Raw genomic sequence first — 57,671 nt, 5'->3', positions numbered from 1 at the left:
CAGGACGGGGCGCGCACCGACCAGCGTCGCGGCGAAGCAGGCGAGCCGCCGCTGTCCGCCGGAGAGCTTCTTCAGCGGGCGCCCGGCGAGCCCGGTGAGCCCGAGCTCCTCCAGTACGTCGTCGCGCGCGGCCCGCGCTTCGCGTACGGGCAGACCTCTGAGCCGCCCGGTGGTCTCCGCGGCCAGTGACACGGTGAGCTCGTCGAGGGCGGTGGACTCCTGCCCGAGGTAGCCGATGAGCCGGGAGGCCCGCTCGGGGTGGCGCACGAGGTCGTGTCCCAGCACCTCGACACTCCCGGAGTCGGGGCGCATGAGCCCGGTGAGCTGGCGCACGAGCGTGGACTTGCCTGCGCCGTTGGGGCCGAGCAGCCCGAAGATCTCACCGCGCCGGACATCGAGGCAGACCCCGTCGGTGGCCCGCACCTCGGGGGTGGCGGCCCGTCCGCGTCGGCCGCGGACGGCGGGGTAGGTCTTCACCAGATCACGCACCGCGCACACGGACTGTTCCTGTGCCGTGCCCCTAGCCTGTGCTGTGCCCGTACTCACGAGGTATGAGACTACGGGGTCGGATGCCCCGTATTGCGTCCGGGGGCGGGCGGGGCCACCCCGCTCACTCCACGGCGGGAGCGTGCTCGGCGGCGGCCCGTACGTCGATCTCGCGCCAGAACCCGGCCCTGATCGCATAGCGGTCGTGCTCGTCGATCTGGTCGTCCTTGTGCGCGAGCAGCCCGAAGCGGGCCGCGTACCTCAGCAGTTCGCCGTCGATGCGGTGCGGGATGCGGGGGTACATCGTGGACAGCTTCTGCAGGTGGACGGTCTCCGGCAGCCGTTCCATCCAGCGCCGGGCGAAGACCTGGCCGACCTCGAAGGGGTCACCGCCGACGGTGGTGATGTCCTCCTCCCGGTCCGCCCAGCGCTGTTCCGCGCTGGTGAGCTGCGCCAGGGTCGGCAGGGACGCGGTCTCGGCGGGTTCGCCGACGGGGCCGCCGCGCTCGACCCAGCCCCTGTCGGACGACCAGCGCAGCGTCGCGTTGGCGGCGGGCGGCTGGCTGGTGTGGTGCGCGGCCTGGGCTCCGGGTGCGCGCAGGCTCGCCAGGTCCTTCGGGGTGGGGACGCCCTTGTGGCCGGGGGCCGGCGGAGTGCCCGGGGCGTCCGGGGTGTCCGGGGCGTGCTCCACGGTCCGTGTGCCGGCGCCGTTGCGGGCCGCGGCGGCCTGGGCCTCCGATGCCCGCTCGGCCGAGGCGGCGAGGGCGGCCTCGGGCAGCGGGGCGGAGAGGATCGCGGCGATCTCCGGGCGCGGCACGGGCGGGGGCGCGCACACTCCGCCCGTCTCCTTGGCCCGTACGGCCTTGGTGATCCAGGCCCGGTCGAGCACCCGTCGTTCGTCGGCCTCGGCGACGAGGTCCTCGGACTGGTTGTAGTCGCCGTCGGCGGCCTGGACCGCCCAGAGGTGGACGGCGACCCCGTGCTCCTTGGCGGACATCAGCCCGGGGAGCAGGTCTCCGTCACCGGTCACGAGCACCACGTCGGAGCAGGCGCGGTTCCTGGCCAGCTCGGTCAGTTCGGCGTGCATGGCCGCGTCGACGCCCTTCTGCGCCCATCGTCCGTCACTGCGTGTGAGGGCCCCCAGTCGAACGGTCACCCGTGGCATGACCCGGAGCCTGCGGTGCTCGGGCTGCGGGACGCGGTCGGGAGCGCCGTCGAACCAGTAGATGCGCAGCAGGGGCTGTTCCGTGTCGGCCTCGGCGCGCTCGCGCAGGCCCTGGATCAGGGCCGCGTGGTCGACGGTGATGCGGGAACGGGCGGGCTCTCCGGCCAGCAGGCTCGCGGCTGCGCCCAGCAAGTAGCCGGCGTCCACCAGGACGACGCAACGGTCCACGCGTTCCACCCTCTTCCAGTTCGGGAGCGGATCAGCGGGCCCGGACATGGGGGGTGGGTCCGCCGACCCCGGGGTTTCGCATACTCAGGGTTTCGCTTACTCAGGGTTTCCTTCGAGTCTGCCCGACGGCGGGGTCGTTAAGGTCCGGAACTCGATCATCGGCGTGGCGGATCCGGGAACGGCGCATGATACCGCCCCTACTACGCTCGGTAATGATCCAACATGCGGCCTTTATGGTGATATGTGAGTCTGACAGCGGTTCTGGACCCCCAGATCTCCCACAGGAGGCATCACGATGGCGAAGAACAAGAACCGCAAGCAGGGCAGCCAGCACGACCGCGCGTCCGCCGCGGAGCGCGGTGCGGAGGAGGCCAAGTCGACGGCGTACGAGTCGCAGGCCCAGCCGCAGTCGCAGGCGCAGGGCAGCCCGTCCGACGTCGCCCGCAAGCACCAGAAGCGCTTCGGCCACAACTGACGGCCCACCGGACCGACAGGCCGAGAGGGGCGCCCCGCCACTGGCGGGGCGCCCCTCTCGCGGGTGCGGGGGCGGGTGTCAGCCGGCCAGGCAGGACGGGCCGAGCAGCACCTTCAGGTCGCCGAAGAGGGCGGGGTCGGGCTTGACGCGGTGCCGGTCGAGGCGGAGCACGGTGGTCTTGCGGGGGCCCTGGAGCCGGATGCGGACCTCGGTGTCGCCCCGGTGGTTGCTGAGGACCTCGCCGAGACGGCTGACCATGGGCGGGGTGACCCTGACCGTGGGGATGGTCAGGATGACGGGTGCGTTGGTCCCGGCGTTGGAGATGTCGGGGACCTGCATCTCCATGGCCACCAGGCGCGGCACGTCCTCGCGCTTGTCGAGGCGTCCCTTGACGAAGACGACGGTGTCCTCGACGAGCTGGGTCGAGACCAGTTGGTAGGTCGCGGGGAAGAACATGCACTCGATGGAGCCCGCGAGGTCCTCCACGGTGGCGATGGCCCAGGCGTTGCCCTGCTTGGTCATCTTGCGCTGGAGGCCGGAGATGATGCCGCCGACGGTGACGATCGCACCGTCGGAGTGCTCACCGCCGGTGAGCTGGGAGATCGCCGCGTCCGACTTGTCGGACAGAACGTGCTCCAGACCGAAGAGCGGGTGGTCGGAGACGTAGAGGCCGAGCATCTCGCGCTCCTGCGCGAGCAGGTAGGACTTCTCCCACTCGATGTCGGAGAACTCCACGTCGAGGCCGAAGCCCGGCTCGTCGCTCGTCTCGTCCCCGCCGCCGAAGAGGTCGAACTGTCCCTCGGCCTCCTTGCGCTTGACCTGCACCACGTTGTCGATCATCGGCTCGTGGTGGGCGACGAGCCCCTTGCGGGTGTGCCCCATCTCGTCGAAGGCGCCGGCCTTGATGAGCGACTCGACGGTGCGCTTGTTGCAGACGACCGCCTCGACCTTGTCGAGGAAGTCGGGGAACGTCGAGTACTTCCCCTTCGCCTTGCGGCACCTGATGATCGAGTCGACCACGTTCGTCCCGACGTTCCGGACCGCGGTCAGGCCGAAGAGGATCACGTCGTCGCCCTGGGCCGCGAAGTTCGGCTCGGACTCGTTGACGTTCGGCGGGAGCACCTTGATGCCCATGCGCCGGCACTCGTTGAGGTAGACCGCGGACTTGTCCTTGTCGTCCTTGACGGACGTCAGGAGGGCCGCCATGTACTCGGCGGGGTAGTTCGCCTTGAGGTAGGCGGTCCAGTAGGTGACCAGGCCGTAGGCGGAGGAGTGCGCCTTGTTGAAGGCGTATCCGGCGAACGGCACCAGGACGTCCCACAGAGCCTTGATGGCCGCGTCGGAGAAGCCGTTCTTCTTGGCGCCGGCCTCGAAGAGGACGAAGTTCTTCGCCAGCTCGTCGGCCTTCTTCTTGCCCATCACGCGGCGCAGGATGTCGGCCTCGCCGAGCGAGTAGCCGGCGACGATCTGGGCGGCCTTCTGCACCTGCTCCTGGTAGACGATCAGGCCGTAGGTGAGGCCGAGGACCTCCTTGAGCGGCTCCTCCAGCTCCGGGTGGATCGGGGTGATCTCCTGCCGGGCGTTCTTGCGCTCGGCGTAGTTCGTGTGCGAGTTCATTCCCATCGGGCCCGGCCGGTAGAGGGCCGAGACGGCGGAGATGTCCTCGAAGTTGTCGGGCTGCATCTGGCGCAGCAGCGAGCGCATGGGCCCGCCGTCGAACTGGAACACGCCGAGCGTGTCGCCGCGGCAGAGCAGCTCGTACGTCTTGGGGTCGTCCAGCGGGAGGGCGAGCATCTCCAGGTCGACGCCCTTGTTGGCCTTCACCATCTTGATGGCGTCGTCCATGATCGTCAGGTTGCGCAGGCCCAGGAAGTCCATCTTCAGCAGGCCGAGCGACTCGCACTGCGGGTAGTCCCACTGCGTGATGGTGACGCCGTCGGTGTGCCGGACCCAGACCGGGGCGTGGTCGACGATGGGCTCGCTGGACATGATCACACCGGCGGCGTGCACGCCCATCTGCCGGACGAGGCCCTCGACGCCCTTGGCGGTGTCGATGACCTTCTGGACGTCCGGCTCGTTCTCGTACATCCCCCGGATCTCGCCGGCCTCGCTGTAGCGCGGATGCTTGGGGTCGGTGATGCCGCTGAGGTCGATGCCCTTGCCGAGGACGTCGGCGGGCATGGCCTTGGTGAGGCGGTCGCCCATCGCGTACGGGTAGCCCAGGACCCGCGCGGAGTCCTTGATGGCGTTCTTGGCCTTGATCTTGCCGTAGGTGCCGATCATGGCGACCTTGTCGGCGCCGTACTTCTCGGTGACGTACCGGATCACCTCGACGCGCCGGCGCTCGTCGAAGTCGATGTCGACGTCGGGCATGGAGACGCGCTCGGGGTTGAGGAACCGCTCGAAGATCAGCCCGTGGGTGATCGGGTCGAGGTCGGTGATCCCCATGGCGTACGCGACGATCGAGCCGGCCGCGGAACCTCGGCCGGGACCCACCGCGATGCCGTTGTTCTTGGCCCACATGATGAAGTCGGCGACGACGAGGAAGTACCCCGGGAACCCCATCTGGATGATGATGTCCATCTCGTACTCGGCCTGCTTCTGCCGGTCCTCGGGGACGCCCTCCGGGTAGCGGCGGCCCATGCCGACCCGGACCTCCTCCTGGAACCAGGTGACCTCCGTGAAGCCCTCCGGGATGTCGAACTTCGGCATCAGGTCGCGCTTCTCGAACATGCCGGCGGTGTCGATCTGCTGCGCGACGAGGAGGGTGTTGGCGCAGCCCTCCTGCCAGGCGTCGGAGGAGTCGACGCCGTACATCTCGTCCGTCGTCTTGAGGTAGTAGCCCGTGCCGTCGAAGCGGAAGCGGTCGGGGTCGGAGAGGTTCTTCCCCGTCTGGATGCAGAGCAGCGCGTCGTGCGCGGTCGCCTCGTTGGCGTAGGTGTAGTGCGAGTCGTTCGTCACGAGCGGCGGGATGCCGAGCTTCTTGCCGACCCGCAGGAGGTCGTCGCGGACCCGGCGCTCGATGTCGATGCCGTGGTCCATCAGCTCCAGGAAGTACCGGTCCTTGCCGAAGATGTCCTGGTACTCGGAGGCCGCCTTGACGGCCTCGTCGAACTGCCCGAGGCGCAGTCGGGTCTGCAGCTCACCCGAGGGGCAGCCGGTGGACGCGATCAGGCCCTCGGACCACTGGGAGATGGTCTCCTTGTCCATGCGCGGCCACTTCTGGAGCCAGCCCTCGGCGTAGGCGTCGGAGGAGAGCTTGAAGAGGTTGTGCAGTCCCGTGCTGTTCGCCGCCCAGATCGTCTTGTGGGTGTAACCGCCGGAGCCCGAGACGTCGTCCCGCTTCTGGTGCGGCTGGCCCCACTGGATCTTGCGCTTGTGCTTGCGCGAGGCGGGGGCGACATAGGCCTCGATCCCGATGATCGGCGTCACCCCGGCCTTCTTCGCCGAGTGGAAGAAGTCGTACGCCCCGTGGAGGTTGCCGTGGTCGGTCATCGCGATGTGCGACATGCCCATCGTGTTGGCCGCCTCGAACATGTCCTTGAGCCGCGCGGCACCGTCCAGCAGGGAGTACTGGGTGTGGACGTGCAGGTGCGTGAAGGGCGGCTTGCTCACTGCGCTGTGCCTCCGGAATCGGTAGCGGTGGGGCGCGGAGCGCCTCGGCGAGGGGTGGTGACGGGGGTGACGGGCGGGTGGCGACGGGTAGGGGGGACAGCGTGGAAGTCTACGTCTCCGCGGTGACGGACGACGGGCACTCCGGGGTACGGTCGCGCGTTGGAAGAGCGGGGACGCCCGTCCCATTTGTCATGAACGCCAGTTACCAGGAGGCACCCAGCGATGTCGGACACGCAGACCGGCGCAGAGCAGCGCGGGGAGCAGATTCTCGCCGTTTTCGACACCGCGTTCGGGCAGCTCCTGGCGGCCGACCCTGCGGCCTTCCGGGTGAAGTTCCGCAAGATGGCGGGCTCCGCCTTCGCCTTCTACCGGGGCTCGGCCGGTCTGTTCTACGCCGATCTGGACCGCGAGCAGCACAGCGCCGCCTACCTGGACGAGCGCACGAGCAGGGTCTGGATCCACGGCGATCTGCACGCCGAGAACTTCGGCACCTACATGGACGCCAACGGCCGGCTCGTGTTCAACGTCAACGACTTCGACGAGGCGTACGTGGGCCCCTTCACCTGGGACCTCAAGCGCTTCGCCGCCTCCGTCGCCCTGATCGGCTACGCGAAGGCGCTGGGCGACGACCAGATCACCGAGCTCGTCCGGGTCTACGCCGCCGCCTACCGGGAGCGGATCCACGCCCTGGCGACCGGCGCGAAGAACGACGAGGTGCCGCCCTTCACCCTGGACACCGCTGAGGGGCCGCTGCTGGGCGCGCTGCGGGACGCCCGCTCGCTCACCCGCTTCGGGCTGCTGGACTCGATGACGGAGATCCGGGACTTCGAGCGCCGGTTCACCGCCGACGGCGGTGCGATCGATCTGGACGCGGCGACGCGCTACAAGGTGCTCGCGGCGTTCGACGGCTATCTGGAGACGCTGCCGGAGTCCAGCCTGGCGCGGCCCGACTCCTACCGGGTGAAGGACGTCGTCGGCCGTCGGGGCATCGGCATCGGGTCGGCGGGCCTGCCCTCGTACAACATCCTCCTCGAGGGCAACAGCGACGCCCTGGAGAACGACGTGGTGATCTACCTCAAGCAGGCGCAGACCCCGGCGGTCTCCCGGCACGTCACCGACGCGTCCGTCCGGGAGTACTTCCAGCACGAGGGCCACCGCACGGTGATCTCGCAGCGTGCCCTCCAGGCGCACGCCGACCCGTGGCTGGGCTGGACCGAGCTGGACGGGTCCGGGCAGCTGGTGGCCGAGGTCTCCCCGTACGCGGTCGATCTGGACTGGTCCGACATCGACGAGCCGGAGGAGATCGCGGCGGTGGTCGCCGACCTCGGCCGGGCCACGGCGACGATGCACTCGGCGGCTGACGACGAGAGCGGCCACTCGCTGGTGCCGTTCTCCACGGAGCGTGCGATCGACGCGGCCATCGCGGCCGACGAGGAGGGCTTCGCGGAGCTGCTGACCGACTTCGCGCACAGCTACGGAGCGCGTGCGCGGGCCGACCACCAGATCTTCGTGGACCTCTTCCGCAACGGCCGTATCCCGGGCCTGTAGCCCGGGCCCCACAGGTCCTTAAGGGGCACTTACAGGAACGCATGGCACACTCTCCGGCGATGGACGTATCAGGGACGCAGATCAGAGCGGTACGCGCGGCGCTGTTCACCGCGCTGCTCGTCACGCTCTCGTCCGCGTCCCACGTGCTGCTCTCCCGGGTCCCGCTGCCGATGACGGCCGTCGTGCTGCTGGCCGGGGCCGTCTTCGCCGTGGCGTTCGCACTGGCGGGCCGGGAGCGCGGCTTCGGGGCGATCGCCGGGCTGCTCGTTCCGCTGGAGCTGGCCGCCGACACGGTGTTCACCACGGGCCAGCACCTCTGTTACGGAGCGGCGGGCGGCCCTGTCGCGGGCCCGCTGCGCTCCGTGGGTGTCGACGTGTTCTGCGGCGGCGAGGCCGGGAGCGGCCCCGACGGACTCTCCGGTGTGGCCGCGGTCGGCACGCCCCTGGCCGGGGTCACCGGCGACGGGGGCCACGCCGCAGCACTGCTGGCCTCGCCGGGACCCGCCGTCCCGTGGCTGCTGCTGGCCGCGCACGTGACGGTGGGCCTGCTGGCCGCGGCCTGGCTGCGGCGCGGCGAGTCCGCCCTCGCGGGCCTGGTGCGCGCGGCGGCCGCCTTCGCCTTCAGGCCCCTGCTCGTCGCGGTCGCCGTGGCGGGCGGGGTCCGGCACCGCGCACGGCCCGGTGCCGGGCGGGCCCGGCGCCCGCACCCGCTCGCCCCTGCCCGCTTCCTCGTGCACTCCGTGGGACGGAGGGGTCCGCCGCGCTCTGCCTTCAGCCCTGCCTGAACACGCGGTACGAACCCCCTGAGCCACCCCCACACCTACGGAGCATCCTCATGAGCAAGCGCAACACCCAGGCCAACAAGTCCGCCGCCCGCGAGCGGCTGCGTGTGGAGCGCGAGCGCCAGGCCAAGAAGGACAAGGCTCGCAAGCAGATCGTCGTCGGCGTCTCGGTGATCGGCGTGCTCGCGATCGCAGGCGCCGTCAGCTACGGCGTGATGCAGCTGAACAAGCCCTCCGCCTGGGAGGCCGCGGCCGACGCGAAGAACGTCACCGCGCCCAGGAACACCTCGGGTGACGACGGCACGACCGTCGTGATCGGTGAGTCCGGCGCCAAGAAGACCCTGGAGCTGTACGAGGACTCGCGCTGCCCGATCTGCGCCACCTTCGAGCAGACGGTCGGCGAGACCGTGGCCAAGGACGTCGACGCCGGCAAGTACAAGATCAAGTACGTCGGCGCCACCTTCATCGACAACTCCGACAGCGGCGAGGGCTCGAAGAACGCCCTGAGCGCCCTGGGCGCGGCGCTCGACGTCAGCCCGGAGGCCTTCCTCGAGTACAAGACCGCGCTGTACTCCGCGAAGTACCACCCGGAGGAGACGAACGACAAGTTCGCCAAGGACAGCTACCTGATCGAGGTGGCGGACTCGGTGGACGCGCTGAAGGGCAACAAGGCGTTCCAGAAGGACGTCGAGGACGGCACGTACGACGCCTGGGCGATCAAGATGTCCAAGGCCTTCGACAAGAGCGGGGTCCAGGGCACGCCGACCCTGAAGATGGACGGCAAGACGCTCACCGCCGAGGGCAGCGAGAACGCCCCCATGACGGTGGCCGACTTCAACGCGGCGGTCACCAAGGCGCTGAAGGGCTGACGGGCCTGCGGGACCCAGGAGTCCAGGAGGGCCCGGAGGCCCTGGGGCCCCGGGACCCGGCGGGAAGAACCACGGCCCGATGGGTGCGGCCGGCACAACTCCGGGCGCCATCCGGCCAACAGGCGGGCGAACTTCCTCTGTTCGCCCGCCTGTTCGCGATACCCGCCAGTAGGGTGATCGCCCGTGACCAGACGACACCTCTCCGCCGCACCCACCCGCCGCACGGTCGTGAAGGCCGCCGCGGCCACCGCGGTCGCCGGCTCCGTACTGACCTCCACCAGTGCCCGGGCCGCCGACGGTCCGGCCTTCCTGCACGGCGTCGCCTCGGGCGACCCGCTGCCCGACGGCATACTCCTGTGGACCCGCGTCACCCCCTCCCCCGACGCCCGGCCGGGCTCGGGCCTGGGCCCTGACACACCGGTGACCTGGGAGATCGCCGAGGATCAGGGCTTCTCACGGATCGCCGCCCGGGGCACGGCCGTCGCACGGGCCGGCTCCGACCACACCGTCAAGGCCGATGTCCGGGGACTGCGCCCGGCCACGGCGTACTGGTTCCGCTTCTCCGCGGCCGCCGACGGCCCCGGGGGAGGGCAGCCCGTCCTCTCCCCCGTCGGGCGCACCCGCACGGCGCCCGCCGCCGGAGCGACGGCCGCCGGGATCCGCTTCGGCGTGGTGTCCTGCGCCAACTGGGAGGCGGGCTGGTTCTCCCCGTACCGCCATCTCGCGGCCCGCGCCGATCTGGACGCCGTCCTGCACCTGGGTGACTACATCTACGAGTACGCCTCGGGCAGCTACCCCACCCAGGACACCGTCGTCCGCCCGCACGCCCCGCTCCACGAGATCCTCAGCCTCGCCGACTACCGGCTCCGGCACGCCACGTACAAGACGGACACCGATCTCCAGGCGCTCCACGCCACCCACCCGGTGATCGCGATATGGGACGACCACGAGTTCGCCAACGACGCCTGGTCCGGGGGCGCCGAGAACCACACCCCCGGCTCGGAGGGCTCCTGGGCCGCCCGGGTGGCCGCCGCGAAGCAGGCGTACTTCGAGTGGATGCCGGTCCGCGCGTCCACCGAGGGCACCGTCTACCGGCGGCTGAGCTTCGGCGGCCTGGCGGAACTGCACCTGCTCGACCTGCGCAGCTTCCGGTCCGAGCAGGCGTCGATCGGCAACGGCGCGGTGGACGACCCGGAGCGCTCGGTCACCGGACGGGCGCAGCTGGACTGGCTCAAGGCCGGGCTGGCCTCGTCGGACGCCGTCTGGAAGCTGGTCGGCACCTCGGTGATGATCTCTCCGGTCGCCTTCGGCGCACTGCCCGCCCATCTGCTGGCTCCGCTGGCGGAGCTGCTCGGGCTCCCCTCGCAGGGGCTGGCGGTCAACGTCGACCAGTGGGACGGCTACACGGACGACCGCGAGGAGCTGATCACGCACCTCCGGGAGAACGCGGTCACCGACACGGTCTTCCTGACCGGCGACATCCACATGGCATGGGCCAACGACGTGCCCGTGAGAGCCGCGACCTATCCGCTGTCCGCCTCCGCGGCCACCGAGTTCGTGGTGACGTCGGTCACCTCGGACAACCTGGACGACATCCTGCGGGTCGCTCCCGGGACTCTCTCGACGGTCGCGGCGGCGGCGGTCCGGGCCGCCAACCGCCATGTGAAGTGGGTCGACATGGACGGGCACGGCTACGGCGTCCTCGACGTGACGGCCGAGCGCTCGCAGATGGACTACTACGTCGTCTCCGACAAGACGAACCGGGAGGCCACGTCGTCCTGGGTCCGCTCGTACCGCACGCGCCGCGGCACGCAGAAGGTCGAGAGGGCCGACGCCCCGGTGCGCTGACCCGCACGGACTGAGGGTGCCGCGCACCGGGGCGCGCGGCACCGTGGGGCGCGTACCGGGGCGCGCGGCGCCTTCCCCCGCTACAGCGTGGCGAGGAAGCCCAGCGAGACCGTCCAGGCCAGCTCGGCCGCGTCCTCGTCGTGGTCGGGCAGGTCCGGGTCGGTGAAGAGGTGCCCGGCGCCCGGGTAGCGGTAGACCTCGACGTCCGCGCCGGTGCGCTGCATCTGGAGGTACCAGCTGTTCAGCCAGTCGTGCGGCTCGAAGGGGTCGGGGTCGGCGACGTGCAACTGGACGGGCAGCTCGTCCACCGAGGCGCTCTCCGCGATGTCCGACGTGCCGTGGAGCAGCAGCAGTCCGCGCGCCTTCGCGTCGCCGAGCGCGAGGGTCTGCGCGACCGACGCCCCGAAGGAGAATCCCGCGTACACGAGGCCCTGGTCGGAGTAGGGCGCCGCGGCCAGGACGGCACGCTTGAGGAGCTCGTCCTTGCCCACCTGGTCCTTGAAGGCCATTCCCTCCTCGACGGTGTCGAAGGTGTGCCCCTCGAAGAGATCGGGCACGCGCACCTCGTGCCCGGCCGCACGCAGCCGGTCGGCAGCCGCGTGCACGGCGGGCCGCAGACCAAAGGTCGAGTGGAAAAGCATGATGTTCATGAGGCCCATGTTGCCAGCTGTGCCCCGACGCTTGGAGGACGAGGGAATGGAGAACATACTGCCGCTGGTGCTGGTGGTGGGCGGATCAGTGGTGATCACGCTGGTGGTGGGGTGGCTGGTCGATCTGCTGCTGCGCCGCGCCGACAGCCGCCACCACGAGACGCCGCTCTGGGGTCTCCTACGGCGCTGCCGGCCTCCCCTGCAGGTGGTGCTCTGCACCGCGCTGCTACGGGGCTCCTTCACACAGATCCGTTTCGAGCCGGTCCGTGACCACCGCGCCGTCATCGGCCAGGTCCTGACCCTGACCCTGATCGCGGCCTCGGCCTGGCTGGTCATCCGCATCGCGGCCACCGTCGTGGAGTCCTCTTACGCCCGGTACGCGTCCGCCTCCCGCGACGCCGCCCGGGTGCGCCGGGTGCGTACCCAGGTGGCGCTGATCCAGCGCGTGGTCACGGCGGTGGTGGCGACGGTCGCGATCGCCGCGATGCTGCTCACGTTCCCGGCGATGCGTACCGTCGGCACGTCGATGCTGGCCTCGGCCGGTGTGATCGGCATCGTCGCCGGTGTCGCCGCCCAGTCGACGCTCGGCAACCTCTTCGCCGGGTTCCAGATCGCCTTCGGCGACATGGTCCGGATCGGCGACACCGTCGTGGTGGACGGGGAGTGGGGCACGGTCGAGGAGATCACCCTGACCTTCCTCGCGGTGCGGACCTGGGACGAGCGGCGGATCACGATGCCCGTGTCCTACTTCACCAGCCGGCCGTTCGAGAACTGGTCGCGCGGCGGGGCGCAGATGACCGGCACGGTCTTCTTCCAGCTCGACCACTCGGCGCCGATCGGGGCGATGCGCGACCGGCTCCGGGACATCCTCGGCGACTGCGCCGCATGGGACGGCCGCGACTGGTCGCTGGCCGTGACGGACACCACCCCGACGACGATCGAGGTACGGGCGGTGGTCACGGCGAAGGACGCGGACGACATCTGGACGGCGCGCTGCGCGGTGCGCGAGCAGATGATCGGCTGGCTGCGGGACAACCACCCCTACGCGCTCCCGCGGGTCCTGACGGCACCCGCCTCGCTGACCCCCGGGGACCACTGGCCGGAACTGACGGGCGCCGCCGAGAAGCGGGAGCTGCCGGGCGACGGCGTGGCCCCGGAGCTGGACAAAACACCCCGCACGGGCCGCGGCTGAGGCGGCCGGGCGAGCGGCGGGGCCGCCGGACCGGAGCACACCCGGCCGGTCAGTGCAGGCTGCGTACGTCCAGGTACCGCAGCACCCGGTCCACGACCTCGGGGTCCGAGCCGGGCTCGCTGCGGGCCGAGAGCACCTCGTGACGGGCGGCCGAGAGCAGTTCACGCTGCACCCGGCCGAACGCCCTGAGGCGCTCGGCGCGCTGGGCGTAGGCCTCGCGCCGCTCCTCGTCGACCATGTCCGGGCTGATCCTCGCCCCGATGTCGTACGCCGCGCGCTGCAGCCGCTCCAGGACGTCCTCGGGGAAGTCCTCGGTCTCCTGGATCTCCTTGAGCCGGCCCTTCGCGGCCCGGGCGGCCCGGATCGCGAGGTCGCGCTCCAGGGTCTGTTCCGCCTCGGTGTCGGCGCCGACACCGAGCTTGCGCACGAGCCACGGCAGGGTCAGTCCCTGGAAGACGAGGGTGGCCATGATGACGGCGAAGGCGATGAAGACGATCTCGTCCCGGCCGGGGAAGGGCTTCCCGTCGTCCGTCTCCAGGGGGATCGCCAGGGCCAGTGCCACCGAAGCCACCCCCCGCATCCCCGCCCACCACATGACGGTGGTCTCCCGCCAGGTCGTGGGGATCGACTCGCTGTAGTCGCGGCGGTCGTGCAGCCGCTTGGCCAGCCAGGTGGCCGGCAGGAGCCACAGGAGCCGTACGCCGGCGACCACCCCGACGATCGCCAGTCCCCAGCCCAGGAGTTCGAGCTGCCGGCCGTCGACCGTGCCGAAGACGCTGTGGAGTTCCAGCCCGATGAGGCCGAAGGCGACCCCGGTGACGAGGGTGTCGACGATCTCCCAGAAGGACCGGCCGGTGAGGCGTCCGAGGACGTCGTCGGCGTCCGCCGTGTGCTCCGCGAGGAAGAGCGCGGTGGTGAGGACCGCGAGCACGCCGGAGCCCATCAGCTCCTCGGCGAGCACGTAGCTGACGAAGGGCACCAGCAGCGTCAGGCTGACCTGGAGCGTGGCGTCGCCCAGCAGCCCCATCAGCTTGATGGTCAGCCAGCCGAGCACCAGCCCGACCACCACGGCGACGACCGCGGAGAGCACGAGGAGCCCGAACGCCTCGGGGAGCGAGAAGGTGCCGCTGACGGCGGCGGCGATAGCCACGTGGTAGAGGACGATGGCGGTGACGTCGTTGAACAGGCCTTCGCCCTCCAGGATCGAGACGAGCCTGCGCGGCAGTCCGACGGAACCGGCGACCGCCGTGGCGGCGACGGGGTCGGGCGGGGCGACGAGCGCGCCCAGCGCCACCGCGGCGGCGATGGGGAGACCGGGGACGATCGCGTCGGCGACCGCGGCGACGGCCGCCGTCGTGACGAAGACGAGAGCGACCGCCAGCAGGAAGATCGGCCGCCTGTTCGCCGCGAACTGCCTCCACGAGGTGCGCTGCACGGAGGCGTAGAGCAACGGGGGCAGCAGGGCGGGGAGGATGATCTCCGGCGGGATGTCCACGTCGGGGACGAAGCTCGCGAAGGCCATGCCGATCCCGGCGAGGGTCATCAGCACCGGCGCGGGCAGCCCGAGCCGCTCCCCCAACGGCACCGTGACCACCGCTCCGAGCAGGAGCAGGAGCAGGAGTGCCATCTGGTCCACGTTGTGCCTTCCGCAGCGCGCCGGGCCTCCGGGGCCCCTTGATCAGCCGATCAGGGCTCCCAGCGTGCCACGCGGGAGGGGCGGACCCGCGGCACCCCCGGGCGGGCCGCGCGGTCGGAGCGCGGCGCACGGCGCACGGCCCGGTGCGGTCGGAGCGCGGCGCACGGCCAGGTGCGGTCAGAAGAACGGCGCACTCGGGTCGGAGCGCGGCGCACGCGGCCCGGTGCGGTCAGAGCGCGCGGCGCATGGCCCGGTGCGGTATCCCGGCGTCCGGGAACTCGGGGCCGTACGCGGTGTAGCCGAGCCGCTCGTAGAAGCCGAGCGCGTGGGTCTGGGCGTGCAGGTCCACGGCGGCCAGACCCAGGGTGCGGGCCTCCTCCTCTATGGCGCGGACCAGTGCGGCACCGACCCCGAGGCCGCGGGCCGTACGGGCCACGGCGAGCCGGCCGAGCGAGCCGGCGGTGAGGTCGCCACCGGTCCTGTCCGCCGCGGCCTCGCCGTGCAGCAGCCTTCCCGTGCCGAGCGCGGAACCGTCCGCGGCGACGGCCAGGACGTGGACCGCCGTGGGGTCGTGGGCGTCGTACTCGATCTCCTCCGGCACCTGCTGCTCGCCGACGAAGACCTCCTTGCGGATCTGGAAGCAGGCCGCGAGGTCGCTCTCGTCGAGGGCCCTGCGGGTGGTGTACGAGGTCACTGGCTCTCCGCCGCGATCGTGTCCAGGGCGTGGCGCAGATCGTCCGGGTAGGTGCTCTCGAATTCGACCCAGCCGCCGTCGGCCGGGTGCTCGAAGCCGAGCCGGACCGCGTGCAGCCACTGCCTGGTCAGGCCGAGGCGTTTGGCCAGCGTGGGGTCGGCGCCGTAGGTCAGGTCGCCGACGCAGGGGTGACGGTGGGCGGACATGTGCACGCGGATCTGGTGCGTACGCCCGGTCTCGAGCTTGATGTCGAGCAGGCTGGCCGCGCGGTACGCCTCGATGAGGTCGTAGTGCGTCACGGACGGCTTGCCCTCGGCGGTGACGGCCCACTTGTAGTCGTGCTGCGGGTGGCGGCCGATGGGGGCGTCGATGGTGCCGCTCATCGGGTCCGGGTGGCCCTGCACCAGCGCGTGGTACTTCTTCTCGACGACCCGGTCGCGGAACTGCGCCTTGAGCAGGGTGTAGGCACGCTCGGACTTGGCCACGACCATCAGGCCGGACGTGCCCACGTCCAGCCGGTGCACGACGCCCTGGCGCTCGGCGGCGCCCGACGTCGAGATGCGGTAGCCGGCCGCGGCGAGGCCGCCGATGACGGTGGTACCGGTCCAGCCGGGGCTCGGGTGGGCGGCGACGCCGACCGGCTTCATGATGACGACTATGTCGTCGTCGTCGTGGACGATCTCCATGCCCTCGACGGGCTCGGCGACGACCTGGACCGGAGCGGGTGCCTGGGGCATCTCCACTTCCAGCCAGGCACCGCCGTGCACCCGCTCGGACTTCCCGGCCACCGCGCCGTCCACCTGGACCTTCCCGGCAGCGGCCAGCTCGGCGGCCTTGGTGCGGGAGAAACCGAACATCCGGGAGATGGCGGCGTCGACACGCTCGCCTTCCAGGCCGTCGGGTACGGGCAGGGTGCGGACCTCGGGATACGTACTCACCAGTCGAGTATGCCTTGCGCGCGCTAGTCCTTGTGCACGGTGCCGTCGGGGTCCAGGCCCTTGAAGGAAAGGATCACGATGAGGATTCCGCCGCACACGATCGCGGAGTCGGCGAGGTTGAAGACGGCGAAGTGCGCGGGAGCGATGAAGTCCACCACCGCGCCCTTGAAGACGCCGGGCGCGCGGAAGATGCGGTCGGTGAGGTTTCCGAGCGCTCCGCCGAGCAGCAGCCCGAGGGCGATGGCCCAGGGCAGGCTGTAGAGCTTGCGGGCGAGCCGGACGATGACGATGATCACGACGGCGGCGATGGCCGTGAAGATCACGGTGAACGCCTCGCCGATCCCGAACGCGGCTCCCGCGTTGCGGATCGCGTCGAACTTGAGCCATTCACCGAAGATCTCGATGGGCTCCTCGTGCTCCAGCTTCGCGACCACGATCATCTTGCTGATCAGGTCCAGGAGGTAGGCCAGGACGGCCACGACGAGGAGGGCCAGGATCTTCTTCCTGCCGCGGCCGACCTGGGTCGAGCCCTCGGCCGGCTGCTGGGGCTCAGCCCCGTCGGCCCCCTCGGCATCAGGGATATCCGGCGTACCGATGATGCGCTCCGCCTCTGCCACGTGAGTCCCTCAACCTAGGTGCCTGACTGAGGACGAGGGTACGACACACCCCGGCTTTCAGGGGCCTCAGGCCCCGGACCTCCCCCGGCTTCCGCCGCCGCCGGGACCTTTCGTCCGGATCACGCCCGGACGGTCCCCGGAAGCGGCCCGGGTCACGCCACGGCGTGAGCCGGGCGCCCGCCCGCAGGACCCTGGGCGGCATTCGTCCGGATCAGGCCGCCGCCCGCGGGCCCGGCATGATCCGGACGGGCGGCCCCGCTAGCCGCGCCGTTCCTGTTTCTGCTTGTCCTCCACACAGAGCGTGGCCCGGGGGAACGCCTGCATCCGTGCCTTGCCGATCGGCTTCCCGCAGACCTCGCAGAGCCCGTAGGTCCCCGCGTCAAGGCGGGCGAGGGCACGCTCGGTCTGGTCCAGGGTCTCCTGGGCGTGGGCCGCCAGGGACAGCTCGTGCTCGCGGGTGATGTTCTTCGTGCCCGTGTCCGCGTCGTCGTCGCCGGCCCCGTCACCGGAGTCGCGCATCAGACCGGCCAGCGCCGCGCCCGAGGCCTCCAGCTCGGTCCGCAGCCGCAGGACCTCACCGGTCAGCTCGGTCCGGGCCGCGTCGACCTCTTCAGGGGTCCAGGGGTCCTCCCCCGGCCTGACCGCGAGGTCGCCGGGCGCCGTCGCTGTCACAGTGCCCTCTCCTGCAGCCGTCGTCCGGGCCGCGCTCTTCTTGGCTACCACCGTGTGGGCTCCTGTCTGCTCGGCGGCCTGGGCCGCCCCCGTGGCCTTCTTCGACGCCTTCTTGGCTGCGCTCTTCTTGGCTGCGCTCTTCTTCGCCGGCCCGTGGTGCGCCGGATCCCCGTCCGCCGCCTTCTTCCCGGCGGCCTTCTTCTTCGCGGCCTTCCTCGCCGCCTTCTTCGCGGGCGGCTTCTCCTGGGCCGGCTCCTGACCGGCCCCGTCGCCCCCGCTCCCGTCCTCCTCGGCAGCCGCAGCCGTGGATCTCATCGACGCCGTTCTCGATACGGCGGTCTTCTTCGCCACCATGGCCGCGGCCCCTTCACATATTGTGATCTTGCACGCGAATCGTGCTGGGACGATAAGTCGGCCCCGGCTCCGCGGCAACGGGGCACGCCGCCGGTTCGCTCCTCCCACGGCAGGGCGGTGGCGCGCCTGCAACCGTTGTGCCCAGCTCCCCGCGCGGTAATCCGCCCTCGCGCGCCCTCCGGCACTCCGTCCGTCCCGACTGGCCATTCGGGTCAAGCACCACCCCGCGGATAAACCGGTCGGCCGTCGGGTGCGAGGGCCCGTACACTGGCCGCAGCGAGAGGCATGGACGGGACGAGTAGCGTCGTACGCAGCCAGGAGCGACCCGGGGACGGTGGGAGCCCGGGGGCGAGCGCGCCGTGAAGATCACCCCGGAGCCGCCGGAAGAAAGCCCTGGACCGTGGGACCGCCCACGGGCGCGGGGCGACTAGACCCGGCATCGCGACCCCAATGAGGGGGTCACGGGCGTATGCCCGGGGCCAAGGAGGGTGGTACCGCGGGAACCGATCCGGTTCTCGTCCCTCCGACGGAAGTGGAAGACGTCCGCCGGAGGAAGCCCGCACATGACATCGCCGCAGTACCGCCCGGTACCCGCCCAGGTCGACCTGCCCGCCCTCGAGCACGCCGTGCTCGACTTCTGGCGCGACAACAAGGTCTTCACCAAGAGCCTCGAACAGTCCGAGGGCCGCCCCGAGTGGGTCTTCTACGAGGGCCCGCCGACCGCCAACGGCATGCCCGGGGCCCACCACATCGAGGCCCGCGTCTTCAAGGACGTCTTCCCGCGCTTCCGCACCATGCAGGGCTACCACGTGGGCCGCAAGGCCGGCTGGGACTGCCACGGCCTGCCCGTCGAGCTCGCTGTGGAGAAGGAGCTGGGCTTCAACGGCAAGAAGGACATCGAGGCGTACGGGATCGCCGAGTTCAACGCGAAGTGCCGTGAGTCCGTGACCCGGCACACCGACGCGTTCACCGAGCTCACGACCCGCATGGGGTACTGGGTCGACCTCGACGACGCCTACCGGACGATGGACCCGGAGTACGTCGACTCCGTGTGGTGGTCGCTGAAGGAGATCTTCAACAAGGACCTGCTGGTCCAGGACCACCGCGTCGCCCCCTGGTGCCCGCGCTGCGGGACCGGTCTCTCGGACCACGAGCTCGCCCAGGGTTACGAGACGGTCGTCGACCCCTCGGTCTTCGTCCGCTTCCCGCTGACGAGCGGCCCGCTGGCCGGCGAGGCCGCACTGCTCGTCTGGACGACGACGCCCTGGACCCTGGTCTCCAACACCGCCGTCGCCGCCCACCCCGGCGTCAGCTACGTCGTCGCGACGGACGGCCAGGAGAAGCTGGTCGTGGCGCAGCCGCTGGTCGAGAAGGCGCTCGGCGAGGGCTGGGAGCTCACCGGGGAGACGTTCACCGGCAGCGAGATGGAGCGCTGGACGTACGAACGCCCCTTCCAGCTCATCGAGTTCCCGAGCGAGGCGCACTTCGTCGTCAACGCCGAGTACGTCACGACCGAGGACGGTACGGGTCTGGTCCACCAGTCGCCGGCGTTCGGTGCCGACGACCTCCAGGTCTGCAAGGCGTACGGTCTGCCGGTGGTGAACCCGGTGCGCCCCGACGGCACCTTCGAGGAGGATCTCCCGCTGGTCGGCGGCGTCTTCTTCAAGAAGGCGGACGAGGCCCTCACCGAGGACCTGGCCGCGCGCGGCAGGCTCTTCCGCCACGTCCCGTACGAGCACAGCTACCCGCACTGCTGGCGCTGCCACACGGCCCTGCTGTACTACGCCCAGCCGTCCTGGTACATCCGCACGACGGCGGTCAAGGACCGGCTGCTACAGGAGAACGAGAAGACCAACTGGTTCCCGGACTCCGTCAAGAACGGCCGCTTCGGCGACTGGCTGAACAACAACGTCGACTGGGCACTGTCCCGCAACCGCTACTGGGGCACCCCGCTGCCCATCTGGCGCTGCGAGGACGACCACCTGACCTGCGTAGGCTCCCGCGCCGAGCTCTCCGCGCTGACCGGCCGCGACCAGTCGGAGCTGGACCCGCACCGCCCGTTCATCGACGAGATCACCTTCACCTGCTCGCACGAGAGCTGCCAGCTGGAGGCGTACCGCGTCCCTGAGGTCATCGACGCCTGGTACGACTCGGGTTCGATGCCGTTCGCGCAGTGGGGCTACCCGTACAAGAACAAGGAGATCTTCGAGAGCCGCTACCCGGCGCAGTTCATCTCCGAGGCGATCGACCAGACACGTGGCTGGTTCTACACGCTGATGGCGGTCGGCACGCTGGTCTTCGACAAGTCCAGTTACGAGAACGTCGTGTGCCTGGGCCACATCCTCGCCGAGGACGGCCGGAAGATGTCCAAGCACCTGGGCAACATCCTCCAGCCGATCCCGCTGATGGACCAGCACGGCGCGGACGCGGTCCGCTGGTTCATGGCGGCGGGCGGCTCCCCGTGGGCGGCGCGCCGTGTCGGCCACGGCACGATCCAGGAGGTCGTCCGCAAGACGCTCCTCACGTACTGGAACACGGTGGCCTTCCAGGCCCTGTACGCCCGTACGTCGAACTGGGCGCCGTCCGCGGCCGATCCGGCCCCCGCCGACCGCACCGTCCTGGACCGCTGGCTGCTGAGCGAGCTCGGCACCCTGGTGGAGGAGGTCACCGCCGCACTGGAGGGCTACGACACCCAGCGCGCCGGCAAGCTGCTCTCCGCGTTCGTCGACGACCTGTCCAACTGGTACGTCCGCCGCTCGCGCCGCCGCTTCTGGCAGGGCGACAAGGCGGCGCTGCGCACGCTGCACGAGGTCGTGGAGACGGTCACCCGGCTGATGGCCCCGCTGACCCCGTTCATCACCGAGCGGGTCTGGCAGGACCTGATCGTCCCCGTCGCCCCGGAGGCCCCGGAGTCGGTGCACCTGTCGTCCTGGCCGAAGGCGGACCCGGCGTCGATCGACCCGGCACTCTCCTCACAGATGGCCCTGGTACGCCGCCTGGTGGAACTCGGCCGGGCGACGCGTGCCGAGTCGGGGGTCAAGACCCGGCAGCCGCTCTCGAGGGCCCTGGTCGCGGCCACGGGCTTCGAGGCGCTCACGCCGGAGCTGCGCGCGCAGATCACGGAGGAACTGAACGTCTCCTCCCTCGCCTCGCTCTCGGAGGTAGGCGGTTCGCTGGTCGACACCACGGCCAAGGCGAACTTCCGCGCGCTGGGCAAGCGCTTCGGCAAGGGCGTCCAGGCGGTCGCGAAGGCCGTCGCGAACGCCGACGCCGCCGCGCTGTCGCTGGCGCTGCGCGAGGGCACGGCATCGGTCGAGGTCGACGGTGAGCGGATCGCTCTCGCTCCGGACGAGGTCATCATCACGGAGACCCCGCGCGAGGGCTGGTCGGTGGCGTCCGACTCGGGCGCGACGGTCGCGCTGGACCTGGAGATCACGCCGGAGCTGCGGGCCGCGGGACTGGCCCGCGACGCGATCCGGCTGATCCAGGAGGCCCGCAAGAACAGCGGCCTGGACGTGGCGGACCGGATCGCCGTCCGCTGGACGTCGGCGTCCCCGGAGACGGCCGAGGCCCTGACCTCGCACGCGACGCTGATCGCGGACGAGGTCCTGGCCCTGGACTACGCGCAGGGTGACGCGGACGACACATACGGCGCCCCGTTCGAGGACGAGGGGCTGGCTCTCGTCTTCCGCCTGCGCAAGACGGAGCAGTAGCACGGATCACACCTGAGGAGCCCGGCCGGACACGCTCCGGCCGGGCTCTTCGCCGTCCCACCCGGAGCCACACCTCTCCGCCCTCGTCCCCACCACCCCGCTCCCCACCCCACGGACTCCGCCGCCACCGCCCCCGCCGGACACGCTCTCCTCCGGCGACAGAGCGGCCAGGCCCGGAGCGAAGCCCCCGCACCGCCGCCCGCCCAGCCCCTCCGGCGATCCCGCCCAGCCCCTCCGGCGATTGAGGAGCAGGGCCCGGGCCGGGGAGCCCCCGCACCACCCTCCAAGCCCCTCCGGCGTTTGAGGAGCGGGGCCCGGGGCGGAGCCCCGGTTACGGGAAGGGGCGGGTAGGGGAACAGCCCGCCGCAGGCGCCCCCCTAGCCCAGGCTCCAGGCTCCGGCTCCGGCCCACGCCAAAGGGCCGGGCCCCGGGGAAACCCCGGGGCCCGGCCCTCTGCCTGCCGACGGCTACGCGCTCAGCGAGCGCGTACCGATCAGTTGTCGTCCTCGTCGATCAGGAACCCGCGCATCGGTGACGGCGCCTGCTGCATCGGCTGCGGCGCCTGCGGCCGCACCGGTGCCATCGGCTGCGTCATCGCGGGCGACATCTGCTGCTGGCCGCCACCGTACGACGGGCCACCGCCCATCGACTGGTTGCCGCCGCCCATCTGCTGGTTGCCGTGACCACCGTGGTTGCCGCCCATGGTGTGCCCCATGGCACCCGCACCGGCCGGAGCCAGCGAAGGCGACGGCGGCAGCGAGGCGGCAGCAGGCGACCGCGGCGGAGCCAGCGAGTCGTCGGCCTGGGTCTCCAGCTGACGCAGCTGGCTCTCCAGGTAGGACTTCAGACGGGTCCGGTACTCGCGCTCGAAGCCACGCAGGTCCTCGACCTTGCGCTCCAGCGTCGCGCGGGCCGACTCCAGCGAGCCCATCGCCACACGGTGCTTCTCCTGCGCGTCCCGCTCCAGCGCGTCCGCCTTGGCACGGGCGTCACGCTCGAGCCCCTCGGCGCGGCTGCGCGCCTCGCCGACGATCTTGTTGGCCTCGGAACGGGCCTCCGCGATCGCCTGGTCGGCGGTCTGCTGTGCAAGGGAGAGGACACGGGCGGCGCTGTCGCCGCCGGGGCCCTGACCGGGCTGCTGCATCTGCTGCTGCTGCTGCATCTGCTGCATCTGCTGCTGCTGGGGAGCGTGACCGCCCATGGGGCCGCCCATCGGGCCGCCCATGGGACCGCCCTGCATCGGGCCGGGGCCGTGCGGGCCCTGCGGACCGGGGCCGTGGCCACCCTGGGGGCCGTGGCCACTGGGGCCGGCAGGCAGCTGCGGAGCGCCACCGGGCAGCTGGGGGGGACCCATCTGCGGGGGCTGCTGCTGCACCGGCGGACCCGATATGGCGGCGGGCACCGGGGCCCCTGGCCGGTCCTGCTGCTCCGGGGGTTTGCGCATTCCCTGCTGCTGGTTCTGCGCGGCCGCGCGCGTGGCGGCGGCCAGCTTGGCGCGCAGGTCCTCGTTCTCACGAAGCAGACGGGTCAGCTCCGATTCGACCTCGTCGAGGAAGGCATCGACCTCGTCCTCGTCATAGCCTTCTCGGAGGCGGACGGTCGTGAACTGCTTGTTCCGCACGTCCTCGGGGGTCAGCGGCATCTCTTCTTCACCTCTACGTAGTCGTCGGCAGTCGGCAAGACCGTATCGTTCACACGCTGCTCGCAAGCTTGCCCACGAGGCTGAGCAGAATGTAGACGATGATCATCAGAACGAAGAAGGACAGGTCAAGTGCCACGCCCCCGAGACGCAACGGCGGTATGAACCGCCGCAGAAGCTTCAGCGGTGGATCCGTGACAGTGTAAGTGCCCTCGAGAACGACCACCATCGCCTTGCCTGGCTGCCATGAACGTGCGAACTGGAAGACGTAGTCCATGACCAGCCGGAAGATCAGCACGATGAGGAAACACATCAGCGCGATATAGACCACATCCAGTGCGACGCCCATGTTCCGCGCTTCCCTCTCCCCTGGCTCTCGTAGCCCCGGCCTCCCGGCCGGGTTGTTCCCGGTGTTCTCAGCTCTGGTTGAAGAACCCGCCCTCTGCGATGCGGGCCTTGTCCTCCGCCGTGACATCGACGTTAGCAGGCGACAACAGGAACACCTTCTGCGTCACACGCTCAATGCTGCCATGGAGACCGAAGACGAGTCCCGCGGCAAAGTCGACAAGTCGCTTCGCGTCCGTGTCGTCCATCTCCGTGAGGTTCATGATCACCGGAGTGCCCTCACGGAAGTGTTCCCCGATGGTACGGGCCTCGTTATAGGTCCTGGGGTGCAGCGTGGTGATCCGGTAGGGCTCCCGCTCGGACACGACCTTGGGCATGATCACCGGTGCGTTCTTCTCCATGTTCGGGCGGTCAGGTGTGATGGATGCCACGGGGGCGATTCGGGCGGGTCGTCCGCTTTCCGCCGGGAGCTGAACCGGTTCCCTCGGCGCGGGTGGCTGCACCGCTCGCACCGGTTCGTCCCGTTCCCGCTCCACCGGATGCGCGGGCTGGTGCCGCCGCCGGTCGCGCTCGGGCTCCGGCTCGGGTTCGAATTCGTCGTCGGGGTCGAACCCCGGACCGTCGTACCCATCGTCCTCCACGAGGCCGAGGTAGACCGCCATCTTGCGCATCGCGCCGGCCATGCTCCGAGTCCTCCGCTCTGTGGTGGATCGGCATTCGTGTCACCAAGTGCCCGAGATCCACTCCGGCCCGCCCGCGTCAAGCGGGAATGACCATATTTTCTGCTGTGGTCCGACTTGCTTCGCGACGTTACCCGAGCCGGGGTCGGACTCCGAGTACCGCCGTACCGACGCGTACATGTGTCGCTCCGGCCGCAACCGCGTCCTCGAGATCCGAGCTCATCCCAGCAGAGACCATGTTCGCAGCCGGATGGTTCCCGCGCAGGCGGGATGAGAATTCCACCAGGCGGTCGAACGCCGCCCGTTGCCGACCGGCGTACGGACCGGCGAGCGGGGCCACGGTCATCAGGCCGTCGAGCCTGAGCCCCTGCGCGGCGTCCACCGACGCGGCCAACTCCTCGATCGCGTCCGGAGCGACACCTCCCCGGTCCCCGCGCTCGCCGCTCTCCGCGTCGAGGGCGACCTGGATGAGGCAGCCGAGCTCACGCCCACCCCTGACCGCCGCCGCCGACAGGGCCGTGACCAGCTTCACCCGGTCCACCGACTGCACCACGTCGGCATAACCGGCCACGGAGCGGACCTTGTTGGTCTGCAACTGTCCGACGAAGTGCCACGTGAGCGACAGATCCGCACATGCCGCGGCTTTGGGTGCCGCGTCCTGGTCCCGGTTCTCCGCGACGTGCCGCACACCGAGTTCGTGCAGAATGCGCACATCGCTCGCGGGGTAGGTCTTGGTGACCACGATGAGGGTCACGTCCTCCCGCAGGCGGCCCGCCGAGGCGCAGGCGGAAGCGATACGTTCCTCCACCCGTGCCAGGTTCGCCGCGAGTTGATCCCTGCGTTCCGTCATGACCTATCAGTCCAACCAGACATATCCGGCGAGCCGGCCCGTGGTGCGGTCGCGGCGGTACGAGAAGTGGTCGCCCGATTCCAGGGTGCAGAAGGGCGAGCCGTGCCGTTCACGGACACCGAGCTCGTCGAGCTGGGCGTGGACTCCGGCCGTGACGTCAACCGCGGGTGTACCCCAGCCGGTCTCCGACCACGACGCGGGGACGACCTCGGCGACCTCTGCGCGCATCTGCTCCGGGACCTCGTAGCACCGCCCGCAGACGGCCGGCCCGGTGTGCGCGACGATCCGGGACGGCTCGGCGCCCAGTGTGATCATCGTCTCGACCGCCGCCGGGACGACTCCCGCGACCAGACCGGGCCGCCCGGCATGGGCGGCCGCGATCACACCGGCCACCGGATCGGCGAGCAGCACGGGCGTGCAGTCCGCGGTGAGCACCGCGAGCGGGAGTCCCCGCCTCGTCGTCACCACGGCGTCCACGGCGGGGATCTCCGAGGGTCCGGAGGCGTCGCCCCAGGGACCGTCGACCACGGCCACCTCGCGTCCGTGCACCTGATTCATCCAGACGACACGGGCCGGATCGAGACCGAGCGAACGGGCCGCGAGGGCCCGGTTCGTGCCGACGGCGGCGGGGTCGTCACCGACCGCACCGCCGAGGTTGAGCTCCTCGTACGGAACGGCGCTCACTCCACCCCACCTGTCGGTGAAGGCGAAGTGGGCGCCGCCCGCCGAAGACTCCGCGGTTCTCACCGCGTGCTGCGGATCTATCACTTCAAGAAGTCCGGAACGTCCAGCTCTTCGGCCTGGTTGTCCTGGTAGGGACGGGCCGTCGGGACGTGCGGCGGGGAAACCGGCGGCAGCGAGGTCTCCTTCGCCGCCGGCGCCGGCTCGGCCGGTGCCGGGGACTCCTCACGCGGGGGCACGGAGCCCAGTCCGCCCGTCTGGCGCGACGGCTCGGCGGTCCGGGCCGGCGGCGCCGGCTCCTCGCGCTTGCCGGCGCTCGACCCCAGGACGTTCTCCCGGCGGGCCGGCGGCTGCCCGCCGTCGAAGCCCGCGGCGATGACGGTGACCCGCACCTCGTCGCCCAGGGCGTCGTCGATGACCGCGCCGAAGATGATGTTCGCCTCCGGGTGGGCCGCCTCGCTCACCAGCTGCGCGGCCTCGTTGATCTCGAAGAGACCGAGGTCGCTGCCGCCGGAGATGGAGAGCAGGACACCGCGGGCGCCGTCGATGGACGCCTCCAGGAGCGGCGAGGAGATCGCCATCTCCGCAGCGGCCACCGCGCGGTCGTCGCCGCGGGCGGAGCCGATGCCCATGAGCGCCGACCCGGCCTCGGACATGACCGACTTGACGTCGGCGAAGTCGAGGTTGATCAGACCGGGGGTGGTGATGAGGTCGGTGATGCCCTGGACGCCCGAGAGCAGGACCTGGTCGGCCGACTTGAACGCGTCGAGCACACTGACCTGGCGGTCCGAGATGGACAGCAGCCGGTCGTTGGGGATGACGATGAGGGTGTCGACCTCTTCGCGGAGCTCGGCGATGCCGTCCTCCGCCTGGTTCGCGCGCCGTCGGCCCTCGAAGGTGAACGGCCGGGTGACCACACCGATCGTCAGGGCGCCCAGCGAGCGTGCGATGTTGGCGACGACGGGTGCGCCGCCGGTGCCGGTGCCGCCGCCCTCTCCGGCGGTGACGAAGACCATGTCGGCCCCCTTGAGGACCTCCTCGATCTCCTCACGGTGGTCCTCTGCCGCCTTGCGACCGACGGCCGGGTTCGCCCCGGCGCCGAGGCCACGGGTGAGTTCACGGCCGACGTCGAGCTTGACGTCGGCGTCGCTCATCAACAGTGCTTGCGCATCGGTGTTGATGGCGATGAACTCGACGCCCTTGAGACCGACCTCGATCATTCGGTTGATGGCATTGACACCACCGCCGCCGACACCGATGACCTTGATGACTGCGAGGTAGTTCTGCGGTGCTGCCACGTCGAAGGCCTCTCGCCTCGAGTTACGTGTCGTCGCTTCGCGGTAGTCCCGCCGCGACGACGGATGCCGATTGGGTCGGTCCGGACGCCGACCCAAACCCTAACGCTGAAGTTTAGGGTTACCAGTGTGTCTGCTTCTTGGACTCTTCCGAACAGGACACTAAGTCGACAAGTGGCGCACGTTCAACGAACACGCCGAACCTCCCGTTTTTCTTTTCACCCTATGTGATCACCCGTAGCGCTGACCAACCAGGGGGCTGGCCAGGCCAAACGTGCGTCAACTCCTCGACGAGGCAGGGGCCGTGGGGGCACTCACGTCGAAGTGCCCCGCTTTGGGTGACGCCTTCATGAGAGCGGCGAGCACCCGCGCCTTCACGGGGCCCTCCTCACTGCTGCCCCACATCACCGTGCGCCCCCGGGTCAGTTCCAGGACCACGGAGTCGTACGAGGTGACGCGCACGGCCCTGGTCTCCGCGGAGATCCCCCCCGGAAGGTCTCCCGCGACGCCGACCGCTTCCCTGACCAGGCGGTCAGCGCCGAAGCGGCGCAGGCTCGCCGACCGGTCGGGCGCCAACTCCAGCAACGGCACACGCGAGGGCGCTTCGTCCACGGTCGCGAAGCGCACACCCTTGGCGTCCACTTCGACGAACTTCCCGCCCTTTTCGACCAGCAGGACCGCTTTCCGTTCGGTCACCTTAAGGCTGAGACCGTGCGGCCATGACCGTACGACATCCACGGAGTCGATACGAGGCAGCTTCTGGCGCAACCGGTCCGCGATCACGTCGGTGTCCACGGAGACCAGCGGGGACCCGACCGGGGCCGCCGCGGCGGCCTCCACCTGGCTCCGGGTCAGGACGTCCGTGCCGGTGGTCGTCACCCTCTCCAGCCTCAGCCAGGACGATCCGTAGAGCACCCAGACCGTGGCACCCGCGATCACCACGAGGCCAAGTGCGGCCAGAACCAGTCGCATGCGGCCGGTCAGCCGTTGCCCCTCGGGGCCGATGTGCGGGGGGCGGGCCGGGGTGTCGGCCCGCTCGGCCTCACCGCGCTGGGCGGTCGTCGGTCCGGCCACGCTCGCTCCTTCGCCGGACCCGGGGCGCACGCCCCGGGTCCGCACCGCCTCACGCCTGGCGGCGTGCGGCAATCGCCTCGTACACCATGCCGACGAGCAGGTCGTCGGCGTCCCGGCGGCCGAACTCGGCCGCCGCACGGGACATTTCATACAATCGGTGCGGATCCGACAGCACCGGCAGGACGTTGCCCTGCACCCACTCCGGGGTGAGCGCCGCGTCGTCCACCAGCAGACCACCACCGGCGTTGACCACCGGCTGGGCGTTGAGCCGCTGTTCGCCGTTACCGATCGGCAACGGGACGTAGGCGGCGGGCAGCCCGACGGCGGAGAGCTCGGCGACGGTCATCGCGCCCGCGCGGCAGAGCATCATGTCGGCCGCGGCGTACGCGAGGTCCATCCGGTCCACGTACGGTACCGGGATGTAGGGCGGCATCCCGGGCATGTTGTCGATGCGCGGCAATTCGTTCTTCGGACCGACCACGTGCAGGATCTGGATTCCGGACCGCTGGAGCAGCGGTGCGATCCGCGTGACCACCTCGTTGAGGTGGCGGGCGCCCTGCGAGCCGCCGGAGACCAGCAGCGTCGGCAGGTTGGGGTCGAGCCCGAAGGCGGCGCGCGCCTCCGGGCGGACCCGGGCCCGGTCCAGGGTGGCGATGGTGCGGCGCAGCGGGATGCCGATGTAGCGGGCGCCGCGCAGCTTGCTGTCCGGCGTGGAGACGGCGACCCCGTGGGCGTACCGCGAGCCGATCTTGTTCGCCAGGCCGGGCCTGGCGTTGGCCTCGTGGACGACGATCGGGACCCCGGCGCGCTTGGCCGCGAGGTAGCCGGGCAGGGCGACGTAGCCGCCGAAGCCCACCACGCAGTCCGCCTTGGTGCGCTCCAGGATCTGCTCGGCCGCCTTGATGGTGCCGCGCAGCCGCCCCGGGACGGTGATCAGCTCGGGCGTGGGCTTGCGCGGCAGCGGCACGGCGGGGATCAGTGCCAGCTCGTACCCCCGCTCGGGTACGAGCCTGGTCTCGAGTCCGCGCTCCGTGCCGAGGGCAGTGATTCCCACGGTCGGGTCCTGCCTCCGCAGGGCGTCTGCGAGGGCAAGCGCGGGCTCGATGTGCCCGGCGGTCCCCCCGCCGGCGAGTACGACATGCACCGAAATTCACCGCTCTCCGGACGGACGCTTCATGACGCGCCGTCTCATCGTCTTCCATCTGACCCCGGGCCTCCGCATGGCCAGGGCCGCTCTCGCAGCGGGGTCGTCACGCGCGAAGGCGATCATGAGTCCCACAGCGAACATGGTCGGCAGCAGGGCGGAACCCCCGTAGGAGAACAGCGGCAGCGGGACACCGGCGATCGGCAACAGGCCGAGCACCGCACCGATGTTGATCACGGCCTGCGCCGTGATCCAGGTGGTCACGCCTCCCGCTGCGTACCTCACGAAGGGGTCCTCCGTGCGTCCGGCCACGCGGATACCCGCATAGCCTAGAGCCGCGAAGAGGGCCAGCACCGACAGCGTCCCCGCCAGGCCCAGTTCCTCCCCGGTGATGGCGAAGATGAAGTCGGTGTGTGGTTCGGGAAGTTGACCCCATTTTTCCACACTCGCACCGAGTCCGGAACCGAACCAGCCGCCGGACGCCAGAGCATAGATTCCGTGGACCGCCTGCCAGCACGAGTCGCCGGGGCCGGGCTCGGACGCGCCGATGCAGCCCAGCCTGGACATCCGGTTGGGGCTGGTCTTGATGAGCACGAATCCGATGAGGCCGGCGCAGCCGAGCACGCCCGCGAAGAGCCTGGTGGGGGCGCCCGCCAGCCAGAGCAGGCCGAAGAGGATCGCCGTCAGGATGATCGCGGTGCCCATGTCGCCGCCGAGCATGATCAGCCCGAGCAGCATGAAGGCGACCGGAACGAGCGGGACGAGCATGTGCTTCCACTGCGCCAACAGCCGCTTGTCCTGTTTGCGGGCGAGCAGGTCCGCGCCCCAGAGGATGAGGGCGAGCTTGCCGAATTCGCTGGGCTGGAGCTGGAAGGGGCCGCCGAGGTAGATCCAGTTCTGGTTGCCGTTGACCGACATCCCTATCCCCGGCACCTGGACCAGGACCATCAGGAAGACCGTACCCATGAGCAGCGGGTAGGCCAGCGCCCGGTGGAGCTTGAGGGGCATCCTGGAGGCCAGGAGCATCAGCCCGGCGCCGATCACGGCCGCGAGGAACTGCTTGCGGAAGAAGTACGTTCCGGGCCGCGCCAGCTCCAGCGCCTTGATCATCGAGGCGGAGTAGACCATGACGAGGCCGAGCACGGTGATCAGCAGGCTGGACCCGAGGATCAGGTAGTACGCGGTCAGAGGGCGGTCCCAGGCACGTCGCGCCTGTTCGTAGATCCGCCGTACTCCGGCGCCCCTGCGTGGGCCCGGCGGGGTGCTGGTTCCACGGGCGCCGCCACGGGGCACGGGGGGCCGTCGGGAGCCGGTGGCGGGGCGGCTCCGCAGGAGGACCCCCGCGAGGGTCCCAGGGGCCGCGGGCAGGGGTCCGGCGGGCAGGGGCGGGGTGAACGCCCGGCTGAACGCCGCTCCCGCCCGTGGTCGGTCGGCTCCGCGCGCGGCTGAGCTCTCGTCGGCCGGCATTGTCGCTGTCCCCTCCACTGCTCGTGCCCGGGGCTGTCGCCGGGCGCCCGGGCCCGCGGCGGTGCGTCTGGTGACCGGGTCCCCGGACGGCTCCGGCCCTCCGGGACAGTACGACGCGGAGACCGGGCCCGTCAGGCGCTCTCGTCGGCGAGCCGGCGGACCGCGTCCGCGAAGGCCTCACCACGCTTGTTGTAGTTCGCGAACATGTCCATCGAGGCGCAGGCCGGGGCCAGCAGGACGGTGTCACCCGGCCGGGCGAGCCGTGCCGCTTCGCCGACCGCTGCGGACATCGCCCCAGTGTCGGTCCGGTCGAGGTCGACCACCGGTACCTCGGGGGCGTGTCGCGCCAGGGCTTCGCGGATCAGCGCCCGGTCGGCGCCCATCAGCACGACGCCCCTCAGCCGCTTCTCGGCGCCGCCCACCAGTTCGTCGAAGGTGGCGCCCTTGGCCAGGCCCCCGGCGATCCACACGATCGGCTCGTAGGCCGCGAGGGATGCCTCGGCGGCGTGGGTGTTCGTGGCCTTGGAGTCGTCGACGTAGGCGACACCGGCGACGTCCGCGACGTGTTCGATGCGGTGGGCGTCGGGGCGGAAGGCCCGCAGTCCGTCGCGCACGGCGGAGGGCTCCACACCGAAGGCGCGGGCCAGCGCGGCCGCCGCGAGGGCGTTGGCGATGTTGTGCGGGGCAGGAGGGTTCACGTCGCCGACCTCGGCGAGCTCCTGGGCCTGCTTCTGGCGGTTGGCGACGAAGGCCCGGTCGACGAGGATGCCGTCGACCACCCCGAGCTGCGAGGGTCCGGGAGTGCCGAGGGTGAAGCCGATGGCCCGGCAGCCCTCCTCGACGTCGGCCTCGCGCACGAGGTCCTCCGTCGCCCCGTCCTGCGCGTTGTACACGCAGGCGACGGTGTTGCCCTCGTAGATGCGGCCCTTGTCGGAGGCGTAGCCGGCCATCGAGCCGTGCCAGTCGAGGTGGTCGGGGGCCAGGTTGAGCACGGCTCCGGAGTGGGCGCGCAGTGAGGGCGCCCAGTGGAGCTGGTAGCTGGAGAGCTCGACGGCGAGCACGTCGTACGGCTCGTCGGCGAGCACCGCGTCCAGCAGCGAGACCCCGATGTTGCCGACGGCGGCGGTGCGCAGGCCGGCCGCTTCGAGGATCGAGGCCAGCATGCGGACGGTGGTGGTCTTGCCGTTGGTGCCGGTGACCGCGAGCCAGGGTGCCGGTTGCCTGCCGTCCTGCCCCCTCAGCCTCCAGGCGAGTTCGACGTCGCCCCAGACCGGGACGTCCGCCTCGGCGGCCGCCTGGAAGAGCGGCTTGCCGGGGCTCCAGCCGGGCGCCGTGACCACGAGCTCGGTGGACTCGGGCAGGGTGTCGCCGTCGCCGAGGCGCACGGTGATGCCGAGCGCCTCCAGTCCGGCCGCCTGAGTACGGGAGCGCTCGTCGTCGCCGTCGTTGACGACGGTGACGAGGGCCCCCCGCTCGTGCAGGGCGCGGGCGGCGGGGACACCGCTGACACCGAGCCCGGCGACCGTGACGTGCTTGCCCTGCCAGTCCACGTTGCTCACTTCTTGGCTGCCCATCCCGCGTAGAAGAGGCCCAGTCCGACGATGACGCACATGCCCTGGATGATCCAGAAGCGGACCACGACAAGGACCTCGGACCACCCCTTGAGTTCGAAGTGGTGCTGGAGCGGCGCCATCCGGAAGACCCGCTTGCCGGTCATCTTGAAGGAACCGACCTGGATGACCACGGACATCGTGATCATCACGAAGAGGCCACCGAGGATGGCCATCAGGAATTCGGTCCGGGAGCAGATGGCCAGGCCCGCGAGCGCGCCGCCGAGGGCGAGGGAGCCCGTGTCACCCATGAAGATCTTGGCGGGCGAGGTGTTCCACCACAGGAAGCCGAAGCAGGCGCCCATGAGGGCGGAGGCGACGACCGCCAGGTCGAGCGGATCCCGTACCTCGAAACACGCCTGCGGGTTGGTCAGGGTCTCCGCGTTGGCGCAGGACTCCTGGAACTGCCAGAGGCCGATGAAGGTGTAGGCGCCGAAGACCATCACCGACGCACCGGTGGCCAGGCCGTCCAGACCGTCCGTCAGGTTCACGCCGTTGGACATGGCGAGAATCATGAACAGGGCCCAGACGCAGAACAGCACGGGGCCGATCGACCAGCCGAAGTCCTCGACGAACGAGAGGCGGGTGGACGCCGGGGTGTTGCCGTGGATGTCGGCGAACTGGAGCGAGAGCACCGCGAAGGCGATGCCGACGATCAGCTGGCCGGCCATCTTCGCCTTGGCCCGCAGGCCGAGCGAACGCTGCTTGACGATCTTGATGTAGTCGTCGAGGAAGCCGACGAGGCCCATTCCCGCCATCAGGAACAGCACCAGGACGCCGGAGAAGCGCATGTCCTCGCCGGTGAGCACCTTCGCCAGGACGTACGCGATGATCGTCGCCAGGATGAAGGCGATCCCACCCATGGTGGGGGTGCCCTTCTTGCTGCCGTGGGTACGCGGGCCGTCGTCCCGGATGAACTGCCCGTAGCCCTTGCGGGCCAGAAGTTTGATCAGCAGCGGGGTGCCGACCAGCGTCAGGAAGAGCCCTATGGCTCCCGCGAAGAGGATCTGCCTCATCGGACGGCGACCTCGCCCTCGGTCGTCTCCAGCAATGCCAGGGCGACCTTCTCCAGGCCGACCGACCGGGACGCCTTCACCAGCACGACGTCTCCCGGGCGCAGTTCACTGCGCAACAGGTCGACGGCCGCCTGTGCGTCGGACACGTGCACCGACTCCTCACCCCACGAACCCTCGTTATATGCGCCCAGTTGCAGCCAGGAGGCTTCTTGTCCTCCGACAGCGACGAGCTTGCTGACGTTGAGCCGGACGGCGAGCCGTCCGACCGCGTCGTGCTCGGCGAGCGACGCGTCACCGAGCTCGGCCATCTGACCGAGCACCGCCCACGTGCGCCCCCCTCCCGCCCGTCGGGCCTTACCCATGGCGGCCAGCGCACGGAGTGCGGCCTTCATGGATTCGGGGTTCGCGTTGTAGGCGTCATTGACGACCGTCACACCGTCCGGACGCTCGGTGACCTCCATGCGCCAGCGGGAGAGGGTGCCCGCCCCGGAGAGCGCATCGGCGATCTCGGTCACGGACATGCCCAACTCATGGGCGACGGCGGCCGCGGCGAGCGCGTTCGACACGTGGTGCTCACCGTACAGGCGCAAGGTCACGTCGCTGCACCCGGTGGGTGTGTGGAGCTCGAAAGCGGGGCGCCCGTCGTCCGTGAGCCGCACGTTCTCTCCCCGTACGTCCGCATCCGCGGCCTCTCCGAAGAGCAGCACCCGGGCTTTTGTGCGGGACGCCATCGCCCGCACGAGCGGGTCGTCGGCGTTGAGGATCGCGGTGCCGTCCTCCGGGAGGACCTCCACGAGCTCGCCCTTGGCCTGGGCGATCGCCTCACGGCTGCCGAACTCACCGATGTGGGCGCTGCCCACGTTGAGGACCAGCCCGATCCGGGGCGGCGTCAGGTCGGCGAGGTAGTGGATGTGGCCGACGCCCCGCGCTCCCATCTCCAGCACGAGGTGGCGGGTCTCGGCGGTGGCGCGCAGTGCGGTGACCGGGAGGCCGATCTCGTTGTTGAGGGAGCCCGGCGTCCAGACCGTGGGGGCCTTGCGCTCCAGCAGCTGGGCGATCAGGTCCTTCGTGGACGTCTTGCCCGCCGAGCCGGTCAGCGCGACGACGGCGGTGCCGAGGCGTTCGACGACGGCGCGGGCGAGGGCTCCGAGCGCGCCCACGACGTCGTCCACGACGATCGCCGGAACGCCGACGGGGTGGGCGGCGAGCACGGCCACGGCGCCCGCGTCGACGGCGAGCTGTGCGTAGTCGTGGCCGTCGACACGCTCGCCGGCGAACGCGGCGAACAGGGAGCCCTCACGCACCTCCCGGGAGTCGATGACGACGGGGCCGGTGACGACGGCGGACGGGTCCGGCACGTCGTGCGGCTGCCCGCCGACGATTCCGGCGATCTCGGCGAGGGAAAGGGCGATCACTTGGTCATCCCTGACTGTTGTTCTGGGTGTGTACGAGGTCCTCGGGGGCGCGCCGGGCGCTCGTGCGCCCCAGGGAGCGCTCGATGGCCTCGCGCAGGACCTTCCGGTCGTCGAAGGGACGCACCACTCCGTGGATGTCCTGGCCCTGCTCATGTCCCTTTCCGGCCACCAGCACGGTGTCGCCGGGCTCGGCCCGGGCCACCGCGGCGGCGATGGCCGCGGCCCGGTCGGCCTCCACGAGCACGTCGCCGCGCTCGTGGACGGGCACCTCCGCGGCGCCGGTGAGCATCGCGGCGAGGATCGCGAGGGGGTCCTCGGAACGGGGGTTGTCGGAGGTCAGTACGGCGGTGTCGGCGAGCCGTGCCGCCGCGGCGCCCATCGGGCCGCGCTTCGTCGTGTCCCGGTCGCCGCCGCAGCCGAGCACGACGTGCACCCGGCCCTCGGTGACCTTCTGCAGGGACCGCAGGACCGATTCGACCGCGTCGGTCTTGTGCGCGTAGTCGACGACCGCGAGGTACGGCTGTCCGGCGTCGACGCGTTCCAGCCGGCCGGGCACACCGGGGACGGCCGCGACGCCGTCGGCGGCGGTCTGCGGGTCCACGCCCGCGACGGCCAGGGTGACGATCGCGGCGAGGGTGTTGGCGACGTTGAACGGGCCGGGCAGCGGGGCACGGGCGGTGACGCGCTCACCCTTGGGGCCGATCACCGTGAAGGTGCTGTCCTGGGGGCCGACTTCCACGTCCTCGGCCCGCCACTCGGCGTCCGGGTGGCCCTCCGCGGAGAAGGTGACGACCGGGACGGAGGCCTCGTCGACCAGCCTGCGGCCGTACTCGTCGTCGAAGTTGACGACACCGAGCTTGCTGCGCTGCGGGGTGAACAGCTGCGCCTTGGCCTGGAAGTAGTCCTCCATCCCGGAGTGGAACTCCATGTGCTCCGGACTGAGGTTGTTGAACACGGCGACGTCGAAGACGCAGCCGTCCACCCGGCCGAGGACCAGGGCGTGGCTGGAGACCTCCATGGCGACCGCCTCGACCCCGCGCTCGCGCATGACGGCGAACAGGGCCTGGAGGTCGGTGGCTTCGGGGGTGGTGCGCTCCGACTTGATGCGCTCGTCGCCGATCCGCATCTCGACGGTGCCGATCAGTCCGGTGCTGCGTCCGGCCCCGCGCAGCCCGCCCTCGACGAGGTACGCCGTGGTGGTCTTGCCGGATGTTCCGGTGATACCGATCTGGAGGAGGCCGATGCCCGGCCGTCCGTAGATCTCGGCGGCGATGTCGCCCATCCGGCCGCGCGGGTCGTCGGTGACGAGGACCGGGAGGCCGGTGGCGGCGGCGCGTTCGGCGCCGGCCGGGTCGGTGAGGATCGCGGCGGCGCCGAGGCCCGCGGCCTGGGCCGCGAAGTCGGCGCCGTGGAAGCGGGCACCGGGCAGGGCCGCGTACACGTCGCCCGGGCGCACGGCCCGGGAGTCGTGGGTGATGCCGGTGACCTCACCGGAATCCTGCGGTCCGGCACCGAGCCGGGCTGCCAGCTCTCCGAGGGACGTCGGCCTGAGCCGGTCCGGTCGGGGCGCTCCCGGGTAGTTCACAGGCGCGTCCTTCTGAGTGGTTTGGCACTGATCAGCGTGGGGCACGGCGGTGAGCGTACCGGGCGGACCCGGCCTCTCGCGAAGTGAGGGGCCGGGGTCGCGGTACTTCTCGTTCCGGTTCCAGGGATCAGGGGTGATGGTCGTCACTGAGGGTTCCCCCGAATTACTCGCCGGGCTTGAAGGACACCGGCAGCCGCGCTGGATCGCTGCCGGAGGGAGGGGTCTGGAGGGTCTTCAGGGCGAACTCCATGACCTTCTTGTAGATCGGGCCGCAGATCTGGCCGCCGAAGTAGCTGCCCTTGGTGGGGTTCTGGATGGCGCAGTAGACGGTGATCTGCGGATCGTCGGCAGGGGCGAAGCCCGCGAAGGACGCGGTGTAGCCCTTGTAGATGCCGCGTACGGGGTCGACGCGGTTGGCCGTGCCGGTCTTGCCCGCGACCCGGTAGCCCTGGATGTGGGCCTTGGTCCCGGTTCCCTCCTCGTCGTCCACGACCGACTCCAGCATCTTCGCCAGGGTCCTGGCCGTCTTCTCACTGACCACCCGGGTGCGTTCGGGAGCTTCGGACGCCGTGTAGCGCCCGCCGGCGTCCTTGGTGCCGCGCACCAGGGTCGGCTCGACCCGGACCCCGCCGTTGGCGATGGCCTGGTAGACCGAGGCGGCCTGCATGGCGTTGAGCGAGAGCCCCTGGCCGAAGGGGATCGTGTACTGCTGCGAGGTGGACCAGTCCTGGGGCTTGGCGAGGATGCCGGGCGACTCCCCCGGGTAGTCGAGCCCCGTGGTGCTGCCCAGACCGAATTTGCGCAGGTAGGAGTAGAGGACCTTGTTGGCCTCGGCCTGGGTCTTCCCGAGCTGGCCGGTGGCCAGGATGGTGCCGATGTTGCTCGATTTGGCGAGTACGCCGTTGAGCGTGAGGTACCAGGTGGGGTGGTCGATGTCGTCCCGGAAGAGCCGGTCGCCCCGGTGCAGCCTGTTGGGCACCGTGACGTGCGTACCGGGCGTGGCGGCCTCCTCCTCCAGTACCGCGGCCATGGACATGACCTTGCTGGTGGAGCCGGGTTCGTAGACGTCCTGGAGGGCCGCGTTGCCCAGGGCGGCCGAGTTGCTCTGCGCGAGGTCGTTGGGGTCGTAGCCGGGGGCGTTCGCCATGGCGAGCACCTCGCCGGTCTTCGCGTTCTGGACGACCACGTAGCCGCGGTCCGCCGCGGACTTCTCGACCTGGTCGGCGATGGCCCGCTGGGCCGCCCACTGGATGTCGCGGTCGATCGTCAGCTCGACGTCGGTGCCGGCGACGGCCGGGATCTCCGTGGAGCCGGCGGTCGGGACGGGGCGGCCGCCCGCCTGGGCGTAGCGGATCTTGCCGTCCTCGCCACGGAGCTGCTTGTTCAGCTGCGCCTCCAGGCCTCCGCCGCCCTTGCCCTCGGCGTTGACGAAGCCCAGTATCCCGGCCGCCAGGTCGCCGTTGGGGTACACGCGCCTGGTGGTGGGTTCCTGGAGGACTCCGGCGAGCACGTTGGCTCCGGGACCGCCGTTCGCCCTGTCCTCGCCGGCCTTCTCCGCGAAGACGGACTTGAGGTCCTTGATCTGTTTCCAGACCTGCGGGGTCTGCCGCCGGGCGAGCACCTCGTAGCGGCTCTTGGGGGTGGCGAGCTTCTTCGCCAGTTCCGCCTCCTCCTTGCCGAGGATCGGGGCGAGCAGGGCGGCCGCCTGCTGCGGCGCGTCGGGGGCCTTGCTGATCTCGGGCGTGAAGAGCTGCGGGTCGGCCGTGATGTCGTGCGCGTCGACGCTGGTGGCCAGGGCGATACCGCTGCGGTCGGTGATCTCGCCGCGCTCGGCGGCGATCGCGTACTCCAGGTAGCGGTTCTTCTCGGCCTTGGCGGCGTACGTGCTCGCGTCGACCGCCTGGACCTGGAGGAGCCGGACGACGAACGCCAGCATGACGAGGGTCAGGCAGAGGCTGATCAGGCGCAGCCGGGGACGCGGGCTGCCCAGCTTGATGGACTGCGGCGACCCGCCGCGTCGCTTCGCGGCCGCCGGGCGGCGGGGGCGGCGCGCGTCGGGGCGGGCGGCGGGCCGGGGACGTCCTGTTCCGCCGGCCGCGTTTCGGGGACGCGCGGGGCCGGGGACGCGGCGGCGCGGCGGTTCCTTGGACGGCACTGCGTCACCTGCCGGAGCTCGTCGGAAGCGGTGTGGTCGGGGTCGTGGACGGCGTCGCGGGCGGTGCCGGCGGCGGCACCGACGCGGGCGGGGCGGCCGTATCCGGGGGTTCGGCGGCGCTCGTCCCCGGTGCGGGGGCAGTGGTGGGGGACGGCTGGGCGGTCGCCTGCTCGGGCACGCCCCGCACCGTGCCGTCCGGGTCGAGGAAGGCGGGGCTGCCGCCGGGCACCATGCCGAGTTCCCTGGCCCGGCGCTCCAGGGCGTCGGGTTCGGAGTAGCCGTCGACGTCCCGCTGCAGGGCCTGCTGCTCGTCGGTGAGCTCGGTGGTCTCCCGCTTCAGCTTGCTCAGCCTGAACGATCCTTCATTGAGCGCGGAGTTCAGCAGAAGGAGCGAGATCAGGCCACCGGTGAGCAGCAGCACGACCAGCAGGACGAAGGGGGTACGGGCGGCGGTGCTCGGCCCCGACGGCATCAGCCGGGCGAGCCGGCCGGCCCGCCCCTTCATCTGCTCGGCCGTCCTGGTCACCGCGGCGCCACCGTCCTCTTCCGTGTCCGGCGGGGCACGCTCATCGCTCCTCCGCGCGGATCCGCTGGGCGCCTCGCAGCCTGGCGGGCGCGGCCCGCCTGTTCTCGGCCACCTCTTCCTCCGTGGGCAGTTCGGCTCCGCGGGTGAGCAGCTTCAGCCGGGGCTGGTAGCGCTCGGGGACCACGGGCAGTCCGGGCGGCGCGGTGTTGGCCGCGCCGGCCGCGAAGACCTGCTTGACGAGCCGGTCCTCCAGCGAGTGGTACGAGAGGACGGCGATCCGGCCACCGACGTCGAGGCTCGCCACCGCGGCCGGGACCGCGCGCTCCAGGACGGTGAGTTCGCCGTTGACCTCGATGCGCAGGGCCTGGAAGGTCCGCTTGGCCGGATTGCCGCCGGTGCGCTTGGCGGCCTGCGGCAGGGAGTCACGGATCAGCTCGACGAGGCGCGCGCTGTTGCTGAAGGGTTCCTTCTCGCGTTCGCGCACGACGGCCGAGACGATGCGCTTGGCCTGCTTCTCCTCGCCGTACGCGCGCAGGATCCGCACGAGCTCGCCCGGCGGGTAGGTGTTGAGCACCTCGGCCGCGCCGATGCCGGTGGTCTGGTCCATCCGCATGTCGAGCGGTGCGTCCTGGGCGTAGGCGAAGCCCCGGTCGGCCTCGTCCAGTTGCATGGAGGAGACGCCGAGGTCGAACAGGACGCCCTGGACCTTGGGGATCCCCAGCCGCTCCAGGACCTCGGGCAGTTCGTCGTAGACGGCGTGCACCAGGGTGGCCCGGTCGCCGTAAGGAGCCAGCCGTTCACCCGAGAGCCGCAGCGCCTCCTTGTCACGGTCCAGGGCGACGAGCCGGGCGGTGGGGAAGGCGGCGAGCAGGGCCTCGCTGTGCCCGCCGAGCCCGAGGGTGCAGTCGACGACGACCGGTGGCAGCGGTCCTGTCGCCTCCAGAGCCGGGGCCAACAGGTCCAGGCATCGCTGGAGCATCACCGGGACGTGTCGGGTCTGGCTCAAAGCGCCCTCTCAGGCTCTGTCGCGTGTGGCCGCACGTGCGGTCGGGTCCCCGCCCGCCCGGAAGGGGAGGTCCGCCGGCGCCGGGGAAGGGGCGTCGGCCGACCAGCGAGCGGGAGAGGGCCGGGCCGCACGTACGCCGCACATCACGGGGAGGTCGAAACATGTAAAAATATGCAGAATGTGCAGGCGTGTCGGTAACTTCGCGTCACTTTAGTCCACCCTGCCATTCGATCCATTCCCGATCAACGAACCGGGCAGCGCGTCGCACCGCCGCGGCGGTGCGACGACCTCACCCGGCCGGACGCCTGGACGTGAAGCTTGTGGTTTACCTCACAACAAGCCCCGTTGACGTTCTTTGTCCCCTTCCGCAGCACGCCAGGATCGGGTGTGGCGACTAACGTCGTCCTCATGTCGACTTCTGCGCACTCTTCCGCCGAGACCGATTCCCCCACCAGCGCCGATGCCCGCACCGGAGGGACGGTCACCGACCGCCTCGTCGAGCTGAACACGCGTTACGCGAAGGCGTTCACCGATCCGGGCATGGACGCGCGGCCGGTACTGCGTGTCGCCGTGGTGGCGTGCATGGACGCCCGCCTGGACCTCCACCGGGCGCTCGGCCTGGAGCTCGGCGACTGCCACACCATCCGCAACGCGGGGGGCGTCGTGACCGAGGACGTCATCCGGTCGCTGACCATCAGCCAGCGGGCGCTCGGCACCCGCAGCGTCGTGCTCATCCACCACACCAACTGCGGCATGGAGTCCCTCACCGAGGAGTTCCGGCAGGACCTGGAGCGCGAGGTCGGCCAGCGCCCGTCCTGGGCCGTCGAGGCGTACTCCGACGCCGACCAGGACGTGCGGCAGTCCATGCAGCGCGTGCGCACCTCCCCGTTCCTCCTCCACACGGACGACGTCCGCGGCTTCGTCTTCGACGTGACGACGGGCGAGCTGCGCGAGATCCTGCCCGCCCCCACCTCCTGACGCCCCCTCGACATACGGGCCACATCCGGCATATCGCGCCCACTTGTCCACAGGCGAGTGACACGAAGCGGTAACGGCAACAAGAATGCGGGTGTGACATCTCTCCGGGTCCTCCGGAGAGTGTCCGTATTTCGGGGCGGGCCTGGTGCTTTGTGCGCCGGTCCGTGCACAAGGGCCGAGGAGGGCCGGGTGACGACCTATGACGATCGAGCGAGCCTCACAGATCTGACCACCACAGCGGAGCGGGTACGCAGGTCGGTCGAGGGTGTGATCGAGGGCAAGCCTGAGGTCGTACGGCTTTCGCTGACCGTGCTGCTCGCCGAGGGGCACCTCCTCATCGAGGATGTGCCCGGCGTCGGCAAGACAATGCTGGCCAAGGCGCTGGCGCGGTCCATCGACTGCTCGGTGCGGCGTATCCAGTTCACGCCGGACCTGCTGCCGTCGGACATCACCGGGGTCTCGATCTTCGACCAGCAGCGACGGGACTTCGAGTTCAAGCCGGGCGCGATCTTCGCCCAGATCGTGATCGGCGACGAGATCAACCGCGCGTCGCCCAAGACCCAGTCCGCGCTGCTGGAGTCGATGGAGGAACGCCAGGTCACGATCGACGGGCAGACCTATGAACTGCCCGATCCCTTCATGGTCGTCGCCACCCAGAACCCGGTGGAGATGGAGGGGACCTACCCCCTCCCCGAGGCGCAGCGGGACCGGTTCATGGCACGGGTGTCGATCGGCTATCCCAGCGCCGAGGCCGAGCTCCAGATGCTCGACGTGCACGGCGGAGCCTCGCCCCTGGACGACCTGCAGCCGGTGGCGCACGCCCACGACATCGTGAAGCTGATCGACGCGGTGCGCTCGGTCCATGTGGCCGAAGCCGTCCGGCGATATGCCGTGACACTGGTCGCCGCCACCCGTCAGCACCCTGACCTCAGACTCGGGGCGTCGCCCCGGGCCACCCTCCATCTGCTGCGCGCCGCGAAGGCGTCGGCCGCGCTGGCCGGGCGGGACTACGCCCTGCCGGACGACGTCCAGGCCCTGGCGGTCGCGGTGCTCGCCCACCGGCTGCTGCCCACGGCACAGGCGCAGCTCAACCGCCGTACGGCCGAGCAGGTCGTGCTGGAGATCCTGCAGCGGACGCCGGTGCCGACGTCGAACGGTGAGGCCACCGCTCAGCCCCGGCCCGCCGGCCCGGTGTACGGCCGTCAGCCCGGCGCACGGCACCTGTGATGGCGGCCGGAGCACCCGGCCCCGTGGACGACAGTGACGACAAGGGCGGCCTGCGGGCGGCTCTGGGCGGGCTGACGACGCGCGGGCGGTCCTTCCTCGCCGCCGGCATCGCGGCGGCGGTCTGTGCCTACGTGCTGGGCCAGGGCGACCTGCTCCGGGTCGGAATGCTGCTGGCGGTGCTGCCCCTGGTCTCCGCCACGGTCCTCTACCGCACCCGCTACCGGGTGGCCGGCAGCCGGCGGCTGTCGCCGTCCCGGGTCCCGGCCGGCTCGGAGGCGCGGGTCCACCTGCGCATGGACAACGTGTCCCGGCTGCACACCGGCCTGCTCATGCTCCAGGACCGCGTTCCGTACGTCCTCGGCCCCCGCCCCCGGTTCGTGCTGGACCGGGTGGAGCCGGGCGGAGTACGAGAGGTGTCCTACCGGGTCCGGTCCGATCTGCGCGGGCGCTACCCGCTGGGCCCCCTGCAGCTGCGGCTGAGCGACCCGTTCGGGATGTGCGAGCTGACGCGCTCCTTCAGCGCCTACGACACCCTGGTCGTCATCCCCCGTACCGAACCGCTTCCCGCGCTCCGGCTGGGCGGGGACGCTTCCGGATACGGCGACGGCAGGCAGCGTTCGCTGGCCCTGGCCGGCGAGGACGACATCATTCCGCGCGGCTACCGCCACGGCGACGACCTGCGCCGGGTGCACTGGCGCTCCACCGCGCGCTACGGCGAGTTGATGGTGCGCCGGGAGGAACAGCCGCAGCGGGCCAGGTGCACGGTCCTGCTGGACACCCGGCGGATCGCCTATGCCGGCGCCGGCCCCGGATCGGCCTTCGAATGGGCGGTGTCCGGCGCAGCGTCCGCCTTGGCGCACATGCTGGAGCGCGGCTTCGCGGTCCGGCTGCTCACCGATGAGGGAAGCATCGTGCCGGGTGAGAGTGCCGACGGCTTCGCCGGCTCGGCCCTGGAGTCCGCGGCGTCGGCGGGCCTGATGATGGACACCCTCGCGGTCGTCGACCACTCCGACGGAGGCGGTCTCTCCCGCGCCCACGACGTGCTGCGCGGGAGCAACGAGGGCCTGCTGGTGGCGTTCTTCGGCGATCTCGACGAGGAGCAGACGGCGGTGGCGGCCAGAATGCGCCGGCGGAGCCGCGGAGCGGTGGCGTTCGTGCTCGACGGTGACGACTGGGCGCGCGGCGGAGAAGCCGCGCCTCCCGCGCCGGCCTCCGACCGCTTGCGGCTGCTGCGCGAGGCGGGATGGACGGCGATGGCGGTGCGGCCCGGGGCGGAGCTCGCCCGGCTGTGGCAGCAGGCGGGGCCGGAGGGTTCCGGCGCGCAGCCCTCCGGGGCCGGAACGACGACGGGGCTCTCCGGGGGATGGTCATGAGCGGGCGTACCAGACTGGCGCTGTGCGCCTTCGCGGCCACGGCGATGGCCGCGGGGGCCCTGCTGCCCCTGGTGGAGACGTCGAAGTGGGTCCTTCAGGCGGCGTTCCTGCTGGCCCTGCAGAGCGGTGTGGGCGCGCTGGCCCGCCGGATGCGCCTGGCGCGGATCCTCACGGTCTCGCTCCAGGTCCTCACCACGCTGCTGACACTGACCGTGGCGTTCGCCAGGGATCACGCCCTGTTCGGAGTGCTGCCCGGCCCTCAGGCGGTCGAACGGCTCGCCGGGCTGCTGACCGTGGGTGCGGACGACGTCGGCAGGTACGCCATTCCCGCACCGGAGACGGACGGCATCCGGCTGATGCTGATCGGCGGAGTGCTGCTGATCGGGCTCGCCGTGGACGTCCTCGCGGTGACCTTCCGTGCCGCGGCTCCGGCCGGCCTGCCCCTGCTCGCGCTCTACTCGGTCGCGGCCGGGCTCTCCGACGGTGGGGCGGGATGGATCTGGTTCCTCCTCGCGGCGTGCGGATATCTGCTTCTCCTGCTCGCCGAGGGCAGGGACCGGCTGTCCCGGTGGGGCCGGGTCTTCGGTGGCGTGTCCCGTGCGTCGGGCGGTCTCTCGGCCGGTCTGGACGCGGCCGGGCACGCCGTGGCGCCCCTCCGCACGGGACGGCGCATCGGCGTGGTGGCGCTGGGTGTCGCGCTGGCCGTACCCGCCGCCCTGCCGGCGCTGGACGGCGGGCTGCTGGGCGGCACGGGCGGGTCGGGCCGGGGCAGCGGCGGGGGCACGATCTCCGCGGTGAACCCGCTGGTCTCGCTGCAGAACAACCTCAACCAGCCGGAGAACCGGGAGGTGATGTCGTACCGCACCAACTCCGACGACCCGCAGGGCTTCTATCTGCGCATCCAGGCACTGGACGAGTTCAACGGCGGCGAGTGGCGTCCCTCGACCCGCCGGCTGAGCGACGTCCCGGACAGGCTGCCGCAGCCCACGGGGCTGGCGAGCGATGTGGCCGTCACCGAGATCCGGACGAACATCTCCGCGTCGGCCTCGTACCAGCAGACCTATCTGCCCCTCCCCTTCCCGGCGAGCGAGGTCGACGTCCAGGGCCGCTGGCGGTACGAACCCGAGGGGCGCACCCTCGTCGGCGACGACGGCCAGACGACGCGCGGCGCCCGGTACGAGGTCAGCAGCCTGGTGGTGGAGCCGACGGCCGCCCAGCTCGCCGGGTCGACGGCCCCGCGCTCGGAGGTGGCGCGTGAGTACACGCGGGTCCCCCGGTCGCTGCCCGACGTGGTCGAGGAGACCGCCGAGCGGGTGACCGCGGGCTCCGCCAACGCCTACGAGCGGGCCGTGAAGCTGCAGGACTGGTTCGCCTCGGAGGGCGGCTTCCGGTACGACACGACGGTGACGTCGGGTACGGGCACCGCGGCGATCGAGCGGTTCCTGAAGGACCGGGAGGGCTTCTGCGTCCACTTCTCCTTCACGATGGCCGCGATGGCCAGGACCCTGGGCATTCCGGCCCGGGTCGCTGTGGGCTTCGCCCCGGGCACGGTCCAGGCGGACGGGTCGGTGTCGGTGGGGCTGCGGGACGCGCACGCCTGGCCCGAGCTCTACTTCGAAGGGGTGGGCTGGACCCGCTTCGAGCCGACGCCGTCCCGGGGCAGCACCCCGGAGTACACACGGCCGGACGTGCCCTCGCAGAACCCGAGCGATCCCGCCCTGCCGACGGACGGCACGACCGCTGCCCCGACGGCCGCTCCCTCGGCCTCGGAGTCCTGTCCGGCGCAGATGCGCCGACAGGGTGAGTGCGGTGCGTCCGCGGCTCCCGGTGCGGTGGCTTCCGGCGATTCCGGCACTCCGGCGGGCACGGCGGTGCTGTGGGTGCTCGGTGCCCTGGTGGTGCTCACCCTTCCGCTGGTGCCGATGCTCCTGAGAATACGGGTCCGCGGCAGGCGGCTCGGCTCCTCCGGAGGGCGTACCGCCGCGGATGCCGCGGCCAGGGTGATGGCCGCCTGGCGGGAGATCACCGATACGGCCTGGGATCACGGCATCGCGCCGGACGAGTCGCAGACCCCTCGCAAGGCCGCCGCCCGTGTCGTACGGCTGGGCGGCCTGGACGGCCCGGCGGTGGCAGCGGTCCACCGGCTGGCGGGGGCGGTGGAGCAGGTGCTCTACGCACCCGAGCCCGGCACGGACTCCGCACCGGCCGAGGACGTGCGCACGGTCCGGGCGGGGCTGTGGGCATCCACGGGCCGCTGGGGCAGGCTGCGGGCGACACTCGCGCCCCGTTCGGCTGTTCGGGTGATGTGGGCGTTCTCGGAACGCAGGGCGGAACTCGGCCGCCGATGGTCCGACCGGGTGGGCCGTGACCGCTGGGCGGCGCGGCTGCGCCGGCCGTCACGGCAGCAGGGCTGATCCGCCCGATCCGAGGACCGGCGGGCGGACCGGTTCGCGGGGACCGGCTTCGGCCGGCCGGTCCCCAGGGCTGTTCAGGTGGCCGTAATGCCGCAGCCGGGACGGCGGGCTACGGCAGGGACGGCGGGCTGCGGCAGGGACGGCGGGCTGCGGCAGGGGACGGCGCGCTACGGCAGGGGCCGGCGCAGGGCACGGACCGACGCTGGACACGGCTGGGCGCTGGGACACGGCTGGGCGCTGGACACGGACCGGCGCGTCGGGCCGGGAGACGGCCGGGGCCCCAGCAGCCCCGCCCGCACCCGAAGGAGAACGCGTGAGGGGCGGTCGCTGCGATGCGACCGCCCCTCACGTGCGAGGTCCAGCGTCAAGTTCTCGGTGTGCGCGCTCCGCGTCCGGTGCCGGAGACCGGGCCTGCCCGCCGCCGGCCGGGACGCGGAGAGCTCACTGGCCCTGTTCGTCGCGGCGGCGCTGCCACCGCTGTTCGATCCGGTTCATCATCGACCGGCGCTGCCTGGGATGTCGGCGTTCGCCTCCGCCCCCGCTCGCACTCCCCGCCGGCTGCTGCTCACCGGGCTTCGGCGCTTTGCGCCATCCGGTGACCGCCAGCACGGCACAGCCCAGCATGACGAGGAATCCCGCCACGCTGACCCAGGTCTGCTGGAAAACCATTCCGGCCATGAGGAGCGCGATACCCACCAGAAAACCGGCTACCGCCTGGTAGACCCGTCGCCGGGTGTACCTGCGCAGCCCGCTTCCCTCAAGCGCTGTAGCGAACTTGGGATCTTCGGCGTACAGCGCTCGCTCCATCTGCTCGAGCATTCGCTGCTCGTGCTCCGAGAGCGGCACGGAGTCCTCCTCGTCGTCGGCCGCGGGGGCGACCGGTATGCGGCCCTTCCAGGATAGGCAGGGATTCGCCCCCGTGAAACCCGCCCTCTAGCCATAGCCAGTCCGGACCGCCAATTCGGCTCGGCTGCTGAGGCGTAGATTCCCCGACCTCCGATCCGTCATGCCGGATGGTGTCACCCGATCATACGGGGCTCGCGGCCCGATCGGGTGTTCTCAGCGGTACTCCGTCTGCAGCTGCGTTGCTGATCAGCCCGGCTCCGACCGCTCGGCGGCCTTGCTCCACCGGTGTCCGCTCAGACGCTCAGGGCCGCTTCTCGCCCAGAACGTGCAGCTGGGTCGCCACCGAATGGAAGGCCGGCAGCTCCGCGACGGCCGCCTCCAGCTTGAGGAGCTCCTCCATCGCACCCGGCTGGGTGTCCACGAGGACGCCCGGAACGAGGTCGGCGAAGACCCGGACGCCGTGGACGGCCCCGACCTCGACGCCCGCGTCGGCGACCAGTCCGGTCAGCTGGGCGGCGGTGAACCTGCGGGGTACGGGGTCGCCGTCGCCCCAGCGCCCGGCGGGGTCCGTCAGGGCCTGCCGGGCCTCGGCGAAGTGTCCGGCCAGCGCCCTGGCCAGGACGGCGCCGCCGAGGCCGGCACCGAGCAGGCTGAGCGCGCCGGACGGGCGGAGCGCGTCGACAGCGTTCCGCACCCCTTCTGCGGGGTCGTCCACGTACTCCAGGACACCGTGGCACAGCGCCGCGTCGTAGCCGCCGCGGTCCACCACCTCGAACAGGCCGAGGATGTCGCCCTGCACTCCGCGGACACGGTCGGCGACGCCGGCCTCCTCGGCACGGCGCTCCAGCGCGAAGAGGGCGTTGGGGCTGGGGTCGACGACGGTGACGCGGTGGCCGAGCAGGGCGACGGGCACGGCGAAGTTGCCGGTGCCACCGCCGGTGTCCAGCACGTCCAGGGCTTCCCTGCCGGTCGCCTTGGCCCGGCGTTCGAGGGCGTCCCTGAGGACCTCCCAGACCACGGCGGTACGGAGGGAGGCGCGGGGGCGCAGCTGGTCCGACACGGCAGTTGACTCCTCGGCACGGTGCCGCCACGGACGGCGGAGCGTGAACGGTGCAGGTGGTACGGGTGCGCTCCACCCTATTGCCTCGCACCGCCCTCGCGGTCACTCCGCCTCCGGCCGCCGCCCGGTCCCGTCCTTCCGTGGCCGCGGGAGAACGGGCTGGAGGACCAGCAGCCGCTCGACCAGGCGCAGGAACATCGCCGCGTCGCGCAGCAGATCGTCGGCGTCCCGGCTGGTGGCCGCGCCGGGTATGCCCGCCTCCGCGCGGGCCCTGCGCGGTGCCCCGGAGGCGAACAGGGCGCTCCATTCCGTGAGTTCGGGTGCGATGTCCGGCAGGACCTCCCAGGCGCTGCGGATCCGCTCCTTGCGGCGCCTGCCGGTCTCGGGGCGGGCGCGGGCGGCGAGCACGGCGGCCGCGGTGCGCAGCGCGGCGAGGTGCGCGGTGGCGTACCGCTCGTTGGGCACGTCGAGTACGGCGGCCTCGTCCAGACCGGCGTGGGCCTGGGCGAGCAGATCGAGCGCGGCGGGCGGCGCCGTGGTGCGGCGCAGAACGGGGTGGACGTCGGTTGCCGGACCGGTCGGTGAGGGGGCAGGGCTGACTGCGCGGCGCCGCGGGGCGGCGGCTGCGGACGAGCTGGCCATGACGAGCCTCCTGTCGTCGTGTGACGGCTCCGTGGCCGTATGCATCCATCGTGACGCCCCCCACTGACAATCCCTCAGGAACTGCCTCCGACCAGGCACTTTGCTTCGATCGCGAGATCGGGTTAGGTTTTTTGCACTGACCGGTCAGTGCAAAAAAATTGGGGGTGGGGTCGTGGACGGCCCGCACGGGGCGGCGCTGAGCGCCGAGGACTTCGGACTGAAGGGGCCGCGCGGCTGGGCGTTCCGGGGTGTCGGGTTCACCGCCGGGCCCGGATCGCTCGTCGCGGTCGAGGGGCCCTCCGGCTCGGGCCGCACCTGTCTGCTGCTCGCACTCACCGGCCGGATGCGTTCCACGCAGGGCCACGCCGAGGTCGGGGGCGAGCGCCTGCCCGGCCGGCTCGCCGCCGTGCGCCGCTTCAGCGCGCTGGGGCCCGTCCCCGGCGTCAGCGAGCTGGACCCCTCCTTCACCGTCGCCGAGCATCTTCGGGAACGGGCCCTCCTGCGGCGCCGCTTCGACGGCTCGCTCCGTTCCCTGCTTCGCCCCCGCGCCGAACGCGCCGCCGCGGCACGGGCGACGGTGGACGGCGCTCTGGAGGCGGCGGGACTCGACACATCGGCCCTGCCCAAGGCCGAACGGACCCCGGTGCGTGACCTGGAGCGTCTGGAGTCCCTGCGCCTTTCCGTCGCCCTCGCCCTGATGAGCCGGCCGCGGCTGCTCGCCGTGGACGACACCGACCTCAAGCTCTCCGTCACGGACCGCTCCCTGGCCTGGGAGCTGCTGCGCGGCCTGGCCGCGGACGGGACCACGGTGCTGGCCGTGTGCAGTGAGGCGCCCGAGGACGCGCTCACCGTACGCACCGGCCCGGCAGCCGGAGCGGAAGCCCGCTCAGGACCCGAAGCCGGAGCCCGCGCCGGAGCGGCGCCGGACGCCGAGCCGGAAGCCGACGACACGAAGACCGGGAAGGGGACGGCCGATGCGATCACCGAAACTGGCCGCGCTTGAGCTGCGGCGGTTCGGCAGGGGCCGGATGCCGCGTGCCGCACTCGTGGCGCTCCTCCTGCTGCCCCTGCTGTACGGAGCGCTGTACCTCTGGTCGTTCTGGGACCCGTACGGGCGGCTCGACCGCATCCCCGTCGCGCTCGTCAACGACGACAAGGGGACGAGCACCGGGGGCGAACGCCTCGCGGCCGGGGACGAGATCGCGGAAGGACTGCTGGGATCCAAGGTCTTCGACTGGCACGAGACCAGCCGCTCCGAGGCCGAGCTCGGCGTCGAGGACGGGACGTACTACCTCTCCCTGACCATGCCGTCGGACTTCAGCGAGCGGATCGCCTCGAGTGCCGGCGGCTCCCCCGGCACCGGCGCCCTGCGGGTGCGCACGAACGACGCGAACAACTACATCGTCGGGCAGATCTCCAGGACGGTGTTCGCCGAGGTCCGCGGTGCCGCGTCGGCCAAGGCCTCGCGGGGCTTCCTGGACCGGATCTTCATCGACTTCTCGGGTCTCCACGACGCGACCGCGAAGGCCGCCGAGGGGGCCGGCGATCTCGAGAGCGGCCTCACCAAGGCGAAGAAGGGCTCCGAGGACCTGGCGGACGGCCTCAAGGACGCCAAGTCGGGCAGCGGACGGCTCTCCAGCGGCATCACCCGGCTGAACAAGGGCGCGAGCGACCTCGAGACGGGGTCCCGGCAGGTCGCCGGCGGCACCCAGCAGCTCGCCGACAAGGTCGACGCGGTCGCCGCCGACGTGCGCCCCTTCCTGAAGGACAACGGCAAGGCCATCGGGGACACCGCCCGTCTGGTCTCCGACTCCTCGAAGGCCGTACGCGACAACCTCGACCTGCTGGTGGAGGCGGCCCCCACCGCCTCGGCCGCCGCCCACAAGGCCTCCGACGACCTGGCCGAGGTCTACCGCGTCCGCTGCGAGGAGCAGACCGCGCCCGACCCGGCGGTCTGTCCGCAGCTGAAGCGCGCCCGGACCGCGGCGGCGGACGTCGCCGCCGTCTCCGACGACGTGAACGCCCTGGTGACGAACCAGAAGGGCGACCTGACGGCACTGCGCGGCCGGCTGGCCACCCTGCAGAAGCAGGCCGACGCCCTGGCGAAGCGCTCGCCGGACCTGGACACGGACCTGGAATCGGCCGTGAAGAAGATCAACGCGCTCAACACGGGGGCACACGAGGTCGCCACCGGGGCCGACGCGCTCCACACCGGGCTGGGCACCGCGAAGACCGGAGCCGGGGACCTGGACACCGGCGTCAGGAAGCTCAAGTCGGGCGCCAAGACCCTGAAGAGCGGGCTGTACCGGCTGGGTGACGGATCCGCGACGCTCGCCCAGGGGCTCAACGACGGTGTCGCCAGGATCCCCGACTACGACAAGAAGGACCGCGACGCCCGTACGGGTGTCATGTCCGACCCCGTGCGGCTGGCCTCCTCCTCGCTGCACGCCGCACCCAACTACGGCACCGGCTTCGCCCCCTACTTCATCCCGCTCTCGCTGTGGGTGGGCGCGATGGTGGCGTACATGCTGATCCAGCCGCTCAACCGGCGTGCGCTCGCGGCCGGGGCCCCGGCCTGGCGCACAGCCTTCGCGGGCTGGCTCCCGGTCGCCGCGATCGGCCTGCTCCAGGTCGCCGCCCTGATGTCGGTGCTGCACTGGCGGCTCGGTCTCCAGATGACGCACGCCGCCGGCACGATCGGCTTCCTGGCACTGGTGAGCTGCTGCTTCGCCGCGATCGTGCAGTGGCTCAACGCCCGCTTCGGTGCCGCGGGCAGGATCCTCGTCCTGGCGGTGCTGATGCTCCAGCTGACCTCGGCCGGCGGCACCTACCCCGTCCAGACCAGCCCGGGCTTCTTCGGGGCGATCCACCCCTACCTGCCGATGACCTACGTGGTCGACGGACTGCGCCGGCTGATCACGGGCGGCGGACTCGGTCCCGTCTGGCAGGGCTGCGCCGTGCTGGTCGCCTTCACCGCGGGCGCGCTCGCGCTGACCGCCCTGTCCGCGCGCCGGAAGCAGGTGTGGACCCTGGACCGGCTGCACCCGGAGCTGAGTCTGTGACCGCTCCGGGACCTGTGAGAATCGGGGGCATGGACAGCAGTAGCACCACACGCCGCCAGGTCACCCGGCAGAAGCTCTACGAGGCGGCGGTGACCCTGATCGCGGAGAAGGGGTTCTCCGCGACGACGGTGGACGAGATCGCCGAGCGCGCCGGGGTCGCCAAGGGCACGGTCTACTACAACTTCAAGAGCAAGACCGAGCTCTTCGAGGAACTGCTGCGGCACGGGGTCGGACTCCTCACGCAGTCGCTGCGGTCCGCCGCCGAATCGACGGACGCGCGTGGCGGCACCCACGTCGAGGCGCTGGACGCGATGATCAGGGCCGGTCTCGTCTTCATCGACCGCTACCCGGCCTTCACCCAGCTGTACGTGGCCGAGCTCTGGCGTACCGGTCGTGCCTGGCAGTCCACCCTCCTGGTGCTGCGTCAGGAGGCGGTCGCCGTGGTCGAGGGGGTGCTCCGGGAAGGCGTCGCCGCCGGTGAGCTCAGCGAGGAGATCGACATCCAGCTGACGGCCGCCGCCCTGGTCGGGATGGTCCTCGTGGCCGCCCTCGACTGGCAGGCCTTCCAGCCCGAGCGGACGATCGACGACGTCCACTCCGCCCTGTCCCTGCTGCTGCACGGCCGGGTCAGCGGGCGCTGAAACCGCCCCGCCGTAGAGGCTTCCGCGCACGAGAACGCCGGTCCGGTGGAATTCGATCCCCCCGAATTCCACCGGACCGGCGTCCCGTAGCGCCGCGGAGCCCTCCCCCGTGACCCCGTGTCCCCCGTGGTCCCGGAGCCCCGCGTCGTGCGCCCCCGTTGCGTCCGGGGTACCGCTCCGTTCCGCCGCCCCGTGCCGGCGGTCCTGGAGCCGCGCCCCTTCCGTGGTCTCCACTCTTCCGTCCGCGCGGGTGGGAGCCCATCCGCACCGCTACTCATCTACCGCTCTGAGTAGGGATACTCAGGCCTGTGCGGCAGGGCCCACCCGGGGCCCGTCCCGGCTGGTTACGATCGCGTCCGTGTCCGTACTCCCCCTGGTGTTCACGAGCGGCTGGGCGAGCGGGATCAACGCCTACGCGGTGGTCCTGCTCCTCGGCCTCTTCGGCGCGGCCGGACTGACCGACGAGGTACCCGGGTCGCTGCAGCGCACCGATGTGCTCGTGGCCGCCGGAGTGCTCTTCCTCCTCGAGGCGGTGGCCGACAAGATCCCGTACGTGGACTCGGCCTGGGACGCGGCGCACACGGTGGTCCGGCCCGTTTCGGGGGCGGTCGTCGCGGCACTGCTGGCAGGTGGGAGCGGATCGCTGCCGGAACTGGCCGCAGGCGCCGTGGGCGGCTCCACCGCACTGCTGAGCCATCTGGTGAAGGCGGGTACCAGGATGGCGGTCAACACCTCGCCGGAGCCGTTCAGCAACATCGGGGTCAGCCTGGCGGAGGATCTGGGTGTCGCCGGGATCGTCACCCTCGCGGTCTTCAACCCGGTGGCCTCGGCGGTGGTCGCCGGGGTCCTGCTGGTGCTCGGTCTGGTGGTCCTGGCCTTCATGGCCTCCCGGATCCGGCGGTTCCTGCGCCGCAGGGCACGACGGCGCGAGGAGGGACGTCCGGCCGGGGCGGGCGGGCACCGGCCTCGCGGATGAACTGTCGGTGGCACCCCGTAAGGTCACTGACATGGCACGAATTGCGGTGATCGGCGCCGGGACGGGCGCGATGGCGGCGGCCGCCCGGCTCGCCGTGGCAGGCCACCGGGTGACGGTGTACGAGCGCTCGCGGACACACGGCGGCTCGCTGGGCCGGTACACCCGTGACGGCTTCGTCTTCGACACCGGTCCCGGCCTTCTCCACCTGCCCGCGGTCTACCGCGACCTGTTCGTCAAGACGGGCAAGGAGAGCCTGGAGCAGTGCGTGACGCTCACCCAGGTCGACCCGGCGAGCCGCCATCTCTTCGCCGACGGCACCGCGGTGTCCCTGCCCAACGCCTCACGGGCCGGGGTGACCGGCGCGCTGGACCGGGCACTGGGCGAAGGCGCCGGAGCGCGCTGGGGCGGCTTCCTGGACCGGGCGGGCACCGCCTGGGACCGGTCGCGCAGGCCGCTCCTGGAGGAGCCGCTGCCCGAGGACAGGCGGATGCTGGGCCGCGACCCCTACCCCGCGGTGCGCCGGCGCAGGATGCTGCGCACCGCCCGGCAGGCGGTCACGCCGGCGGAGGTGGGCGCCTGGGAACTCGCCGACCCCCGCCTGGCCGCCCTGCTCGACGGGTACGCCCTGTCCTACGGGCTCGACCCGCGTCGCGCCCCGGCCGCCGCCGCCCTCCTGCCGTACATGGAGGAGACGTTCGGCAGCTGGTACGTCGCGGGGGGCATGCGCGCGCTGGCCGACGCGGTGTACGAGCGGTGCCTGGCCCGCAAGGTGGACTTCGTCTTCGGCGCCGAGGTGGTGCGGGTGTCCGAGAAGGACGGCCGGGCGGCGGGCGTCGAGCTGGCGGACGGCACGGGAGTGGACGCCGATCACGTGGTCCTGGGCGCGCAGCCGGCGCCCGGCCTCCTGCCGGTCCGGGAGGAGCCGCCCGCAGAGGCCCAGGGGGCTCCGGTACCGGGCCGCTTCGTCGTCATGCTGTCGCTGCGCGGCGCCCGTGAGGCCGGTGCCGTGCACCGGACCGTGGTGCACACAGGGACCCCGGGCGCGGAACAGGAGGCGGTGTTCGGCGGCCGGACGGCGGAAGAGCCCACGGTGACCGTGGGGCGCCCGGACGATCCGGCCACCCGGCCCGACGAGGAGCACGAGGCGGTGACCCTGATGGTGACGGTGGCACCGCACGGCCCGGTCGACTGGACGGACGGCGCGCTGCGCGAGCGGTTCGCGGACGTGGTGATCGGCCGTGCGGCCGAGGCCGTTCCCGGCCTGCGTGAGCGGATACTCCACGCCGAGGTGCGTACGCCCGCCGAGACCGCGGCCGACACCGGCGCCGAGGGCGGCTCGGTCCCGTCCCCGGCCCTGGCCGGTGCGGGGGGCGCCTATCTGCACTCGGGAAACCGCAGCCCGCTGCCGGGCCTGTATCTGGCGGGCGGCTGGTCCCATCCGGGCGGCGGCCCGGCCCACGCGGGGATGTCCGGTGCCCTGGTGGCCGGGCTCGTCGTGGAGGGTGACGGCTTCCGCGGCTCCCGCTGAGTCCGGGGCGCGTGCGCCGGAGCCCCGGCCGGCGCACCGTCGCCGGCCGCCGGGCGGCTCAGTAGCGGTACTCCTCGTTCTGACCGGTGTCGTACCCGTTGCCGTACGGGGCGGGCCGGACGGGGGCCTCCGGCGGCAGCGGGGGGTACTGATCGCCCTCTCGCTGCTGCGGGACCCAGACCCCGCCGGGCGGGGTGTCGGTGTACTGCACGGCATACGGATCCGCGGGCTGCTGCCCTGTGCCGTAGGCGGGGTCGTAGCCGTTGCCGTGCGTGCCGTCGTACGGGGTGTACTGCCCTGTGCCCGTGGTGGTGCCCGCGCCGGGGTAAGGCTCGTAGGAGGGGGCGTAGCCCGCCTGGTCCGTGCCGTAGCCGTACTGGCCCGCGTAGGTGCCCTGGTCCTGGTACGCGCCCTGGTCCTGGTACGTGCCCTGGTCCTGGTACGTGCCCTGGTCCTGGTAGCCGCCCTGGGACGCGTAGGGATCCTGGGCGGCAGGCCGGTCGTAGCCGGCGTACGGGTCGTAGGAGGGGTGCTGCTGCTCCTGCCGGTCGTCGCGCCCGGCCGGTACGGGGTCGGTGTAGACGCCGTACTGCCCGGTGTCGTCCGGCAGCGGCTCCGGCTCGTAGACCGCCGACGGGGCGGCTTCGGGCTGCTGGGGGGCGGGGGCTCCCTCGTACTCCAGGCCGGAGACCTCGAGGGTCGGCTTCCGGCCGTCCTGGCCGCCTGCCCGGCGGCGACGGCTCTCACCCGGGCTGCCGCCTATGGCCCATCCCGTCGAGAATCCGCGCCTGAAGGAGAGCGTCACGTAGGTCTGGCCCGTCGCGAAGGCGACCGCCCCCAGGGCGATCACCAGCACGGAGGGGATCAGGACACCGAGGACCACACCGAGGAAGCCGGCGAAGGCGAGCAGCCGCCAGCGCAGACGTGCCTTGTACTGCAGCAGCACCTCGCCCAGCAGCCACAACGCCACTATGCCGAATGCGATGTAGAGGACCGTCCAGCCCACGCCCGCCCCCTCCTACGGCCACCGCCCCGGTTGGTGGCGGGTACGGCCGGTCACGACTGCTTGTGCAGTCCGAGATTCTCGTAGATCTCGAGTGTCGCCGTCGAGTTGTTGAGCGTGATGAAGTGCAGCCCCGGGACACCCTCGGAGAGCAGTTTCGCGCAGAACTCCGTGGCGAACTCGATGCCAATGGAGCGTACAGCGGCCGGGTCGTCCTTTGCGGCGAGGATGCGTTCTTTCAACGACGAGGGCAGGGACGCGTTGCTGAGCTGCGCGAACCGCTCCAACTGCTTGACGCTGGTGAGCGGCATCACCTCGGGAATGACCGGGGTGTCGCAACCCGCGGCGACCACGCGGTCACGCATCTGCAGGTAGCTCTCCGGCTGGAAGAACATCTGGGTGATCGCGTAGTCGGCACCGGCGCGGCACTTGTCCACGAAATGGCCGATGTCGGAGTCCCAGTCGGCGGATCGCGGATGCATTTCGGGAAATGCCGCGACGCCGACGCAGAAATCCCCGGCCTCCTTGATCAGCCGGACGAGATCCGCCGCGTACTTGACGCCCTGGGGGTGCTCGACCCACTCGCCCATCGGGTCGCCGGGCGGGTCGCCGCGGACCGCGAGGATGTTGCGGATGCCGGCGTCGGCGTACTGACCGACCATGTTGCGCAGCTCGGCGACGGAGTGGTCGACGGCGGTGAGGTGCGCGACCGGGGTGAGTGTGGAGTCCGCGGCGATCTGCTGGGTCGCCCGGACCGTGCCCGCACGGGTGGAGCCGCCGGCCCCGTACGTCACGGAGACGAAGCTCGGTCCCACCGCCTCGACCCGGCGCAGGGCGTTCCAGAGGTTCCGCTCGCCCTTCTCGGTCTTGGGCGCCCAGAACTCGAACGAGAACGACGTCTCGCCGGTCGCGAGCAGCTCACGCACGGTGCGCGCGTGATCTGTCCTGGTGGAAGGTGTGCCAAGGGCCATACTGGGAGGTTAACCAGGGCTCGGCGGTACCCCAACCAGAGGGGGCGAATTGACCGGAATGAGGCGGCTTCTGTCCACCCCTCGGACAACCTCGTGACGGGCGCGGGCGGCCCGGTTCAGAGTGCGCGTTCCCTGATGCGCCGCGCGAGCGAGGCGGTGGCCGCGGCCGGGTCCTCCGCCTCGGTGATCGCCCGTACGACGACGACACGACGCGCGCCCGCGTCGAGCACCTCGTCGAGATTGCCGGCGTCGATCCCGCCGATGGCGAACCACGGCCGCGTCGTGCCGAGGGCGGCGGCGTAACGCACCAGGCCGAGGCCCGGGGCGTGCCGGCCGGGCTTGGTCGGGGTGGGCCAGCAGGGCCCGGTGCAGAAGTAGTCGGTGCCCGCCTCGGCGACGGCCGCGTCGACCTCGGCCTCGGCATGGGTGGAGCGGCCGATCACCGCGTCACCGCCGATGACGGCGCGGGCGGCGGGCACGGGCAGGTCGCCCTGCCCGAGGTGCAGCACGTCGGAGCCTATGGCGTGGGCCACGTCGGCCCGGTCGTTCACCGCCAGGAGTCTGCCGTGGCGCTTGCACGCGTCGGCGAACACCGCGAGGTGCTCCAGTTCCTCCGCGGCCTCCATGCCCTTGTCCCGCAGCTGCACGATGTCCACGCCCGCGGAGAGCACCGCGTCGAGGAACTCGGGCAGGTCGCCCTGCCGTCTGCGGGCGTCCGTGCACAGGTAGAGCCGGGCGCCGGAGAGCTGGGTGCGAGCCGTGGACATGGTGTTTCCCCCGTGGGTGCGTCGATGGATCCTGGTGGGGCGACGAATCGCCTCGGACGTCGGAGGTCCGCAGACCCGTGACGGCGGAGTGGGGGGGGGGGGGGGCCCCCGCCCCCCCCCCCCCCACGCGGGGGGCGGGGGGGGGGCGCGCGCCGGGGGCGGCCCGGGGAGCACCCGACAGCCGGGTTCCGGGTCGGGCCGGCCGGGGGGGGC

General features: G+C 71.4%; 47 protein-coding genes (1 of these 47 running past the window's edge). 16 read left to right on the top strand and 31 right to left on the bottom strand.

Translation table 11 applies throughout. The annotated features are described in order from the left end of the window. Together ACIRJR_RS23025 and ACIRJR_RS23020 are read right to left on the bottom strand one after the other, a co-directional pair. Positions 1–498, bottom strand: the 5' portion of a protein-coding gene (locus ACIRJR_RS23025) for an ABC transporter ATP-binding protein (protein WP_403783757.1). It extends 486 nt beyond the left edge of the window; the window shows 498 of its 984 coding nt (coding positions 1–498); its start codon is at positions 496–498; its stop codon lies off the left edge, out of view. Between the two features lie 112 nt (positions 499–610). Further along, a complete protein-coding gene (locus ACIRJR_RS23020) occupies positions 611–1,888 on the bottom strand; it encodes an NYN domain-containing protein (protein WP_403784253.1) in 1,278 nt (425 codons plus the stop codon). 286 nt (positions 1,889–2,174) lie between these two features. Between ACIRJR_RS23020 and ACIRJR_RS23015 the strand changes: the two genes are divergently transcribed. Beyond that, entirely contained in the window at positions 2,175–2,354 is a 180-nt protein-coding gene (locus ACIRJR_RS23015) for a hypothetical protein (protein WP_403783755.1), read from the top strand. A 78-nt stretch (positions 2,355–2,432) separates the two neighbouring features. Here the strand turns inward: ACIRJR_RS23015 and dnaE are convergent, their stop codons facing one another. After that, positions 2,433–5,969 carry a DNA polymerase III subunit alpha gene (gene dnaE / locus ACIRJR_RS23010; protein WP_403783753.1) on the bottom strand — a complete coding sequence of 1,179 codons (3,537 nt, stop codon included), beginning with the start codon at positions 5,967–5,969 and terminating at the stop codon, positions 2,433–2,435. 222 nt (positions 5,970–6,191) lie between these two features. Here dnaE and ACIRJR_RS23005 point away from each other — a divergent pair, with 222 nt between their 5' ends. From ACIRJR_RS23005 to ACIRJR_RS22990, 4 genes are all read left to right on the top strand, one after another. Beyond that, entirely contained in the window at positions 6,192–7,517 is a 1,326-nt protein-coding gene (locus tag ACIRJR_RS23005; protein ID WP_403783751.1) for a DUF2252 domain-containing protein, read from the top strand. Between the two features lie 59 nt (positions 7,518–7,576). After that, positions 7,577–8,302: a hypothetical protein gene (locus tag ACIRJR_RS23000; RefSeq protein WP_403783749.1), complete on the top strand. Its 726-nt coding sequence runs from the start codon at positions 7,577–7,579 to the stop codon at positions 8,300–8,302. Between the two features lie 50 nt (positions 8,303–8,352). After that, positions 8,353–9,168, top strand: a complete 816-nt coding sequence (locus ACIRJR_RS22995) for a thioredoxin domain-containing protein (protein WP_403783747.1) — start codon at positions 8,353–8,355, stop codon at positions 9,166–9,168. A 183-nt stretch (positions 9,169–9,351) separates the two neighbouring features. Next, entirely contained in the window at positions 9,352–11,016 is a 1,665-nt protein-coding gene (locus ACIRJR_RS22990; RefSeq protein ID WP_403783745.1) for an alkaline phosphatase D family protein, read from the top strand. An 80-nt stretch (positions 11,017–11,096) separates the two neighbouring features. Here the strand turns inward: ACIRJR_RS22990 and ACIRJR_RS22985 are convergent, their stop codons facing one another. Beyond that, the gene (locus ACIRJR_RS22985) at positions 11,097–11,675 is read right to left on the bottom strand and encodes a dienelactone hydrolase family protein (protein WP_403783743.1); all 579 of its coding nucleotides are present in this window, start codon (positions 11,673–11,675) and stop codon (positions 11,097–11,099) included. A 37-nt stretch (positions 11,676–11,712) separates the two neighbouring features. On the opposite strand from ACIRJR_RS22985, the gene ACIRJR_RS22980 reads away from it, so the two are divergent. Next, positions 11,713–12,858 carry a mechanosensitive ion channel family protein gene (locus ACIRJR_RS22980; RefSeq protein WP_403783741.1) on the top strand — a complete coding sequence of 382 codons (1,146 nt, stop codon included), beginning with the start codon at positions 11,713–11,715 and terminating at the stop codon, positions 12,856–12,858. A gap of 49 nt (positions 12,859–12,907) precedes the next feature. Here ACIRJR_RS22980 and ACIRJR_RS22975 read toward each other — a convergent pair whose 3' ends face one another. The 5 genes from ACIRJR_RS22975 to ACIRJR_RS22955 all read right to left on the bottom strand — a co-directional run bounded on the left by ACIRJR_RS22975 (position 12,908) and on the right by ACIRJR_RS22955 (position 17,769). Next, positions 12,908–14,494 carry a Na+/H+ antiporter gene (locus ACIRJR_RS22975; RefSeq protein WP_403783739.1) on the bottom strand — a complete coding sequence of 529 codons (1,587 nt, stop codon included), beginning with the start codon at positions 14,492–14,494 and terminating at the stop codon, positions 12,908–12,910. Positions 14,495–14,723: 229 nt separating this feature from the next. Next, positions 14,724–15,188, bottom strand: a complete 465-nt coding sequence (locus ACIRJR_RS22970) for a GNAT family N-acetyltransferase (protein ID WP_403783737.1) — start codon at positions 15,186–15,188, stop codon at positions 14,724–14,726. After that, complete coding sequence (locus ACIRJR_RS22965; RefSeq protein ID WP_403783735.1) at positions 15,185–16,126, bottom strand: RluA family pseudouridine synthase; 942 nt, start codon at positions 16,124–16,126, stop codon at positions 15,185–15,187. Before ACIRJR_RS22965 ends, ACIRJR_RS22970 begins: the two co-directional genes overlap by 4 nt. A 23-nt stretch (positions 16,127–16,149) precedes the next feature. Then, the gene (gene lspA / locus ACIRJR_RS22960; RefSeq protein ID WP_403783733.1) at positions 16,150–16,743 is read right to left on the bottom strand and encodes a signal peptidase II; all 594 of its coding nucleotides are present in this window, start codon (positions 16,741–16,743) and stop codon (positions 16,150–16,152) included. A gap of 258 nt (positions 16,744–17,001) precedes the next feature. After that, positions 17,002–17,769, bottom strand: coding sequence for a TraR/DksA family transcriptional regulator (locus ACIRJR_RS22955; RefSeq protein ID WP_403783731.1), 768 nt, complete (start codon positions 17,767–17,769; stop codon positions 17,002–17,004). Positions 17,770–18,332: 563 nt separating this feature from the next. Here ACIRJR_RS22955 and ileS point away from each other — a divergent pair. Then, positions 18,333–21,482 (top strand): isoleucine--tRNA ligase, encoded by a 3,150-nt coding sequence (gene ileS, locus ACIRJR_RS22950; protein WP_403783729.1) that lies wholly within the window; start codon positions 18,333–18,335, stop codon positions 21,480–21,482. A 493-nt stretch (positions 21,483–21,975) separates the two neighbouring features. On the opposite strand, the gene ACIRJR_RS22945 is transcribed toward ileS, so the two are convergent. The 16 genes from ACIRJR_RS22945 to rsmH form a co-directional block, all read right to left on the bottom strand. Beyond that, positions 21,976–23,124 (bottom strand): DivIVA domain-containing protein, encoded by a 1,149-nt coding sequence (locus ACIRJR_RS22945; protein ID WP_403783727.1) that lies wholly within the window; start codon positions 23,122–23,124, stop codon positions 21,976–21,978. Positions 23,125–23,173: 49 nt separating this feature from the next. After that, positions 23,174–23,470: a YggT family protein gene (locus tag ACIRJR_RS22940; RefSeq protein WP_014156754.1), complete on the bottom strand. Its 297-nt coding sequence runs from the start codon at positions 23,468–23,470 to the stop codon at positions 23,174–23,176. A gap of 67 nt (positions 23,471–23,537) precedes the next feature. After that, positions 23,538–24,149 carry a cell division protein SepF gene (locus ACIRJR_RS22935; RefSeq protein WP_033303289.1) on the bottom strand — a complete coding sequence of 204 codons (612 nt, stop codon included), beginning with the start codon at positions 24,147–24,149 and terminating at the stop codon, positions 23,538–23,540. A 127-nt stretch (positions 24,150–24,276) separates the two neighbouring features. Then, positions 24,277–24,996, bottom strand: a complete 720-nt coding sequence (locus ACIRJR_RS22930; protein ID WP_403783725.1) for a YggS family pyridoxal phosphate-dependent enzyme — start codon at positions 24,994–24,996, stop codon at positions 24,277–24,279. Between the two features lie 6 nt (positions 24,997–25,002). Then, positions 25,003–25,743 (bottom strand): peptidoglycan editing factor PgeF, encoded by a 741-nt coding sequence (gene pgeF, locus ACIRJR_RS22925; protein ID WP_403783723.1) that lies wholly within the window; start codon positions 25,741–25,743, stop codon positions 25,003–25,005. Between the two features lie 17 nt (positions 25,744–25,760). After that, a complete protein-coding gene (gene ftsZ, locus ACIRJR_RS22920; protein WP_403783721.1) occupies positions 25,761–26,975 on the bottom strand; it encodes a cell division protein FtsZ in 1,215 nt (404 codons plus the stop codon). Between the two features lie 276 nt (positions 26,976–27,251). Continuing rightward, entirely contained in the window at positions 27,252–28,046 is a 795-nt protein-coding gene (locus tag ACIRJR_RS22915; protein WP_403783719.1) for a cell division protein FtsQ/DivIB, read from the bottom strand. A gap of 49 nt (positions 28,047–28,095) precedes the next feature. Then, a complete protein-coding gene (gene murG / locus ACIRJR_RS22910) occupies positions 28,096–29,190 on the bottom strand; it encodes an undecaprenyldiphospho-muramoylpentapeptide beta-N-acetylglucosaminyltransferase (RefSeq protein ID WP_104789811.1) in 1,095 nt (364 codons plus the stop codon). Positions 29,191–29,196: 6 nt separating this feature from the next. Next, positions 29,197–30,657 (bottom strand): putative lipid II flippase FtsW, encoded by a 1,461-nt coding sequence (gene ftsW, locus ACIRJR_RS22905; protein WP_403783717.1) that lies wholly within the window; start codon positions 30,655–30,657, stop codon positions 29,197–29,199. 131 nt (positions 30,658–30,788) lie between these two features. After that, a complete protein-coding gene (gene murD / locus ACIRJR_RS22900; RefSeq protein WP_403783715.1) occupies positions 30,789–32,231 on the bottom strand; it encodes a UDP-N-acetylmuramoyl-L-alanine--D-glutamate ligase in 1,443 nt (480 codons plus the stop codon). Continuing rightward, a complete protein-coding gene (gene mraY, locus ACIRJR_RS22895; RefSeq protein ID WP_403783713.1) occupies positions 32,213–33,283 on the bottom strand; it encodes a phospho-N-acetylmuramoyl-pentapeptide-transferase in 1,071 nt (356 codons plus the stop codon). The genes murD and mraY overlap by 19 nt, the downstream gene beginning before the upstream one ends. Beyond that, complete coding sequence (gene murF, locus ACIRJR_RS22890; protein WP_403783711.1) at positions 33,280–34,698, bottom strand: UDP-N-acetylmuramoyl-tripeptide--D-alanyl-D-alanine ligase; 1,419 nt, start codon at positions 34,696–34,698, stop codon at positions 33,280–33,282. Before murF ends, mraY begins: the two co-directional genes overlap by 4 nt. A 4-nt stretch (positions 34,699–34,702) precedes the next feature. Then, on the bottom strand, positions 34,703–36,430 hold the full coding sequence (locus ACIRJR_RS22885) for a UDP-N-acetylmuramoyl-L-alanyl-D-glutamate--2,6-diaminopimelate ligase (protein ID WP_403783709.1): 1,728 nt from the start codon (positions 36,428–36,430) through the stop codon (positions 34,703–34,705). A gap of 16 nt (positions 36,431–36,446) precedes the next feature. After that, complete coding sequence (locus ACIRJR_RS22880) at positions 36,447–38,438, bottom strand: peptidoglycan D,D-transpeptidase FtsI family protein (RefSeq protein WP_403783707.1); 1,992 nt, start codon at positions 38,436–38,438, stop codon at positions 36,447–36,449. A gap of 4 nt (positions 38,439–38,442) precedes the next feature. Continuing rightward, the gene (locus ACIRJR_RS22875) at positions 38,443–38,964 is read right to left on the bottom strand and encodes a septum formation initiator family protein (protein ID WP_403783705.1); all 522 of its coding nucleotides are present in this window, start codon (positions 38,962–38,964) and stop codon (positions 38,443–38,445) included. 40 nt (positions 38,965–39,004) lie between these two features. Further along, positions 39,005–39,970, bottom strand: a complete 966-nt coding sequence (rsmH, locus tag ACIRJR_RS22870) for a 16S rRNA (cytosine(1402)-N(4))-methyltransferase RsmH (protein ID WP_403783703.1) — start codon at positions 39,968–39,970, stop codon at positions 39,005–39,007. 408 nt (positions 39,971–40,378) lie between these two features. On the opposite strand from rsmH, the gene ACIRJR_RS22865 reads away from it, so the two are divergent. From ACIRJR_RS22865 to ACIRJR_RS22850, 4 genes are all read left to right on the top strand, one after another. Next, positions 40,379–40,948: a beta-class carbonic anhydrase gene (locus ACIRJR_RS22865; protein ID WP_403783701.1), complete on the top strand. Its 570-nt coding sequence runs from the start codon at positions 40,379–40,381 to the stop codon at positions 40,946–40,948. 189 nt (positions 40,949–41,137) lie between these two features. Beyond that, a complete protein-coding gene (locus ACIRJR_RS22860) occupies positions 41,138–42,175 on the top strand; it encodes an AAA family ATPase (RefSeq protein WP_403783699.1) in 1,038 nt (345 codons plus the stop codon). Then, on the top strand, positions 42,175–43,548 hold the full coding sequence (locus ACIRJR_RS22855) for a DUF58 domain-containing protein (protein WP_403783697.1): 1,374 nt from the start codon (positions 42,175–42,177) through the stop codon (positions 43,546–43,548). Before ACIRJR_RS22860 ends, ACIRJR_RS22855 begins: the two co-directional genes overlap by 1 nt. Continuing rightward, positions 43,545–45,962, top strand: a complete 2,418-nt coding sequence (locus ACIRJR_RS22850) for a DUF3488 and DUF4129 domain-containing transglutaminase family protein (protein WP_403783695.1) — start codon at positions 43,545–43,547, stop codon at positions 45,960–45,962. The genes ACIRJR_RS22855 and ACIRJR_RS22850 overlap by 4 nt, the downstream gene beginning before the upstream one ends. Positions 45,963–46,403: 441 nt before the next feature. Here ACIRJR_RS22850 and ACIRJR_RS22845 read toward each other — a convergent pair whose 3' ends face one another. The 3 genes from ACIRJR_RS22845 to ACIRJR_RS22835 form a co-directional block, all read right to left on the bottom strand. After that, the gene (locus tag ACIRJR_RS22845) at positions 46,404–46,808 is read right to left on the bottom strand and encodes a DUF3040 domain-containing protein (protein WP_033303312.1); all 405 of its coding nucleotides are present in this window, start codon (positions 46,806–46,808) and stop codon (positions 46,404–46,406) included. 301 nt (positions 46,809–47,109) lie between these two features. Next, entirely contained in the window at positions 47,110–47,868 is a 759-nt protein-coding gene (locus ACIRJR_RS22840; RefSeq protein WP_403783693.1) for a class I SAM-dependent methyltransferase, read from the bottom strand. 102 nt (positions 47,869–47,970) lie between these two features. Next, complete coding sequence (locus ACIRJR_RS22835) at positions 47,971–48,510, bottom strand: SAV_6107 family HEPN domain-containing protein (RefSeq protein ID WP_403783691.1); 540 nt, start codon at positions 48,508–48,510, stop codon at positions 47,971–47,973. A gap of 172 nt (positions 48,511–48,682) precedes the next feature. Here ACIRJR_RS22835 and ACIRJR_RS22830 point away from each other — a divergent pair, with 172 nt between their 5' ends. From ACIRJR_RS22830 to ACIRJR_RS22810, 5 genes are all read left to right on the top strand, one after another. Then, positions 48,683–49,513, top strand: coding sequence for an ATP-binding cassette domain-containing protein (locus ACIRJR_RS22830; protein WP_403783689.1), 831 nt, complete (start codon positions 48,683–48,685; stop codon positions 49,511–49,513). Beyond that, positions 49,485–51,572 (top strand): YhgE/Pip family protein, encoded by a 2,088-nt coding sequence (locus tag ACIRJR_RS22825; protein WP_403783687.1) that lies wholly within the window; start codon positions 49,485–49,487, stop codon positions 51,570–51,572. The genes ACIRJR_RS22830 and ACIRJR_RS22825 overlap by 29 nt, the downstream gene beginning before the upstream one ends. Positions 51,573–51,601: 29 nt before the next feature. Continuing rightward, positions 51,602–52,213 (top strand): TetR/AcrR family transcriptional regulator, encoded by a 612-nt coding sequence (locus ACIRJR_RS22820; RefSeq protein WP_403783685.1) that lies wholly within the window; start codon positions 51,602–51,604, stop codon positions 52,211–52,213. Positions 52,214–52,571: 358 nt separating this feature from the next. Beyond that, positions 52,572–53,189 (top strand): DUF4126 domain-containing protein, encoded by a 618-nt coding sequence (locus tag ACIRJR_RS22815; RefSeq protein ID WP_403783683.1) that lies wholly within the window; start codon positions 52,572–52,574, stop codon positions 53,187–53,189. A 31-nt stretch (positions 53,190–53,220) separates the two neighbouring features. Then, complete coding sequence (locus ACIRJR_RS22810) at positions 53,221–54,717, top strand: phytoene desaturase family protein (RefSeq protein ID WP_403783681.1); 1,497 nt, start codon at positions 53,221–53,223, stop codon at positions 54,715–54,717. Positions 54,718–54,775: 58 nt separating this feature from the next. On the opposite strand, the gene ACIRJR_RS22805 is transcribed toward ACIRJR_RS22810, so the two are convergent. The 3 genes from ACIRJR_RS22805 to thiE form a co-directional block, all read right to left on the bottom strand. Further along, entirely contained in the window at positions 54,776–55,723 is a 948-nt protein-coding gene (locus tag ACIRJR_RS22805; protein ID WP_403783679.1) for a hypothetical protein, read from the bottom strand. Positions 55,724–55,773: 50 nt separating this feature from the next. Further along, positions 55,774–56,691, bottom strand: a complete 918-nt coding sequence (gene metF, locus ACIRJR_RS22800) for a methylenetetrahydrofolate reductase [NAD(P)H] (RefSeq protein ID WP_403783677.1) — start codon at positions 56,689–56,691, stop codon at positions 55,774–55,776. A 116-nt stretch (positions 56,692–56,807) separates the two neighbouring features. Further along, positions 56,808–57,458, bottom strand: a complete 651-nt coding sequence (gene thiE, locus ACIRJR_RS22795) for a thiamine phosphate synthase (protein ID WP_403783675.1) — start codon at positions 57,456–57,458, stop codon at positions 56,808–56,810. Positions 57,459–57,671: the final 213 nt, after the last annotated feature.

This window comes from Streptomyces sp. NPDC102402 (genome assembly GCF_044765765.1).
GTDB lineage: Bacteria > Actinomycetota > Actinomycetes > Streptomycetales > Streptomycetaceae > Streptomyces.
The sequence above is the reverse complement of the archived record's forward strand: the minus strand, read 5'-3'. Positions and strand labels throughout refer to the sequence as shown.

Bases quoted from the DNA above. Each gene is read 5' to 3' on its own strand.
- metF (WP_403783677.1), bottom strand. From the start codon at position 56,691: ATGGCCCTTGGCACACCTTCCACCAGGACAGATCACGCGCGCACCGTG.
- ACIRJR_RS22935 (WP_033303289.1), bottom strand. From the start codon at position 24,149: ATGGCCGGCGCGATGCGCAAGATGGCGGTCTACCTCGGCCTCGTGGAG.
- ACIRJR_RS22865 (WP_403783701.1), top strand. From the start codon at position 40,379: ATGTCGACTTCTGCGCACTCTTCCGCCGAGACCGATTCCCCCACCAGC.
- ileS (WP_403783729.1), top strand. From the start codon at position 18,333: ATGACATCGCCGCAGTACCGCCCGGTACCCGCCCAGGTCGACCTGCCC.
- ACIRJR_RS22955 (WP_403783731.1), bottom strand. From the start codon at position 17,769: ATGGTGGCGAAGAAGACCGCCGTATCGAGAACGGCGTCGATGAGATCC.
- ACIRJR_RS22930 (WP_403783725.1), bottom strand. From the start codon at position 24,996: ATGACGGAACGCAGGGATCAACTCGCGGCGAACCTGGCACGGGTGGAG.
- ACIRJR_RS22850 (WP_403783695.1), top strand. From the start codon at position 43,545: ATGAGCGGGCGTACCAGACTGGCGCTGTGCGCCTTCGCGGCCACGGCG.
- ACIRJR_RS22835 (WP_403783691.1), bottom strand. From the start codon at position 48,510: ATGGCCAGCTCGTCCGCAGCCGCCGCCCCGCGGCGCCGCGCAGTCAGC.
- mraY (WP_403783713.1), bottom strand. From the start codon at position 33,283: ATGAGGCAGATCCTCTTCGCGGGAGCCATAGGGCTCTTCCTGACGCTG.
- ACIRJR_RS22995 (WP_403783747.1), top strand. From the start codon at position 8,353: ATGAGCAAGCGCAACACCCAGGCCAACAAGTCCGCCGCCCGCGAGCGG.
- ACIRJR_RS22945 (WP_403783727.1), bottom strand. From the start codon at position 23,124: ATGCCGCTGACCCCCGAGGACGTGCGGAACAAGCAGTTCACGACCGTC.
- ACIRJR_RS22820 (WP_403783685.1), top strand. From the start codon at position 51,602: ATGGACAGCAGTAGCACCACACGCCGCCAGGTCACCCGGCAGAAGCTC.
- thiE (WP_403783675.1), bottom strand. From the start codon at position 57,458: ATGTCCACGGCTCGCACCCAGCTCTCCGGCGCCCGGCTCTACCTGTGC.
- ACIRJR_RS23015 (WP_403783755.1), top strand. From the start codon at position 2,175: ATGGCGAAGAACAAGAACCGCAAGCAGGGCAGCCAGCACGACCGCGCG.
- ACIRJR_RS22825 (WP_403783687.1), top strand. From the start codon at position 49,485: ATGCGATCACCGAAACTGGCCGCGCTTGAGCTGCGGCGGTTCGGCAGG.
- ACIRJR_RS22940 (WP_014156754.1), bottom strand. From the start codon at position 23,470: ATGGGCGTCGCACTGGATGTGGTCTATATCGCGCTGATGTGTTTCCTC.
- ACIRJR_RS22985 (WP_403783743.1), bottom strand. From the start codon at position 11,675: ATGGGCCTCATGAACATCATGCTTTTCCACTCGACCTTTGGTCTGCGG.
- ACIRJR_RS23000 (WP_403783749.1), top strand. From the start codon at position 7,577: ATGGACGTATCAGGGACGCAGATCAGAGCGGTACGCGCGGCGCTGTTC.
- ACIRJR_RS22855 (WP_403783697.1), top strand. From the start codon at position 42,175: ATGGCGGCCGGAGCACCCGGCCCCGTGGACGACAGTGACGACAAGGGC.
- ACIRJR_RS22980 (WP_403783741.1), top strand. From the start codon at position 11,713: ATGGAGAACATACTGCCGCTGGTGCTGGTGGTGGGCGGATCAGTGGTG.
- ACIRJR_RS23005 (WP_403783751.1), top strand. From the start codon at position 6,192: ATGTCGGACACGCAGACCGGCGCAGAGCAGCGCGGGGAGCAGATTCTC.
- ACIRJR_RS22810 (WP_403783681.1), top strand. From the start codon at position 53,221: ATGGCACGAATTGCGGTGATCGGCGCCGGGACGGGCGCGATGGCGGCG.
- murD (WP_403783715.1), bottom strand. From the start codon at position 32,231: ATGGGCAGCCAAGAAGTGAGCAACGTGGACTGGCAGGGCAAGCACGTC.
- ftsW (WP_403783717.1), bottom strand. From the start codon at position 30,657: ATGCCGGCCGACGAGAGCTCAGCCGCGCGCGGAGCCGACCGACCACGG.